This window comes from Elusimicrobia bacterium HGW-Elusimicrobia-1, from assembly GCA_002841695.1.
GTDB lineage: Bacteria > Elusimicrobiota > Endomicrobiia > PHAN01 > PHAN01 > PHAN01.
Genome location: PHAN01000015.1, coordinates 1 through 43,368, shown reverse-complemented (window position 1 = coordinate 43,368; position 43,368 = coordinate 1). Strand labels below are relative to the sequence as shown.

Annotated in this window: 28 protein-coding genes and 1 pseudogene; 11 read left to right on the top strand and 18 right to left on the bottom strand. The window is 52.8% G+C overall.

Going from position 1 to position 43,368, the window contains the following annotated elements; all coding sequences use genetic code 11:
- The 6 genes from CVU77_07640 to CVU77_07615 form a co-directional block, all read left to right on the top strand.
- A partial coding sequence (locus tag CVU77_07640) for a hypothetical protein (protein PKN00975.1) occupies window positions 1-11,768 on the top strand: 11,768 nt, incomplete at its 5' end.
- 134 nt (window positions 11,769-11,902) lie between these two features.
- Complete coding sequence (locus CVU77_07635) at window positions 11,903-12,406, top strand: hypothetical protein (protein PKN00974.1); 504 nt, start codon at window positions 11,903-11,905, stop codon at window positions 12,404-12,406.
- Between the two features lie 197 nt (window positions 12,407-12,603).
- A complete protein-coding gene (gene argF, locus CVU77_07630) occupies window positions 12,604-13,536 on the top strand; it encodes an ornithine carbamoyltransferase (GenBank protein PKN00978.1) in 933 nt (310 codons plus the stop codon).
- Window positions 13,533-14,054 carry a gamma carbonic anhydrase family protein gene (locus tag CVU77_07625; protein ID PKN00973.1) on the top strand — a complete coding sequence of 174 codons (522 nt, stop codon included), beginning with the start codon at window positions 13,533-13,535 and terminating at the stop codon, window positions 14,052-14,054. Before argF ends, CVU77_07625 begins: the two co-directional genes overlap by 4 nt.
- Window positions 14,055-14,085: 31 nt before the next feature.
- The gene (locus CVU77_07620; GenBank protein ID PKN00972.1) at window positions 14,086-14,814 is read left to right on the top strand and encodes an endonuclease; all 729 of its coding nucleotides are present in this window, start codon (window positions 14,086-14,088) and stop codon (window positions 14,812-14,814) included.
- A gap of 133 nt (window positions 14,815-14,947) precedes the next feature.
- The gene (locus CVU77_07615) at window positions 14,948-15,367 is read left to right on the top strand and encodes a hypothetical protein (GenBank protein ID PKN00971.1); all 420 of its coding nucleotides are present in this window, start codon (window positions 14,948-14,950) and stop codon (window positions 15,365-15,367) included.
- 18 nt (window positions 15,368-15,385) lie between these two features.
- Here CVU77_07615 and CVU77_07610 read toward each other — a convergent pair whose 3' ends face one another.
- From CVU77_07610 to mviN, 3 genes are read right to left on the bottom strand one after another with little or no spacing between them, the layout of a single operon-like run.
- On the bottom strand, window positions 15,386-15,688 hold the full coding sequence (locus CVU77_07610; protein ID PKN00977.1) for a 6-O-methylguanine DNA methyltransferase: 303 nt from the start codon (window positions 15,686-15,688) through the stop codon (window positions 15,386-15,388).
- 44 nt (window positions 15,689-15,732) lie between these two features.
- Complete coding sequence (locus CVU77_07605) at window positions 15,733-17,043, bottom strand: hypothetical protein (GenBank protein PKN00970.1); 1,311 nt, start codon at window positions 17,041-17,043, stop codon at window positions 15,733-15,735.
- A 39-nt stretch (window positions 17,044-17,082) separates the two neighbouring features.
- Complete coding sequence (mviN, locus tag CVU77_07600; GenBank protein ID PKN00969.1) at window positions 17,083-18,657, bottom strand: murein biosynthesis integral membrane protein MurJ; 1,575 nt, start codon at window positions 18,655-18,657, stop codon at window positions 17,083-17,085.
- Between the two features lie 28 nt (window positions 18,658-18,685).
- On the opposite strand from mviN, the gene rpsT reads away from it, so the two are divergent.
- Window positions 18,686-19,012, top strand: coding sequence for a 30S ribosomal protein S20 (gene rpsT, locus CVU77_07595; protein ID PKN00968.1), 327 nt, complete (start codon window positions 18,686-18,688; stop codon window positions 19,010-19,012).
- Window positions 19,013-19,050: 38 nt separating this feature from the next.
- Here the strand turns inward: rpsT and holA are convergent, their stop codons facing one another.
- From holA to galT, 12 genes and pseudogenes are all read right to left on the bottom strand, one after another.
- Complete coding sequence (gene holA / locus CVU77_07590) at window positions 19,051-20,004, bottom strand: DNA polymerase III subunit delta (protein PKN00967.1); 954 nt, start codon at window positions 20,002-20,004, stop codon at window positions 19,051-19,053.
- Window positions 20,001-20,549, bottom strand: coding sequence for a hypothetical protein (locus tag CVU77_07585; protein PKN00966.1), 549 nt, complete (start codon window positions 20,547-20,549; stop codon window positions 20,001-20,003). Before CVU77_07585 ends, holA begins: the two co-directional genes overlap by 4 nt.
- Before the next feature lie 40 nt (window positions 20,550-20,589).
- Complete coding sequence (locus tag CVU77_07580; protein ID PKN00965.1) at window positions 20,590-23,088, bottom strand: leucine--tRNA ligase; 2,499 nt, start codon at window positions 23,086-23,088, stop codon at window positions 20,590-20,592.
- Between the two features lie 3 nt (window positions 23,089-23,091).
- A complete protein-coding gene (locus CVU77_07575; protein PKN00964.1) occupies window positions 23,092-24,243 on the bottom strand; it encodes a glycogen synthase in 1,152 nt (383 codons plus the stop codon).
- Window positions 24,244-24,382: 139 nt separating this feature from the next.
- On the bottom strand, window positions 24,383-24,904 hold the full coding sequence (locus tag CVU77_07570) for a hypothetical protein (GenBank protein ID PKN00963.1): 522 nt from the start codon (window positions 24,902-24,904) through the stop codon (window positions 24,383-24,385).
- Between the two features lie 294 nt (window positions 24,905-25,198).
- The gene (locus tag CVU77_07565; GenBank protein ID PKN00962.1) at window positions 25,199-25,426 is read right to left on the bottom strand and encodes a hypothetical protein; all 228 of its coding nucleotides are present in this window, start codon (window positions 25,424-25,426) and stop codon (window positions 25,199-25,201) included.
- 127 nt (window positions 25,427-25,553) lie between these two features.
- Window positions 25,554-27,551 carry a hypothetical protein gene (locus CVU77_07560; GenBank protein ID PKN00961.1) on the bottom strand — a complete coding sequence of 666 codons (1,998 nt, stop codon included), beginning with the start codon at window positions 27,549-27,551 and terminating at the stop codon, window positions 25,554-25,556.
- Window positions 27,552-27,682: 131 nt separating this feature from the next.
- The gene (locus CVU77_07555) at window positions 27,683-28,105 is read right to left on the bottom strand and encodes a hypothetical protein (GenBank protein ID PKN00960.1); all 423 of its coding nucleotides are present in this window, start codon (window positions 28,103-28,105) and stop codon (window positions 27,683-27,685) included.
- Between the two features lie 110 nt (window positions 28,106-28,215).
- Window positions 28,216-29,288 (bottom strand): annotated as a pseudogene (locus tag CVU77_07550) (IS3 family transposase).
- A 45-nt stretch (window positions 29,289-29,333) separates the two neighbouring features.
- Window positions 29,334-29,681 (bottom strand): hypothetical protein, encoded by a 348-nt coding sequence (locus CVU77_07545; GenBank protein PKN00959.1) that lies wholly within the window; start codon window positions 29,679-29,681, stop codon window positions 29,334-29,336.
- A gap of 156 nt (window positions 29,682-29,837) precedes the next feature.
- Entirely contained in the window at window positions 29,838-30,374 is a 537-nt protein-coding gene (locus CVU77_07540) for a hypothetical protein (protein PKN00958.1), read from the bottom strand.
- Window positions 30,375-30,535: 161 nt separating this feature from the next.
- Window positions 30,536-31,531, bottom strand: coding sequence for a galactose-1-phosphate uridylyltransferase (gene galT, locus CVU77_07535; protein ID PKN00976.1), 996 nt, complete (start codon window positions 31,529-31,531; stop codon window positions 30,536-30,538).
- Between the two features lie 133 nt (window positions 31,532-31,664).
- Here galT and CVU77_07530 point away from each other — a divergent pair, with 133 nt between their 5' ends.
- From CVU77_07530 to CVU77_07515, 4 genes are all read left to right on the top strand, one after another.
- Entirely contained in the window at window positions 31,665-32,771 is a 1,107-nt protein-coding gene (locus CVU77_07530; GenBank protein PKN00957.1) for a hypothetical protein, read from the top strand.
- A 287-nt stretch (window positions 32,772-33,058) separates the two neighbouring features.
- Complete coding sequence (locus CVU77_07525; protein PKN00956.1) at window positions 33,059-34,141, top strand: hypothetical protein; 1,083 nt, start codon at window positions 33,059-33,061, stop codon at window positions 34,139-34,141.
- A gap of 40 nt (window positions 34,142-34,181) precedes the next feature.
- Window positions 34,182-39,260 (top strand): hypothetical protein, encoded by a 5,079-nt coding sequence (locus CVU77_07520; GenBank protein PKN00955.1) that lies wholly within the window; start codon window positions 34,182-34,184, stop codon window positions 39,258-39,260.
- 137 nt (window positions 39,261-39,397) lie between these two features.
- Window positions 39,398-40,243, top strand: coding sequence for a hypothetical protein (locus tag CVU77_07515; protein PKN00954.1), 846 nt, complete (start codon window positions 39,398-39,400; stop codon window positions 40,241-40,243).
- A 294-nt stretch (window positions 40,244-40,537) separates the two neighbouring features.
- Here the strand turns inward: CVU77_07515 and CVU77_07510 are convergent, their stop codons facing one another.
- The 3 genes from CVU77_07510 to CVU77_07500 all read right to left on the bottom strand — a co-directional run.
- A complete protein-coding gene (locus CVU77_07510) occupies window positions 40,538-41,686 on the bottom strand; it encodes a hypothetical protein (GenBank protein ID PKN00953.1) in 1,149 nt (382 codons plus the stop codon).
- Window position 41,687: 1 nt separating this feature from the next.
- Window positions 41,688-42,641, bottom strand: a complete 954-nt coding sequence (locus CVU77_07505; GenBank protein ID PKN00952.1) for a hypothetical protein — start codon at window positions 42,639-42,641, stop codon at window positions 41,688-41,690.
- Between the two features lie 140 nt (window positions 42,642-42,781).
- The coding region (locus CVU77_07500) for a hypothetical protein (protein PKN00951.1) at window positions 42,782-43,368 on the bottom strand (587 nt) is incomplete at its 5' end.

Here is a 43,368-nt window from a genome sequence, read left to right as displayed (position 1 = left end):
TCTACTGGTCCACGCCGACGGCTCTGACGTTATCGCAGGGCACAAGAAACTTCAACGCCACGCTTCTTACCGCGGCGACGCATATGATAACGGCGTCGGCCGACGGATATTCGGCGGGCGTGTCGTCGCCGGTGCTGGTATCGCCCAACGCCGCCGCCTGCCTCATAGTCGTTCTGCCCGGACAGACGAGGGTCAACGGTAAGAAGACCGTACCCGAAGGACGTTCGGGAACAGTGAACGCCCAAACCGCCGGCATTAACTTTGAGACGACGGTCTACGCCACCGACAACTATTACAACTTTATCAGTACCGTCAATCAGACGGCCATAAACGTGGCCGTTTCCGACCAGTTCGGATATGTCAACGGAGTACTGGGCAACACCAACAGGACCATGACTTCGGGCGTGGCCACCGCCACCGTGCAACTTAGAACCGCCGCCCAGACAACCATAACCGCCACCGACGGGGATGCGAACCCGCCCGCTCTTGCGCAGCACATATCGTCGGCGCTTACCGTCAATCCGAACGTGCCCAAGAAATTCCAGGTTCTTGCCCCCGGCGAGGTCGCCCAGCCCGGCTCGGGCACCGGCAAGGCGGCCGGTTATAATCCCGACAGTCAGAAGGCCGGTATTCCGTTTAATGTGACCGTGCGTTCCTGCGACGATTATTGGAACGTCGCCTACTCCACGCAGTATGTAAATATCTGGACGAACAATCCCAAGCAGAACGTCGGCGGGTACACCACGTCCTACTACTTCCTTATGACGACCTCGGCTACGGCCGTTGTTTATATGAACACGGCTTCCACCGGAACTATGACGTACAGAATATACGCCGACGACATTAACGACCCTCTCGAACCGGACTTCCTCGAAGGCGCCTCGGGCGCCGTTACCGTTTTGCCGGGCGATCCCAAGAAGCTTAACATAGTCCTTCCGGGCGAAAACTTCGACGGCAGCGCGGCATCGGGCAAGAGCGGCTCGCCGTCGCTTATAACGGCCGGGCAGCAGTTCTCTGTGCAGGTGGGTCTGTGCGACGATTACTGGAACATTGTGCCGCTGACGCCTCTTGACGCCATAAATGTTTCTCTGCCGCTGGGCGGTTACGCCATCATACCGCCGGACGCTCCCATAGACCAGGAGTCCGGATACAGAATATTCAACTTCAAGATATACACTTCTTCATCCAGTCACTATATAAGGGCCGAGGACGTCGACTATGTCGCGCCTCTTTATTCGCCCGTTAATTCGTCCACGTTCACCGTTCAGTCGGCCGGAGCCACTCAACTCCAACTGCTGCTGCCCGGAGAAACCGCCTCTCCCGGCAAGAGCCAGGATGCGGGCGCGGCCGAGCCCTACGGCAAGATTGGAACGCCGTCTCAGCGTGTCGCCGGCGCGACGTTCCTGGCCACGGTAAATCTGACAGACGCTTACTTTAACCCCGTTTCCGATGTCGACCCGCAGCCGGGCGTGTTCCTCCTCACCAGCGACATATACGACACAGATCCATCCACGGCCGCCCTGGTTTCCGGCGCCCAGACGTACCCCGTAACGCTCAGGACCGCCGCGACGTCCCACGTGCTTCTTGCCGCCGATACCGATGGCATTCCGCTTCAGTACACGGCTTCTTCGTCGCCCCAGTTTACCGTGCGCACGGCCACGGCCACCCGTCTTCTGATAGTCCTGCCGGGCGAGACGAGAGTGCAGGGACATCCCTCGGGCAAGACGGGCTCCCCGACGGCTTACACGGCGGGGCAGTCGGTAAATTCCGACGTCTATCTTGTCGACGATTTCAATAACCGCTCGCGCGCGGCGGACGGCTGGCCTATGCCCACCGTCGGAATAGCCACGTGGGATCCCAAGGACAACCAGCCCGATTCCAACCCTCTTATCGACGGATACAATATGTTCTCCGTGAATCCGCGCACGGCGTCTTCCACGTGGTCGCTTACGGCCTCCGACATCGACGGCGCGGCGCCGCATTATTCCACGGCGACGTCGGCCAATATGCGCGTCTGGCCCGCGCCCGTGCACCATATGCACATAACGAATCTGCCGCCTACGATTACGGCCGGCACCGGCTTTGGCGGAAGAGTGGTGCTGCACGATACATACGAAAATATAGTTTCAACCGGTTCTAACTGGATCGACTACGTTTCCAGCGGCAAGATGGTGGAATGGTGGGCCGAATCCTACGACGACCCGCAGACGCCTTCTCTCCCCGCGACTACCGACTGGGCCGTTTCCGACTACGGTCAAAAGGACTTCGCCGGAATAACACTCAGACGCGCCGGAGCGCGCGAACTAAGGGTTTATCAGGTGAACCCGCCCGACGATGTCACATCGTGGCGCAGCAATACGCCGTATCACGGCGCGCTTACCTACAACGTCACGGTCAATCCCGGGCCCGCCGCGGCATTTACCCCCGAGCTTGTGACCGTTACAGCCGGCACCGAGCACGGCGTCGCCGAAATACGGGTGCCCACAGGCACGCGCTCCGACTGGGGCAAAATACAAATTACCGCTTATCTGTCGGACTCCTACGCCAACGTGGTGCCTTCGTCGGGTGTGCCCGTTGAACTTTCGGTTTTCAGTGTCGCGGGTTCCACGGGAATAATCTCTTACAGCGCCGATGGTTCGGACACGCTTGCGCCCTCGTCCACCGACTACGCGGTTACGGACTCCTCCGGCATTATAGGCGTGTCGCCGGCGCTTTACTACTACGCATCTCGCTATCTTAACGACACCGCCCGTGTCAGGTTGTCCACCGGCGCTCTGGTCGGCAATTCCAAAACGGTAAGGACCATCGGCGGCACGCCTTACAAAATGCAGTATGTCGACTTCCCGACTTCAATCGTCGCCGGCAACGAGACGACTATGATGGCGGTACAGCGTCTCGATGCCTGGAATAACCCCACTTATCAGGGCGACACGCCGATATCGCTTGTGACGAACTCTCTGGCCAAAACTCAAACACCCGCGCGTCTCTGGGAATTCAGAGAATACTCCGGCGGGCCGGCCGTTACCACTCTTAATATCAGAGGCGTTTACAAATCGACCGCCGCTTATATTCTGTATTACGACGAGATGTCGTCGACTCCGTCGGGAGAGGACGGCCGCACCGGCACGTGGCTTATAGACGTAAGAATGGGCGCCGACCCCGACAGATGGGCGCGCGGGAATCTTACGGTGTACCCCGACGCCACGACCAAAGTCAATTTTGATAACGCTATAGCCACCATCACAGCCGGCACCCCGTACGAGTACACACTTTCCGGCCCCGGCGCGCTCTCGGTGTTCTGGGAAGCGCAGCTGCAGGATAAGTGGAACAACCCAACGCTGTCCACCGAAACGATTACGCTGGATCTTGCGAATCTGCGGTCTTCGTCGACGAACTACGACTATTCCGGATTTTCGGTTTCGTCCGCCATAACGGTGGGCCCACCGCCGTCGTTCCAGCAGTCGGCGTCTACGGTTACCATAGGCACCGGCGATTATCGCGCGCGGTTCTACTATATGGATACCAGAACATCCAACACTTACGATCCCGCCGGCGGTTCCCGCCCCGTCATAACCGTTACTGCGCGCGACCGCGGATGGACGGGCGGTTCGCAGTGGGTCAATGTGCAGCCGGACTACATCAAGAAGACAGCGTTTGTCTCCTCTGTCCAGTGGAACCTGATAGCGGGAGCCACCAGTCAGCCATTTATACTGCAGACGCAGGATAAGTTCTCCAACCCGTCTCCGATACTTGCCATGGATCTGGCCGACGACAGCCCCAGACGCATTCGCGTTTTGTCGGATTCCTCCGGAGATACGCGGTTCGCCATCGGATTTGCCACCGCCGTATGGACGGCTTCTGAGGCCCTGCACAGATTTACACTGGGCATGCACACCACTCAGTACGTAATGACGGATTCTTTGGTGGGCACTCACACGCTGACCTCCAGAGAGTATGTGGACTTTGGATGGGCGCAGGGCAATCAGGATTACAGGGTTATACCCGATCTGCCCGTCACGACGGTATTTACTTCGCCGCAGAGATCTCTTGTAGCCGGCACTACGATACAGTTTGACGGATCCGGCACGCCTTCGTCCACTATGACCGTGCAGGGACGCGGCGGCGATATGATCATAAAGAGAAACGGAAATTTTGTGCCTGCCCCGGTAACCGTGCAGATGCGCGACCGTTTCGGCAACGTGGCCACGTCCACGGAAAACGTTATCGTCAGCTTTGAGGCGCCCTATACGCAGAATACTTACGCCGGCACCAATCCCGCGCTTGTGCCGGACAACCCCGCCTGGCAGCTTATCAGCGGCGGAGCCCTTGCCAACGTTCTGATTCCGTCGGGCGGAACCGTGGCTATGGTATTCATCTATGAAACGCAGACGGGAACGGTTACGCTGCGCGCCACGGCCCGCACCGATTCGGGCCGGCAGTTCTTTGCCACCGAGCAGAAGAACTTCATAACGCCGGCTCCCGCGGCCTACTTCACTCTGCATCATCCTTTCCTGATAACCAATCCTCTGTCCGTGCACGAGCCGGGTCTTATAACCGTGCGCGCCCGCGACAGATACGGCAACCTTGCCACCGGCCATACGCAGAACGGACAGTATTACACCGGAACGATTCTGCTGACCCACGACGGCGACGCATCCAAAGTCAATCTGCGCGATTCCGGCCCCGAGGGCACGACCTACTACACCTATACCGCCGGCAACGCCGGAACTTACTCGACCCTGCAACTGACAAATCAGGAGCAAGGTTCGCTTAAAGTGCGCGTTACCGACTACGCCTCGATCGTTCTGCCCGACGGACATCCGTCGAAGATAGTGGGCTATACGGACGATATGGACAGGGACCTGCCCTCCCGCTCCGACGGCAACGTGGTTACCGCCGGCGTGGTGATAACCCCCGCCGATATGGCGCCCGAAGATCCGCTGACCCCCGCCAAACGCGAACTTCGCGAAGGCAGTGTGTATCAGGACAGAACGGCGCTTTTGCAGGGCGACGGCGAAGTGGACGAAAAGCCCGCTCCCGCGCCGATGCTGCGTCTCAACATCCGCGTGCAGCCGTCGGGAGTTACACAGACGGCCTCAATGACGCAATTGCGGGTGGACAAGCTGGGGACATTGCCCGCCTCTGCCGTTACCGCCGTGGGCCTGTACCGCGATTCCAACCTCAACGGTAAATTCAACGGCGAACTGTTCCTCGGAGGGCCTTCGTCCGACGAACTGGTTAAGACCGGAACGTTTAGCGAGGCGGCCAACGCGTGGTATTTCACCGACCTCAACGAAATCATTACGACCACGTCGAGGAACTACTTCCTGACTGTAAGAATTTCCACGGTTGCCCCTACGCCCAACACACTGGGTCTCAGGATTGACAACTACAATTACATAATAACGTCGAGCGCCTCCGTGGCAAGAATAGCGGCCAACAACTTCTCCATAAGAACGGCCACCTCGCCCGTGATGAAAGAAGCCGCCAAAATATTCGCCGCCAGCGAGGATATCGCCGCGTGGTACGAAGTAAACCGCGGAACGTTCTCGGAACTCGCCAAGAGCACGTGGGTATATCAGGGAACTCCGTCGGTGGGCATGCTCAAAATTTCCATGTGGACACCCGAGTTCACCGGCCGTCTCGGTCAAGTCAGGGTAACCAGGACGGGTTCCGGTTACGATTCGGACGTGGTGGGCTGCGCTATATATATGGACGACAACGCCACGGGAGACCCGTCCGGCGGCGACGGCATATTCCAGTCGGCGCTGGACCAGCAGATATCCACGTGGACAACCTTCGGCTCCGACGGCGCGGCGCTCGTGGCGCTCAACTCGCTGCAACTTATAGACACGACCACGCGGCACTTCTTTGTGGCCTATCGCATCCATGATTCGGCCACGCCGCTTCTTACGCAGGGCGCCAGAATCTCAGACGCCAACCATATTATCTGCCCCGAGGGCAAGATACAGCCGATACCCGCCATAGTTTCTTCGCTCGTCACTATCGAGGCCACGCGCGACCGCACCAATCTCGTGGACTTCAACAAGAGCGCGCCCAACAATTTCAGCGTGCCCGGCGTAGCCGTTCAAGGCGACAAAAACATACCGGTCGCAAGAATGACCATGGCCACCATGGAAAGGACGGCCATATGGACGGGTCTCAAGTTCGACAGGGGCAACCCCGAGGGTAAAAACAGTCCCGCCGACGTGGCCGACATTAAAGTGTGGCGCGACGTCAACGGCAACGGCCTGCTTGACCCCGCGACCGACCAGGTGGTTTCTCCCACGGACAAGAAGGCGGTATTCCCGATGTCCACTCTGTTCTGGGCCGTGGGTCCGGCGGATACTTCCATCCGCGTGGTCGATATGACGACGTTCATACCGGACCTCAGTCCCTTCCCCGCCGCGCCCGGACGGCTTGTCCTGGGCGATGGAACATCCGCCCGCGAGGTGGTAACTTATTATGGCGTCGACATTAACAACAACACGTTTACGGACGTCGTTCGCTCCTCGTCTCCGCTGAGTTTTGCCGCCGGCTCGCCTATTTCCGGACAGGCCATAATCAATCTCGTCGGCTCGCTCGGCGGACAGGAACTTACCACTATACCCAAGGATTATTTCGTCACTTACGATGTTAACATACTGGCCAATGTCGACCCCGACGCCAACCTCGGTCTTGAAATGCGCACCACGGCCTACTTTGCGCTGAGCGTTCCCGACTACATGGAGAACCGCTACAATATGATAGGCCTGCCGCCGTCCGGAAAATCTGCCAGCTACGTGCTGCGCGTAAATGAATACGCCGACGCGATCGTCTGCGTGGCCACCAACACGACTTTGGGCGGAAGCTTGCAGCAGCAGGCCACAAACCAGCCGGTGCTGACGTTTACTCTGGACACCAGTTCTTCGGAGGCGCGCTGGTCCGGCCTCAACATATACGGCATCGGCACCGCCGCCGATAACAATAATCTCGTGGAAGAAGTGTCCCGAGTCAAGATTTGGTACGACCAGGACAACAACGGCATCTTCTCGCCCGCCTACGACCTGCTTATAGGTTCCGGAACTTTCGGCAATACCGGCCAGCCGCTCATGTCGAATGTAGCGTTTACACCCGCTAACGCGCAGACACTTTTCGTCAAAAACAACGATGACCGCCGCGTGATTTACAGAGGAAAGTCGCAGAGATTCTTCGTGACTTACGACATTACCGACAATGCGCTGCCCAACGATCCCGATACGCAGGCGCCGCGCACCCTGGGCGCGCGCATCGTAAGAGACGGCACCAATTTCGCGGTCTCGTCTCCCAATTATATGGTTTCCACCGGCGCGTATTCCACGCCGCTGTCCGGCCGGCTCAGAGACATAATACCGTCTCCCAGAACTGTTACCATCACGCCGTCGCCGATGTTCACGACCAAGGCCGGTTCTTATCCGGCGCCGCGCGTCAAGGGCTCTTTGCCGTCGGGGCAAAATTACATCGCGCTTTATTCCAACGACCCGGTCAACTCGGTCACGCCCACGCTTGGTCTGCCCACCAGCGGATACGCCATAATAGGCAGCGAAATAATACGCTACTCGGATAAATCCGCCGACACTTTGCTGGGAGTCACAAGAGGTCTGCTTGATTCCACGGCACAGACGCATTCGTCGGGAGCCGTGTTGGGAATAAGTTACACGCAGGGCGACAAAAACAACGCTTTTATGAAGTTTAAACTCGTTTCAAGCGGCTTTGAAGTTCGTCTTGAAAATATAACTTTCAACCGGTTGATGCCTCTGGGTCTTTACGGAGACGATACCGACGTATCGGCGATAAAGATATGGCGCGATAACGGCAACGGCACTCTTGACCGCGATCCCGAAACCGGAGAGATTTCCGAGTTTGTGGAAACGCGGCTCGGCCAGGGAGCGTTCGACGGCAACGGCCTCGCGTCGATAGGTCTCAACGACCCCGTCATTGACCGCGGATACACCCTTGTGACCACCACGCCCACTCTCTACTGGCTCACTATGGACATAAGTCCGTCGGCCAAGTTCTCCGACCCCAATAAGACGCCTCAAAACGAAGTCGTCGGCCTGTACTGTTCCGAGAGAACCCGCGTTGCCCTCGGTCCGTCCGAAGCGGGACATCAGATGTCCAACTACGACGACCTCGGCGCGCTGGCTTTCCCGATGGATTCGCCCGGCGCCGTTATAATCCCCACGGTCGACACGATGTATGTGCGCACATCCGACATACTGCCGACATCCGTGGTGCAAAACGACGTCAACGTCGGGGTTATGCAGCTGACTTTGTTTACCAATAAGAATACAGCCGTCTGGGAAGGATTGAAATTCGACCTCAGTGTTCTCGACCCCTCCGGCAAAGAGCAGGTCACCTGCGTCGACGGCGACATAGCCAGGGTGAAAGTATGGAAGGTGCTTAAGGATACCACCACGGAAATCGGTCAGTATGCCCCCTCGGAAGTCATATACAGTTCCGCGACGTCAAAATATCTGGGCCTCATCACCGAAGGCACGGAGAGATTCGTCGACAGAACCGTAACGGTAAATCTCAAACGTAAGCAAATAATCGGACCCACGCTTGATTCCTACTGGGTAACTTACGATATAGCGGAAAACGCTCAGGTCTCAAGGACAGTGGGATTTACGATACGTTCCACCGATTATTTCCTGGTGGCCGTGCCGGACTTGAAAAACTTTGACGAAGGATTCTCTCCGCCCAGAGCCACCAAGGCATCGCCCATAATGGAGGTCGTAAGCTACGGCATAATGAGGGTGTACGACTCGGCGAAGGCCGTCAATCAGGCCGGCGGCACCTACCAGGCAGCCACCAGGGTGCCGGTGGCCAGAATGAAACTCCGCACGACCGTGGCCGGCGCGCGGTGGTGGGGCATCGACCTTGAGCGCATCGGTTCGTCTTCCAAAGCCGACTATCCTTATGCGCGCAACTCCGACGTCAAATACGTAAAAATTTATATGGACTCCAATCGCAACGACATACTCGACGCCGAGGACAACTGTATATCGGAGATGTCCACGGCGCTTGACGTCGAGGTTTCAAATCTGGCCGCGGTTCCGTTCGATATGATAGTGACTTCCACCGTGTCCGATCAGGGACAACTCCCCGCGTCGGGCTCGCAGCTCTACGCAAAGATTGGCGACGAAATAATGGAGTTCTCCGGCGCCGGCACCGTGATGATTTCAGGTATTGCCAGACCTTCTCTCAGGGTAACCCGCCGCGCTCTTTTCAACACCGCGGCCGCATCGCACAGCGTCGGCGCCTCGGTGTCGAAGGTTGATATGTTCGATATTCTGGACGATCGCAACCGCCTCAAAGTTGTGACACTCACTCAACCGCAGATGCTGGCCAAGACCGCGCAGACGTACTTTATCGCCTACGACATAGGAGATAACGCCGTGGCCGGTAACTCGCTGGGCGTAAAAATTCAGGACCGCGCTTGGCTGCGGTTTACGTCGCCTAACGAGAACTCGTCGGTGGTTGAGCAGGAGATGGGACTCGACATCGTCACGGGCAGCTATCCCTACGAGACGTCGATGTTCACGATAAACCCGGTAAATCTGAGCATTACGGCCGAGAGTATGGCGCCCGTCGCCGTCCAGCAGCTTACAGTCAACGTCCCGCTGTTGCGGCTTAATATGTGGGTGGATCGCAATCAAATCACGCTGAACAAGCTTCTTCTGCGTCAGTTGGGCACTATTGATTCACCGTCGGAGGCCGGCGACGGTTACGGCGATTTCAGCCGCATAAGCGTGTGGCACGACATCGACGGGAACGGGGTCTTTAATTCGCAGGTGGACAAGCTTCTGGGCTATGCCGCGCGCGGCGGCCTGGATTTTGTTACCAGCACTGCCGTGGTAACTCTGGGGGATAAAGGTTTTGAAATAGGGACAACTGGCAAAACGTTGTTTGTGACGGGTAATGTGGGAGAATTTGACCTGTCGAACAATGCCAATACACGCGGCCATCTTGCGAGTATCTCGCTGCTTCATTTCACCGGACTGGTAATTGTTCCTGAAACCGCCGGTTCGCCGGCGACCAACACTTTCCCGTATATATCCAATCCCCTGAGTATAATGGATAAATACGCCCCGACAATATCCGCGGTTTCCATGATTCCCAAAGTTTGGGTCGATGTTTTCGGCGACGGCTATCCGGCGATGTGCATCGAAGAAATAAATGCCAACGGAGGACTGCCTAAGGGATATACCATAACCGACAGGAAGAAGAAGATATATCAGGAAGCGCTGGATAGAGCCAAGGGCACATATCGGGAAATTGAATACGAGGTTGTCCGGGTGATGAGCCCCGACGGCGAAGTGTTCATAGATCTCGACGGCGACGGCGTAAACGATATTGAAGACCTTTCCGGACGCGACGAGTCGCGCGACCTCGACCTCGACGGCGACGGTATCGCCGAGATAGACATTTCCGGCAACGGTGTGCTCGATGTCGATCTCGACGGCGATGGCTTCGCCGACGACATCGTGGGCGACCTCAATGGCGACGGCGTTCCTGAAATCGACCTTAAAAAAGACGGCAACGTAGATTGGGGCTACATACCTGAAAAATGGAGCAAGGAAACATCCCGTCTATACAGTAAGTGGCCGAGGGTAACTTCCGCCAACTTCAAGGAATATCAGATAGGCATAGGCGCCGTCGCAGACAGAAACGACGTGACCGAATCCGTAGCGACGGAAGGATGGATGGCCGCCTCCCAAAACAAAAAAACAGTGTTGAATTTGCCGCTGGTGGTGGCCAAAGTTACGCGCACCAAGAGTTCGGTTGCCCGTCTTGCCGCTCCGCCGTTCCTCCTGCAGGTGGAAAGCACCGACGGTTTCTCTCTTGAAAACGGACAGATTTACATCGGCAGCGAAATGATGAAATACACCACCAAGACGGGCGATACCTTTACGATAGTCGAGCGCGCCATTAACGGCACTCAGGCGCAGGCCCACTCGGCCCGAACCCGCGTAACCAACTATGCGTACTTCTACCGCGTGCGCGCAGTGGCGGCCGTGTCCGGAACCGACATCTATGGACCGGCCGCTCCGATGATGGCTTATAGAGTGGACGTATCCCCGCCGTCACAGGCCGGCGCGCCGGTGTCCGACCCCGAAAAATCCGGACGTCCGGAGACCAGCGGCGTCTACACTATAGAGTGGGCTCCTTCCGCCGACGAGGAATCCGGAGTACGCGCGTATGAGATACAGGAACGCGTGGATACCAATCCCGTCTGGCAAACTATAAGGATTAAGTCGGGTGGTTACAACACTTTCCAGGTGGGCAACAAGGATCTGCCCTCGAACCAGCCAAGAGAGCAGGGACGCTTCTACTACTACCGCGTCCGCGCCCAGAACTATGCCGGAGGATGGGGAGCGTGGTCTGCGCCGTCCGCCCCCGCCGTTACCGGCCTGCCCGCCGAAGTAATATCGGCCGTAAGCAACTTCCCCAACCCCGTCGATACAAGAAAAGGCGGCGAGGAGGGGAGAACCAATATAGTGTACGTCCTCAATCAGGACGCCGACGTGGAAATAGCGCTGTTCGACTTGCTGGGCTATGAAGTAGACCGCTGGAATTATCCCGCCGGACAAAGCGGCGGCCGCAAAGGAGCCAACCGCGTTCCGTGGGACGGCACCAACGCCCAGGGCCAGAAAGTGGCCAAGGGCGGATATATCGCCAGGATAACCGTCCGCGCCCGCGATAAGGCCGTTACCATAATCCGCAAGATCGGCGTGATACATTAAAGGCAGTGGTTAGTGGCGAGTGGTTAGTGGAAAAAAACAGCGGCTCGTTGCCTCGCGTAGGGGCGACCTTGGTCGCCCGTGACGCGCAATGCGTTTGTAGGGACAGGTCGCGACCTGTCCCCGCGAAAGAAACCATGAAAATATTTCCGACGGTATTTTTGATTTTTCTTATGTGCGCGCGCTCTCTCTTTGCCGACAGAAAATACGACGATATTATCAACGATTGCGCCGCCGAATACGGTCTCGACCCGTCGCTGATAAAAGCCGTTATAAAAACCGAATCGAACTTCAACCGGTATTGCGTGTCGTCGAAGGGCGCCGTCGGCCTTATGCAGCTTATGCCGTCGACGGCTGATATTCTTAAAGTAAAAGACCGCACCTCGCCCGAAGAAAACATAAGGGCGGGATCAAGATACCTCAGGGATATGCTATCGCTGTTCGGCGGCGACCTGTCCAAGGCGCTTGCCGCTTACAACGCGGGTCCCTCAAAGGTAAGGCAACACGGCGGCATCCCTCCATACAAAGAAACCCGCGACTACGTCAAAAAAGTTATAACCAACCGTTCCAAATTCTCCGGCTCGGGTAAAATTTATTATTACACCGCGTCCGACGGCTCCGTGGTTTTTTTTAACAGATAAAAATCAAATCCCGGCCATCCGAACAATAGTATGTCATTGCGGTTTAATACACACCCCCCAACCCCCTCTCAAGAGGGGAGTTTTAAATCCCCTCTAATAAGAGGGGTAGGGGTGTGTATTAAACCGCAATGACGACATTGTTCAGGCGCTCCGTATTTTGCCCTTTTCACCGGTTTTTTGCTAAAATATCCCTCGATATGAAACATCTCCTGTCAATCCTCGACATAGGTTCCGGATGTGAAGCGGAATCCATCATAAAAAAAGCCATTGCTCTCAAAAAAAATCCGTTGAGCAAGCGCTCCGCTTTATCCGGAAAGACCGTGGGCATAATAATGGAGAAACCCAGCACGCGGACTACGGTATCCTTTGCCGTGGCGGCGCATCAGCTGGGAGCTCTTCCTCTGATACTTTCCGCCGACGGTATGCAGCGCAAGCGCGGCGAAACCATCGAAGATACCGCCCGCACGTTGTCGCGATATCTTGACGCCGTGGCGTTCCGCACTTTTTCGCACGGAGATTTGGAAACCTTCGCCCGATATTCCTCGATGTCCGTTATAAACGCCCTCACCGACACGGAACATCCCTGTCAGGCGCTGGGCGACCTTATGACTATCGCGGAGAGAAAGAAAACTTTCGCCCAAGTGCGCAAAACAAAAATAGTTTTTGTCGGCGACGGCAATAACGTCCTGATATCGTGGCTGTATCTGGCCGCCCTTACAGGGCTTAATTTTGTCCACGCCGCGCCCAAAGGTTATTCGGCTCCGCCTGATGTGCGACGGAAAACAGCGGCCATTGCCGCCAAGACGGGAGCCCGGATATCTTACACCGATTCACCGCTCGCGGCCGCAAAAGACGCCGGCGTAATTTATACCGACGTCTGGACGTCCATGGGCGACGAGGCCGAGGCCGTCGCCAGGAAGAAGGCCTTTGCGCCTTATCAGGTGAACTCCCGCCTGATTAAGTCCGCGGCGCGGGACGTTGTCGTTATGCACTGTCTGCCCGCCCGTCGCGGACAGGAAATCACCGGTGAAGTCATCGACGGCAAACATTCCATAGTGTTCGACCAGGCGGAGAACCGTCTGCACATACAAAAGACCGTTCTTCTTGAAGTCCTCGCCACTCAAAAATGATCAAACGATTTGACATATACGAGCCGTCCATAGCGCCCACCGCCTATGTCGCCGACGAGGCCGTTGTTATCGGCAAAGTCATAATAGAGAATGACGCTTCCGTCTGGCCTGGCGCGGTTCTGCGGGGGGACGTCGAAGATATAATCATCAAAGAGGGCGCCAATATTCAGGACGGAGCTCTGATTCACACGAATTACGGCGCGCCCGCGATAATCGGCGCCGGCGTGACTATCGGACACGGCGCCATCATTCACGGGGCCGTCGTCGACGATGATTGCCTTATAGGAATGGGCGCCGTACTTCTCGATAGGGTGAAAATCGCCCGCGGTTCCATAGTGGGCGCGGGGGCGGTGGTGCCGGAGGGAATGGAAATACCGCCCGGGAAACTTGTGCTCGGAGTTCCCGCCAAAGTCGTCCGCGATCTGAGGCCGGATGAAATCGCCCACATTAAATCCAACGCCGACGACTACAAAAAGCTGACCCGCCTCTACAAAAAAACCTGCCGCCGCGCCATCTGAGCAAGATCAAAAAAATTAAGAACCCCGCCTTATGAAACCCCGCGGTAAATCTGTCTACCGAATATACAAGACGCTTCTGGCGGCTTACGGCTGGCAGGGGTGGTGGCCGGTTACTCCGCCGCGGGGAATTTTTCCCGGGTACAAAACACTCGTCCGACTTTCGTCAAAGCAGTCGCTTGAAGTCGCCATAGGCGCGATATTGACTCAGAACACTTCCTGGACGAACGTCGAAAGGGCCGTAGTTAATCTGAACCGCGCCGGTTTTTTTCGCCGGCCTTTTGATTTCTCCGTCGGGCGCATCAGGACTATGATACGTCCCGCCGGGCACTACAATCAAAAAGCCGCCTATGTGCGTAATTTTCTGGGTGCGATAAAAAAGTATTTCGGGGGGAAGACGGAGAATATGTCTAAAATCTCCGTCGCGGAATTAAGGGAACGCCTTCTGGAAATAAACGGAATAGGACGCGAGACGGCCGATTCTATAATTCTTTACGCCGCGCGAAAGCCGGTATTCGTCGTCGACGCATACACTTTAAGAATCGCCTCCCGCGCCGGGCTCATCGCCGGAAAGACCGACTACGAGATGGCGCGGCATTTCTTTGAATTGCATCTGCCGCGTTCAGCGAAAATATTCGCGGAGTATCACGCGCTCCTCGTGCGTCACGCCAAGGAATATTGCGGGAAAAATAATCCCGCCTGCAAGGCGGGATGTCCGCTCCTTGTCGGAGGGCTGTGCTCGTGGAACGGGTGGGTGGGGTAGGAGCTCGACGGTTTTTGTGACCCAAACTCCCGATTGTTCAGTCCGCTATAATTTCACATAAACCTTGACAATGTTATTTTTAATTTGCTACACTCGCGGTGCGGGGTGGGGTTATTATCTAAGGGGGGAACTTATGCCTAAAAAATCTAAAACAAACTATCAATTTGTAACAAACAAAGAATTCAATGAAACAAAGAGGGAGTTCATTGGGAAATTTGAAAGCATTGAAAAGAATATGGCCACCAAAGATGACATCAAGAATATGGCTACCAAAGATGACATCAAGAATATGGCTACCAAAGATGACATAGCGCGGCTTGCAAAAGAAATTATTAGGCACACTGAGGATATAGAATATATAAAAAGAACGATGGCCAAAAATGAGGACATTCAGCGAATTATCACTACCCTTGACGTTTTAATAGCTAAAACCGATGAACACGAACGAAAGGCGATGGTGAATACATACCGTATACAAGAAGTGGAATCAAAAGTGGATGGCCACGAAAAGCGCATAAGCGCATTGGAATCTCAGCCGCCTACAAGAACTTAATTTTCCTCAATTAACCTCCTAATCCCCTGATTTCTTAATTTCTATACTTTTAAGATGCGCTCCCTCTTTCTTAAGGAGGGAGATTTTTTTTCTCGGACCGCCGAGCGCTGAATAGCCGCCTGTTTTTCCGTCGGCGCGGACGACTCTGTGACAGGGTATCGCCGGCGCAAAAGGATTGGCGGCCAATGCCTGCCCGACGGCCCTCGCCGCCCTCGGATTGCCTATGGCTGCGGCTATCTGAGAATATGTGGCTGTTTTGCCCGCCGGTATTTTGGCGCAAGCAAGCCAAACCTTTTGACGGAACTCCGAATAGTTTTTTATTTGCGACGGTGCCGCCGCTCCGCGCGGGCGTTTTTTTGTAGTTTTCACGGTCCGGGGTTTATTGCGTCTCTTAATTTTCTGTGGTAAGTTACGGCGAACCTGTGGGCTTCGTCGCGCGCGCGTCTGATTATGGAGAATGCCGTGTCGTCGTCGGCGGCGACAAAACTTTCTTCTTTGCCCCAAACGAATATCTCGTCAATGCCTGCGCCCTTCGCTATCGAAATCAAGTCCAATTTTCCCGCCGCCCCGCTCGCTTTTACGGCCTCCGCCGCGGCCGACAGCTGCCCCTTCCCTCCGTCGACAACAAACAAGTCGGGCATCTCGCCGGACGATTCGCGCGTCAGGCCGGCGAGCCGCCGCGCGACGACTTCTTTTATCATTGCGCAATCGTTTTGCGAACCCGCGATGTCGGGATTTTTTATTTTGTAGCGTCTGTAAAGATTTTTGGCCGGTTCGCCCAGGTCGAACCTGACCACGCTTCCTACGGCATGCGCCGCGCCGGTGTTTGAAATGTCGGCGCAGTCGATTTTGGACGGGAAATTTTTTAGTCCAAGACGTTTCCGGAGTTCTTCGAGATTTTCCGTGGTCGAATTAATATTTTCGTACACTTTTTCGTCTATCTCGCGGAATCTCACAGCCGCCGACATTCCCTCCAGTGTCAGCAGCATATCTCTTGCCGCAGCCGCCTTTTCATATTCCCTCGACGCCGAATGTTTTTTTATTTCCGCCTCGAGCGTTTCGCGGAAATTTTTTAGTCCTTTCGCTAAAAATCTCGCCGCTTTCTTCGCCGATTTTATATAGTCGCCGCCGTTTACCGAGCCGATACAAGGCGCCGGACATTTGGATGCTTGGAGGTAAAAACAATTTCTTTTTTCTTGTTCGCCCGATGGAATTTTACGGCACATTTTGAGACCGAAAGATTCGTTCAGGCGAATGGCCAGACGTCTTAAACCGGGAGTTTCCGGATAAGGTCCGAAGAAAACGTCGCGGGGATGTTTTACCGTTGATTTGGCCCTCCACACGCCGGCGGAGGGGAATTTATCCGAGAAAGATATTTTGATGAACGGATATGTTTTGTCGTCGCGCAGAAGCACATTGTAGAAGGGACGGAGTTTTTTTATGAGCTTGTCCTCGAGTATCAGCGCCTCGCGTTCGGACGCGCAGACGATGTAGTCCACCAGCGAGATTCTCGAGAGCAAGACGTTTATTTTGGTATCTTTCGGGCGGGATGAAAAATATGAAGCGACGCGTTTTTTAAGATTTTTCGCCTTGCCTATGTAAATGACCCTCCCCGAAGGGTCTTTCATAAGGTATACGCCGGGTTTACCGGGGATGAGTTCGGGATTTTTTATCAAGGGCGCGCTCCGGCAGTTATTGACTTGCGCGTATGGCGGTTACCGGCCCGAATTGACGCGGCCGGTAACGCGGTTTATTTTGTCGGTTATAATTAGTACGAGGTCGTCAAGTTCTTCCATTCCGAGGGCTTTTGCCGCTGCTGCGTAGGCCGCCGTTCCGACGGCTATGGCCGCGAAGGCATATATCGAGCCGTTAACCGCGCCCGGCACAACCAGAAAGACGCAGTAAGACGCCAGACACATCGCGGCGGCGGCGACGGCGGTTTTGCCCAGCGTGCGCGCAATTTTGCGGGCGCCCAGCGGCCCGATTTGTCTGCGCAGAATTATGAATAGCCAGAAAGCGTTGAAGGCCGACGATATGGCGGTGGCCATTGCCAATCCGCCGACGGCAAATCGCTGCATCAGCAAAATATTCAGCGCGGCGTTGATGGTCATGGAAAATGCGGCCACTTTTACGGGCACGGCGGTTTCCTTTCGGGCGTAAAAAGCCGAAGCGAATATTTTTACCGCGGAATACGCGGGCAGTCCGAAGGCGTAAAAAGCCAGCGCCGAATAAGTCATAAGCGAAGCCCCCGCGTCGAACCTGCCGCGTTCAAAAAGCAGTTTTATAATAGGTAATCCGAAGACCATAAGTCCCACGGTCGACGGCACTATGGCGAAAAACATCATTCTCAGAGAATAATTCAGTGTTTCTTTGAGCGCTTGCGGGTTTCCGTCGGCGGCGGCTTTCGACATCGCCGGCAGCGCGGCTGTCGAAAGGGCAATGGCGAATATCGCAAGCGGCAGCTGCATCAGGCGGTTTGAATAATACAAAGCCGTGACCGATCCCAGCGGCAGAAACGAAGCGCACATCGTGTCCACGAAAGAATTGACCTGGTCTACGGATATGCCGATTGTGGCCGGAGCCATAAGCGCGGCTATCTTTTTTACACCCGGATGTCCGAACGAAAAACACGGGCGGAATTTCACGCCGAGTTTAATAATCGCGGGGATTTGATAGGCGAGTTGACCCGCGCCTCCTATAATCACGCTTATGGCAAGTCCTTTTATCTGGTTATCCGGCGACAACAAAGGCGCCAGCGCGAGTATGAAACCAATTTCCGACACGCTCAACGCCGCGGGAGCGACCGCCGGAGCGAAAAATATGCCATAGGTGTTCAGGTATCCCGCCGCCAGCGCGGCCATAGACACAAAAAACACGAAGGGGAACATCAGCCGCGTCAGCGCGATGGTCAGATTGAGTTTTTCCGGAGATTCGGCGAATCCGTAAGCTATGAGCGATACCAATTCCCGCGCGAAAATTACTCCGGCCGCCGTCACGGCTCCCAGTATAATTACCAGAAGAGTAAAAAGAATTGTCAGGAGTTTTTGTGCTTCCTCGTCTCCGCTTTCGGCCCGCACTGCGCTCAAAACCGGAATGACGGCCGCGGAAACCGATCCCTCTCCCAGAAGACGTCTTATAAGATTAGGAATGCGATAGGCCGCGTAAAAGGCGTCGGCGAACACGCCGGCTCCAAAGAACTGAGCCACCAGCATATCGCGCAGATAGCCGAGTATTCTGGATACGACGGTGCCGGCCGAAACTTTGGCCGCCGCTCCTGTGAGTTCTTTCATATTGACAATTCCGGATTAAAAAGGTAAAATGACCTCTTGCAAAAAGAAAATTCGCAATAGGGAGCATACAATGGCAAAAATCAAGAAAACAGGAAGACACACGTCGGCGCTCAGAGAGGACAGAAGATCGTCCCGCCGCGAACGCGTAAACAACCGCTGGCGTCTTTCCATTAAATCAACCGCAAAAAAAATCAAGGCCGCCGTCGCAAAAAAAGACGCCGCTTCGGCCAAGGAACTTCTGCGCGAGGTGTTCACGCTTCTTGACCGCGCCGCAAAAAAGAAAGTAATCCATCCCAATAAGGCCGACAGAAGCAAGTCGCGCCTGGCCAAACTCATTAACCGCTCGGCTGTCTGAACATCCGCCGGGCATCAACAGCAACCGACCCGCGATATTTATCGCAGGTAATCCGCCACGAGAACCGTTATGGCGGATTTTTTTTCCTCGTTCGTTCCGGCTCTCTTCAGTTTCAGATTGCACGCGGCCGTCATATCAAGCGCGTCGCCCGCGCGAGCCGTCGAGTGGGCGGAGATGTTTGAGAAAAAATCGGCGTCGAAATAAGAATTGAGAAACAATAATCTCGATATTTCCGAAGACGTCATCCCTCCGGCAGAAAGCGTTTTGCCTCTGTAAATCCTCAGCACGGTCTTATAAAACCGGTCCAGCACAATCAACGGCTCTTCTGGGCCGTCGAGCAAACGGCTCAATGTTTTAAGCGCCGCCCGGCGGTCTTTTCTTTCGACGGCGTTGGCAAATTCGAATATCCCGCCAGCGTTCATGGAGAATATCTGCCCTGCCGCGTCGGCCGCGGTGATTTTTCCTGAGGTCTTGCCCAGCGACATCGCGCATTTTTCAATTTCCTGCGCCAGCGAGCCCATATCCTGCCCCGCTTCGCGCGCCAGAAAGTCGGCCGCGTCCTGCGAAAGTTCTTTGCCCAGAGCCCGCGCCTCGTTTTGCGCCCATGCCGCCAGCGCGCGTCCTCTCGGTGCTTTTTCCTCCGAAACTTTGGAGGCGGCCATTATTTTTTTTGCGCCGACCGGCGCCGAGGCGGAAGATTTTATCCTCTCGCGCCACAAAAACACAATGTCGATGCCCTCCGGCGCGGGGATGATTTTGGCGGCGAGTTCGTCGAGGTCTTTTTTGGACGCTTCATCCAGGCGGTCTATGAAAACCGTTTTTTGCGAAGCGAAAAGAGACAGGTTAAGCGACTGGTCGGCGATGGCCGCCGCCGGCGCGTCGCCGGCGCAGAAGAATTCGCATTCGCGCCTGTCCGCCCTGGCTTTGGCCAGCAGATCTTTTTTCCGTCGGTCTATCAGATAGTCGTCTTCGCCGTGCACAAAAAATATCATCGGGGAATTTTTTTCTCGGATGCGCCGCTGACCGCTCCGAATCCTACGACGGTCCGGCGGATTATGTTGCGGGACATACTCTCCCAAATCAGTTCGCGGGCCTGGTCCTCGCTAATTCCGCCGGGCTGCGTGGATGCCATATATATCTGCACGCCCTCGAAATTCGGCTCCTGCCAAAGTGTGACATTATTGATTTTATCGACGAACCAGACGTCGGCGATTATCCAGAGTTTATAGCTGGTGGGTATCAGGTTTGCGTCGTAACTAAGCGGGCTCAGTATATATTTTTTTATGTTTCCCGCCAGGTATCCCTGCGCCTTGCCCATGCCCGTGAGCGTGAACCGTCCGTCGCGTATCAACTCGTCGGTAAGTTTAAGTGTCAGCTTGTCTTCAAGTCCGTAAAACGGTGTCTCATTGCGAAAGGGCGAAATCGCAACGTCCGTTATGTAGTAGGGCATACGCTGAGGAAGGGGCTCATAGACGCCGCATCCGCCGGCGGCCATTGCCGCCGCCAGAATAATTCCTCCGACAAAATTTTTTCTCATAAGATTACTCCTTACGGTTAACGCGCAAAAAACTGAGCGGCTATTTACCGTCTGTGACAATGTTGACTATCTTTCCGGGGACGTAAATGAATTTTTTTATATTGACGCCGGACAGATGCCTGGCGCAGGCCTCGTCGGCTTTTATCTTTTGAAGCGTTTTGTCCGGGGAATCTTCCGTCGACGCCAAACGCACACGGCCTCTGAGGCGTCCGTTAATCTGCACCGGTATGTCGACTTCGTCGTCGGAAAGCAGTTTTTCATCGACCGTCGGCCAGATCGCGCCGTCATCGTTTTTCGCAAGTATATCGTCAAGGGCTTCGCGGCAGAAGTGCGGTGCGAACGGAGACAGAATAATAAGCAGGGATTCAAGCGCGCCTCGCCATGCCTTGTCGCCGGCGGCCGGATAGGCGGTCATAGCGTTTAGAAGTTCCATCATCGACGACACGGCGGTGTTGAACTGTTTTTCGACATCAATGTCGCGCGACACTTTGGCTATCGTGCGGGCGGTTATTTTTTTGAGGCACAGGGCTTGCTCGTCGAGGTCGTCGGCGGGGTCCGTATGTAGGGACAGGTCGCGACCTGTCCCTACGGCCGCGGACGCGGCGGTATTTATTTGCATCGGCCCCTGTTTATATTTTTCGACGAGGCGGTATATACGGTTTAAGAAACGCCAAACGCCTTCCAGTCCGGAATCCGACCAGTCGAGACGGTGCTCCGGAGGCGCCGCGAACATTATAAAAAGACGCAACGCGTCGGCGCCGTATTTTTGGATGATTTCGTCCGGCTCGACGATATTACCCCTGGATTTCGACATTGTTTCCCCCGCGAGCGTCACCATCCCCTGCGTCAGAAGGCGAAGGAACGGCTCGTCGGACGACACCAAGCCCATATCACGCATAAATTTATGCCAGAAGCGCGAATATATAAGATGCATACAGGCGTGCTCAATGCCGCCCACGTACTGGTCTACCGGCAGCAGCCGCGCCGCGGCGGATTTTGTAAACGGCTCCGCGGCGTTTTTAGGGTCGCAATATCTGGCGTAGTACCACGAAGAATCCACGAAAGTGTCCATGGTATCCGTTTCACGTTTCGCGGGTCCGCCGCATCCGGGACATTTGACGTCGGTAAAACTCTTGTGCGAAGCCAGCGGCGATTCGCCCGATCCCGTTATGGCCGCGTCGTCGGGCAGTTTTACGGGCAAGTCCTCTTCTCTTACGCCTTTTATGCCGCATTCCGGGCAATAGACCACGGGAATGGGCGTTCCCCAATACCGCTGTCTGGATATGAGCCAGTCCTTGAGTCGCCAGTGGACAACGGCCTTGGCCAGATTTTTCTTGCCCAGTTCCTCGGTTATAAGACGGGCGCACTCGACGTTATCCGCGCCGTCGTATTTGCCGGAGTTTATCATTGCGCCCTCGGCTTCGTATGCGGCGTCGAGAGTTTCGGGCAGGGGTTTGTCTTTGGGTTTTATCACGGGGATGATTTGAAGGGCGAATTTTTTAGCGAAGTCAAAATCCCTCTGGTCATGCGCGGGCACGCACATTATTGCGCCCGTGCCGTAGTCCATGGTGACGTAGTCGGAAATCCACACGGGCAGTTTTTTTCCGTTTGCGGGGTTTACGGCGTACAAGCCGGAAAAAACGCCCGTTTTTCCCGTAGTCGCCGACTGTTCGCGGGTCGTTGTCCGCGTGTGGGTCGAGATATATTCCGCGATATCTTTATTCGTCCCGGCTATTTTGGCGGACAGCGGATGCGCGGGCGCTATTACCATAAATGTGGCGCCGAAGAGCGTGTCGGGGCGCGTGGTAAAAATCCTTAACGCCTCGCCTGTTGCCTCCACGGTAAAATCCACTTCCGCGCCTTCCGACCGGCCCAGCCAGTTCTTTTGCATCGCAAGCACTTCGTCGGGCCAGTTCTTTTCAAGAAGCCGGTGTCCTTCGAGTAATTCCCCGGCGTAATCGGTTATTCTTATGAACCACTGTTCGAGTTCTTTTGTTTCCACGACGGAAGAACATCGCCAGCATTCGCCGGACACGACCTGTTCGTTCGCCAGCACGGTGGCGCATTTCGGGCACCAGTTCACGGCGGATTTTTTTCTGTACGCGAGTCCGCGCTCGAGCATTTTGAGGAAAAACCACTGGTTCCATCTGTAATATTCGCTTCTTGATGTGGCCAGTTCGGAATTCCAGTCGTAGGAAATTCCCAGACGGGACAGCTGCGATTTCATATGCCCGATATTGGATTCCGTCCATTTGCCGGGAGGTATCTTATTTTTTATGGCGGCGTTTTCCGCGGGCAGTCCGAACGAGTCCCATCCGATTGGGTGAAAAACTTCGTAACCTTTGAGACGGAAATAACGCGCGAAGACGTCGCCTATGACATAATTTCTGACGTGTCCTATATGGATGCGGCCGGAAGGATAGGGAAACATCACGAGTATGTAATATTTGGGTTTTTTCGACGCGGGGTTAAAGGCGAACGCTTTTTTGTCGCGCCAGATTTTTTGGTGTTTGGGCTCGATGTCCGCGGGGTTGTACATGTTTTACTTTTTGATTATGTCCTCGTAAAGTTTTTTTGTCTGCGCGGCGATAGCCGGCCAGCCGAATTTTTCTTCTACGCGAAGGCGTCCCGCTTCGCCGAATTCGCGGGCCGTCGCCTTGTCTTTAAGCAGACGGTTGACTTTTTCGGCCAGTTCTTTCGGCCGTCCGGGTTCTATGAAAAAGCCCGTTTTGCCGTCGACGACTATCTCCTTTATGCCGCCCACGCGGGAGGCCACCACCGGGACTTTGCAGGCCATCGCTTCCAGATTTATTATTCCGAACGGCTCGTACACCGACGGACACACAAAGACCGACGCGCCCGAGTAAATCTCCACGCAGTCGTCCTCGTCTATCATCTCGTTGATGAAGATTATGTTCGGCTTGCTTTTGGCTCGCGCCTCTATTTCGGCCAGATATTCTTTGGTGTCGGCGCCCGCCGTGCAAATGACGATTTTTGCCGAAGGGTCTATCATATCCGCCGCGTCTATGAGAACGTCGATGCCTTTTTGCTTGGTGGTTCTGCCGAAAAAGAGAGCGTATTTATCGGGGAGCCCGTATTTTTTCTGTGCGTTGCGTTCCTTTCGCGGCCGCCATTTATTCAGATCTACGCCGTTATGAACGACGCGCACACGCGACGGCTTTACGCGCGGAAAGAGTTTGAGAATATCTTCCTTCATCTCTTGCGAAACGGCTATCACGGCGTCGGCCGACTCCACCGCGAGTTTTTCCACCCACAGCGATATGTCGTAGCCGCGGCCTATCTGGTCGGTCTTCCACGGCCTTAGCGGCTCCAGCGAGTGACAGGTTACGACTAGCGGAATTTTATAGAGAGTTTTTATGAGATAGCCCGCGAACGACGAATACCAAGTGTGGGTATGCACCACGTCGGAAGTCACGGGTTCGTCGGCGATGGCCAGATCCCCTGAGAGCGTGGATAGCACCGACGAATGCAGGCCGGTTTTTGATTTTTTTAAGATGTCCCACTCGGGGAAGCCGCGCGCGGCGAGTGTTTTCTCGACGGAGTTCTGGTCGCCGAAGGCGCGGACTTCGACGTCCATTATCTTTGAAAGCTCCTGCGCGAGATATTTGACGTGCACTCCTGCGCCGCCGTAGACGTAAGGCGGATATTCCTTTGTGATAAATGTGACTTTCATTCTACCATCCTTTTTGAGCAAGAGCCGGCAAAAAATACATTTGGTATACCTTTGCGACACGCAAGCGACGAGCGACGAAGTCGCAGCTCAAAAACAGCCGGCGCATCCGGTGTTCCATTATTTATGCGTAACTCGATAATCAATCCCCCGAGATGAAATCCGTCATTTTCCATACGCCGCTTTTCTTGCGAAATGACACCCTGTAATCAATCGGGCTTCTGATGTATTTATTTGACACATAACCTTCTTCACCCTCATGGGTTTTAACTTTCAGCCAACCCGTTTTTCCCTTAATCCGCCAGTAATCATACTTTCCATTTTTATCGTCGGCGAAAGCGACTATATCATAACAAAGTTTTTTTATTACGGGGCTGACGACTGAAGATGCCGCGCGCAAAAAAACATTACTGCCGATACATACCACAGATTCAAACGCATCAACATCCTTGGGAAATTTCGCAAATGCATATGGCGCAGCAAAAGATCCATCGCCCTCAAAAACCCCGCCCATTTTAAGGATGCTTTCCATCTCTTCCCATATTAACGACTTCCCGGGGGTTTTATCCAGATTCCATTCTTTAACAAAATAATCTATGCCCGTATTCGGAGATCCAAAACTAAATGAAATATTTTCGTCGGTATGCTTCAACAAAAATTTCAAATCTTTCCGTCGGCACGCCTGTATAAGTTCATCCCGGAAAGTTTGGAAATCAGGATTGTTCCGTCCTTCATCAACAGGATATATTCTTCTTGTGCAAGCGCGAACTGCGGATTTTTCTTGACAATAAAGATAATCATCGCACACCAATAATAATGGCGGCACAAGAAGTACAGCCGCTAAAATAACAACCCGGCAAATTCCTTTCCCCATCATCCCCCCCCTTACTTGTTTTTACAAGGATTAGTTATGTGTATATGCGGGCCGGTTTTATATTTACTATCCTTGACATACTCATTAATACACAGCCCAACCCATTTTTTTACAAACTTCTTCTATATGAAAGCTGTCTGAAGGCGATATTTCTTTACCACCTTTATAAACCTTAAAGTCCACCGCATCACCCTCTTTATGGGCAGGGTTTTGGTGATTGCCGGTAGTAGTTGAGGTTATGCGTGCTTTATATCCCTGACTTTCAAGAACTAATTCAAGGTTAAGAAACTTCTCTAATGTGCCTTTTCGCATCTTATGACTCTTATAGACAACCAATCCGCGCAATTCATCTATAAATTTTTCATAAATACTAAATAGTTCGTCAACTTTTTTTTGCAATCAGCAGTAATTTTATGCAGTGGCATGCTTTAATTCTCTTTCAATGTCCCGGCGTGGCGGCGTTGGCGTGCGCGATGGATCTGAAACCTTCGCGCTTTGCAGACCGGTTTATGGCCTCGGTATAAGTTTCGTCGAAGGTTTCGCCGGCGTATGTGCGGGGCGCTATGTGTTCGGAGTAAAATCCCGACAGTTCCCTTCGCGCGTAAGGGTCGTTGCGCTCCAGAACTTTTTTTCTGAGTTCAAAAAATATTACGGCGTGTTCTCGCGCGGTTTTTTCAGATTCCGCGGCCGCTGAATTTTTCGCGGGTTTGATTTTTTTGCCGACGGATTTGCCGCCCGTCGTGGTCGGAGTTATCCTGAATATCGCCGCGGGGTTTTTATACGGGTCCAGCCGCACGTAATTTTCCCTGTCGCGCCATATGTATTTTCGACCGGAGAGCAGATCTTCGGCGATGTAATCCTCGTCCGTGGATATGCCGAAATCTTCAAGCGGCACCGTAACGCGCGAATCCTGCGATTGGTGCGGGTCGAGATTGACCGCCGCGAAAATCCGGTTTTTACCGTCGGGAGATACCTTATAGTAGGCGATTATATGGTCGTTTGTCGAATTGGCGAAGCGCAGGTTGTCGTATTGCCGGAGCGCCGGATTCAGGCGGCGTATCTTATTGAGGAGTTTGATGTAATCTTTGATATTGCCGGGCGCGTCCCAGTCGCGCGGCTTGTATTCGTATTTTTCCGAGCGCCAGTAATCTTCTTTGCCGTTGACGGCCTCGTTTTCGCAGAGTTCGTATCCGTTGTACATTCCGTAACATGAAGACAGCGTTGTCGCAAGCGCTATCCTGGACATAAACGCCTGCCGTCCGCCGGTTTGCAGTATCGTCGGAAGAATGTCGGGAGTGTTCACGAAAAGGTTCATCCTCAGAAAATTTTTGAGGTGGCTTTGAGTCAGTTTGAGCATATATTCGATGAGCTCGTTTTTGCCGTTGCGCCAGGTGAAATATCCGTACGACTGCGAAAATCCCACGGCGGCGAGTTCCTCGAGTTTTTCGTAATTCGTAAAGGCCTCCGAGAGAAAAACCGCGTCCGGCTCTTTCTTTTTTACTTCGGCTATGGCCCACTGCCAGAACTCGGCGGGTTTTGTGTGGGGGTTGTCTATCCGGAACAGTTTTACGCCTTGCTCCGCCCAGAATTCGAATATGCTTTTCATCTCATCCCACATCTCCTTGCGTCCTTCGGCGGGATAGAAGTTGAGGGGATAAACGTCTTCGTATTTTTTAGGCGGATTTTCCGCGCATTTGATGGTTCCGTCGGCTTCGTGATAAAACCATTCCGGATGCTCTTTTACGTATGGGTGGTCGGGTGAACACTGAAGGCCGATGTCCAGAGCCACGGCCAGACCTTTTTTTGCGGCGACTTCCACCAGCGCCCGAAAATCGTCGATGGTGCCCAGGTCGGGGTGCACCGATTTGTGTCCGCCGGCTTCCGAGCCGATGGCCCAGCAGCTGCCCGGATCTCCGGGCCCGGCTGTCAGCGAGTTATTTATTCCTTTTCTTTTTGTAAATCCTATCGGATGAATCGGCGCCATATAGAGAACGTCGAATCCAAGGTCTTTTATGTAGTCGAGACGCTTTATGACGTCGCGGAAAGTGCCGGAGCGTCCGGCGATGTCGCCCTGCGAGCGTGGGAATATCTCGTACCACGCCGAGAAGCGCGCCAGGGACTGCTCGACCATCACGCGAAGTTTTCTGCCGTAAGGCGCCGACGCCCCCGATTTTGTTGTCGCTTCCACGGTATAGTCGTAATAGCCGGTCGCCTCAAAGACCGTCGCGCCGCGCCATTTGCCGTTGGAGCAAAGGGACATCGGGATTTTTTGCCAGGATGATGCTCCGGCGGGCTTCACCTTCAGAAGCGCTTCCGCTGCGAGCGGGTCGGCAAAGGCCGTGACCTCGAAATTCTGTCCGACTTCGGTTTTAACGGGGCATTCGCCGCCGGAGATTTGGGGCCATACCGATACTACAAGTGATTTTTTTGGAGGCATGATTTTCTCGCTATTCCGCACGCCGTCGCGACCTGCGGCGGGGATTTTTTTATTTACTCGTATTCATTCGGCTTCTCTTAAAAACTTCGCGGCTTCTTCGGGGGCGGTGGGGTTGATGTAAAAAAATGGTATCACTCCACCGCATATATAACAAATTCTTCGAATCTTTTCCCAAGTTTATCTTTTTTTATTTCGCGCCGGACATAAAATCTGATTTTACTGCCCGCTTGCGCGAGGTGGAAACGATTCTCGACGTCAATACGCGGTTTTAATACGGCGACCGCCATAACCTTATCGTTTTTTGCTATATGTAAATACGTTCCCTCGGTGCTAGCGTTTCTTTGAGCCATTGACTTTGCCAGTTTCTTGCTTATCTTTCCCGTTTTTAGCAGGTTTTCTTCGGTAAGCGAATACGCCTCCGTAACAAGAACATAATCTATCTTCAAGCGATTGTCGATTTCCGGCGTCGGATTACCCGATGAAATACCATCGGAAACCGTTTTTGCGATTTCGTCGGCGAACAATTCGTACTTTCCATAAATGTGCTTATGCACGGTGACCTTCCCCCGTCTTATGTACCAGTCAAAAGTTTAAAGTCCGACGACAATTGTTCTTTGAAATCAGCCGGCGTCATGCAAGCGGCGGCGGCATAATATTTTTCGGTGAACTCGTCCGGCGTGAGCCGGCCCAGCGACGTATGCGGCCTGAAAGAGTTGTACATATCGCGCCAATCCCGACAGATTCGCCTGGCCTCATCCAGCGTGACGAACCAGTTTTCGTTGAGGCATTCTTCGCGGAAACGGCCGTGAAAACTTTCGGCGAAAGCGTTTTGCGTGGGCTTACCCGGTTCGATGAAAACAGGGTCAACGTTATGTTTGTCTGCCCAGTTGAAAAGCGCCTTGGACGTAAATTCCGGGCCGTTGTCGGAGCGAAGCGCCTTGGGATATGCGCCTTCGCGGGCCGCGGCTTCTTCAAGCGCACGCGCGACGCGAACACCCGAGATTGAAGTGTCTATTTCCATGGCAAGACAACGCTTGTTAAACTCGTCGATAAGCGTGAATATTTTGAGCCGCCGTCCGTCCTGGAGCCGATCCATTATGAAATCCATAGCCCAGAGTTCGTTGGGTTGAGTCGGCGCGGGCATATTTTTTCTTAAATCCGACGGCAGATGCCGTTTTCTTTTACGTCTTTTTATCCCGAGGTTTTCTTCTTTGTAAATCCGTTCCGTGCGCTTGTGATTAACGACGTAACCCTCGCGGCGGAGAACATAATGAAGCATCGGGCAGCCCCAGCGTTTGTGTTTGTCGGCAAGTTCTTTGAGACGTCTTCGCAATGCTTCGTCGTTCCGCGCGCCGAGGGGCTTGTAATACAGCGTGGAACGATTAAGTCCGACGAGCGAAGCCGCTTTTCTTTGACTTAGCGGCCCAAAGTGTTTAGCGTGACGCGCGGCTTCTTTTTTGGCTTTGGGCCTTAGAATTTTTTTGAGAGCAGTTCCTTTAAGACGCGGATGTCGAGCGCCTCTTCGGCGACGAGTTGCTTGAGCCGCCGGTTTTCGTCTTCGAGTTCTTTGAGTCGCTTGGCCTCGGAGACATTCATGCCGCCGAACTTCGCTTTCCACTTGTAAAGCGTCGTTTCGCTTATGCCGTAGTGCCGGCATAATTCCTTGCGGTCGCGTCCGGCTTCGGCCTCTTTGAGTATCCCGATGATCTGTTCGGTTGGGTAACGTCCGATGCGCATAATTCGGCCTCCTTGCGCTTTTTATACCTCTTTCGGACTTAACTTTCAACCGGTCCAGTTTTCGGGGGGAAGGTCAACGGCGCTATCCAACATTAGGACAAATCGGATGAAAAAATATGCCGCCAACAATAATGCAGTTTTTTTAATGACGCTGCCCTGAAAAAATCTTATCACTTTGTTTGTGCTTTTTTTAAACTCCATGTAAATTCCAACGGTCCCGCCGGATAGTATGGCGGCTAATAAAGCGAGATTAAAGGTTGTGTTGGTAAAATAGTCCGTTAAAAATGGATATTTAAATACTGTCAGCGCTATAATTCCGGCCGCAAAAGATCCGAAAAACAATCCAGCCATGAAAGATAGAATAATATTTAAAGCCGTCTCAAGTCGCTTCATTTCAAAGTTATCAGTTTGTCCTTGTTTTTTAAGACCTCTTCCGCATAAGCATCATCGCCCGAGATGCCATTCTCTTTTAGGCGATTGCCGATGTCGCGGCCAACTTTATTATTGAAGTAGTCCATTTCGATAGAACCCTTTTTGTCAGAGTTTAATTCATGGTTTGTAGGTCATAAAAAACTCACCAACTTTCTCAATAACATCGTTCCATGCCCGATAGCACGCTCCCTTAATTCTCGCATGACTATCATGATGCGGCAATCCGTGGTGGCTGTCGCTATCCCCATAAAACTTCCTATCTTCCTTCAGTACTTTATTATTAAACACTTGAACAATCATCGAACTCTTGTATCTAAAATCACTTCCATCTTCCGAAAAATGCAGTTCACCCAACTTAAACACTATCACGATACCATCGCCTGTGGCTTGCTCCAATTCTTTTGGCTGATAAAATATCCCGTCCATCATATCTTTGATAGATTTTGAAAGTGGTTTCCCGATCACCACCGTAGTCTTTTCCACGACGGTGTCACGCTTTGCTTGAAGTTGATGAATATCAGGATGTATGTAATAACTGACCTTCGTCGGATTTCTGATAAGCACAGATGGCCTATGTTCTACAGGGCTCATTGTCAATGTAGTGGCACAGCCAGAGAAAACAAGCAACGAAAACAACATAAAAACTTTATACATGCTACCTCTTTTTTGTTCTTCTACAATAGAACGGTTTTTCTGTTTGAAATTCTAACTCAGGTATATTTGGAAGTGGCTTACACCCGTTTGCGACTTGCACCCAGTCCGAGATGGCAGAAAGTTCCCGATGTTTTTTTTGTCAGCATTTTACTTACTCGAATCTACTCGGCTTCTCTTAAAAACTTCGCGGCTTCCTCGGGGGCGGTGGGGTTGATGTAAAATCCCGTGCCGCGCTCGAATCCCGCGGCCTTAGTTATCGCGGGCATTATCTCGATGTGCCAGTGGTAGTGCGCCAGGCGAGGTTCTTTCAGCGGCGCGTTGTGTATTATGTAGTTGTAGGGAGGATTATCAAGCACTTTGTTAAGCCGCCCGAGACAGTTTTTCATCATCGAGGCCAAACTCGTGGTTTCGTGCTTCTGTATGTCCTCGAAATCCGAGTCGTGCTTTTTGGGCAGTATCCATATTTCAAAGGGAAATCTGGATGCAAACGGCGTTATGGCCACAAAGTCGGAATTCTCCGCTACGACCCTGCGGTTTTCCGCGAGTTCCTGCTTGATGATGTCGCAAAATACGCAGCGTTCCTTGTAGTCGTAATACGATTTTGCCCCGTTGACTTCCTCGCGCACTCTCTTGGGCACAATGGGAGTGGCTATAAGCTGCGCGTGCGGGTGCGACAATGTGGCGCCCGCCGCCGACCCGCGATTTTTAAAAATAAGGATGTAGTCGAATCTGGAATCTTTTCGTAAGTCCAGAATTCTGTCGCGGAAGACCCAGATGATGTCCTCTACCTGTTTGTCGTCGAGTTCGTGCAGTTCTTTGGTGTGGGACGGCGACTCTATTATGACCTCGTGGGCCCCTATGCCGTTCATCATGTCGTACATACCCTCGCCGGCGCGGTTGAGGGTTCCTTCCACGGCGAGCGCCGGATATTTATTGGGCACCACGCGAACCCACCATCCGTCGGCATCTTTTCGCGTTCCGGGTTCGCGGTAGGCAAGAACTTCCGGCGGGGTGAGTTTTTCGTTGCCGGCGCAGAACGGACAATCTTTGCCTACGTGATTTCCGCTTTCCTTGGGAAAATCAGTCGGCCTTCTGGATCGTTCTGAAGATATTATGACCCACCTGCCGATTACGGGGTCGCGTCTGAGTTCTGGCATTGCGGATGGCTCCTTTGATGAATGAACAGCGGGCTTTTTTTCGACTGTGCCGGCCGGTGAATTATATAAAACTCTCGGTTTTTTGTCAATCAAACCATTTTAGTATAATCTACTCCTTTGCGACGACGGAAAAATGAAAATTCTTAAGCGTTACATTCTGGCGGAATTTCTTTCCTCGCTGGGTTTCGGCCTGGCGGTTTTTACCTTTATTTTGCTGCTGGATCAGATATTCCAGATAGTGAATATGGTTGTGTCCAAGGGAGTGCCGGTTGCCAATGCCGCGGCGCTTTTTGCGCTTATGCTGCCGAATGTGTTGTCTTTGAGCGTGCCGATATCGGTTCTTTTCGGCGCGATACTCTCCTACGGGCGGCTTTCTTCCGACAACGAAATTACCGCCGTGCGGACGGCCGGCATAAAGCATATCGACTATATGGCGCCGCCCGTGATTTTGGCCGCCGCGCTTGCCGCCGCGCTGGTGTTCTACAATCTTAATCTTGCGCCCAAAACATACGAGAGTTTCAGCAAAAATTATTTTGAAATAGTCCGCCGCGCGCCCGCCCTGCGTCTTGAAAAAAAGACAGTGGCCATCATAGGTTCCAACAGAATTTATTTCGAGGACAGAACCTCAGACGGAGTCCTTCTTAAGGTAAGCATTTACCGTTTTACCGAGGGTACGCTGGAGCCGTCGGCGCTTATTTACGCGTCAAGCGCCACGGCTGTTTTCACCGGAGATAAAGTTATTTTTAGGATGTTCTCGGGAGCGTTTCAAAAGGCCGATCCCAAAGCTCCATCGGAGTCGACATCGCTGCTGTTTGCCGGATACAACGTGGTAATTCCCATGGAAGGCGGAGCCGTGAAGTCCCGAAGTTTGAGGGAATATACCGCTTCGGAACTGCGTTCCGAGATAAAGCGTCTTGAAGCGGCCGGCTTGGCCTCTTGCGACCGCGCGACATCCATCCCGGCGCTTAATACCGAACTGAACTTAAGAATTGCCATAGGGTTGTCGCCGTTTTTCTTCGCGCTTATAGGCGTTCCGGTTGGGCTTCTTGCCGGAAAGGGCGCCAAGGCCGCCGGTTTTGCGTTTTCTCTGGCAGTTGTTTTCCTCTATTATATTTTTCTTGCCATAGGCATTAATATGTCCGAAAGCGGCGGGGTTCCGTCGGCTGTTGCTCTGGCTTTGCCTAATTTTGCCGCCGCACTGGCATCTTTTTTTCTGTGGCGAGAGGCGTTTAAAAGATAATAGGATAGACCGGAACGCGGTTTCACATAATAAGATTGTTGAAAAAGTCACCTTGGCCGTCATTGCGATGGACACTACAAAAGTTGTCATTCCCGTGCAAACGGGAATCCAGAATTTTTTGCAACATTATTGAAATACTGGATTCCCGATAACAACCCCCGATAAAGACACACGCGGCTTTGCCGCAGTGCTGCTCCGCTGCATTCGAGGGCAGGCATTCGGGAATGACAAACCAAAAAATGAGATTGCCGCGCCACCCTGCGGGTGGCTCGCAATGACAAAGTATTATGAAAATATTCACAAAGCACATTTTCAGAGAGTTCGCCCGGCCGTTTTTGTTTCTCATAGCCGTGTTCGCGGGTCTTTCCGTAATATCGGATTTTTTCAGAGATTTGGGTATATTTCTGGAACGCAAGGCCTCGGCGTCGGCCATAATAGGTTATCTTGCGTTTACCAATATTCACAAGGCGTTTCAGTTGCTGCCCATAGCGGCGCTGGTAGCGACGCTTTTTTCCTTCGGGCAGATGGCGCGCTCGGGAGAATTGACGGCCGTGAAAGCGGCCGGTTACGACATCCGCAGGTCGTTTGTGCCTTTTTTTGCCGCCGGATTACTCCTGTCTCTGGCGGTTTTTACGGCGGTATTTTTCATCGTCCCGACGCTGGTGTCTAAGGGTTACGAGATAAAACGCACCGGCATAATGGGCTTGCCGCCTCGCGAGGCGGGGGTGCGCTGGGCCGTCAGCATGAGCGTGCCGCCCGCCGGAAAGCTGCAGGCCGCGGTTCTGAACGTCGACGGAGGTTACATAGGCGACGCCATTTATTACGAGTATGACGAAATGTTTCGTTTGCGACGACAGGTTGTGGCGCGGCGTATAGAATGGACAAAAGAAAAATGGAAGTTTATCGACGGCGTGGAGCGTGATTTCGTCGACGACCTTCCCGTGGCCGAGAGGTCGTTCCGCGAATATTTCAAGGATATGAGCGTTTCGCCCGATGACTTTATTTTTGGCGCCGCCCATCCGGAAGAAATGACGTTTTCCGAGCATCTAAGGAACCTGCGGTTGCTTCAAAAACTGGGTCTTCCCGCCCGCCGCGAAGCCGTGGCTTTTCATTACAGGATAGCTTCTTCAATGAGTAATTTCGTGGTGCTTTTTATAGGGGTTTACTTTGCCGCCACCGTGTCGGCCCGTCACGGAAAAGTATTCGGTTTTGTCATAGCGCTTGTCATGGCATTTCTTTACTACGGCGTGAGCGCGCTGGGGCAATCGTTGGGCGAGAACGCCATTTTGTCGCCTTTTATGGCCGCGTGGCTGGGCAACATAATTTTCGGCGCGGCCGGCGCGTGGCTGTTTTTTAAAATACCTTCTTAAAAACGATCAATAGGCGACAGGGGACAAGGAACAGGTCGAGGTGATATTCGGTAAAAACCCCCATTATCTTTTTACGACAGCCGCGCTTTTTATATTTTTTAGCGCGGTTTCCGCGCAGGCGCTGGAAACATCCGTCGTCGAACAGTCGTCACAGTCCGGTCAACTTGCCGACGACGGCGGAGCGCCGTTCAGGTATAATCAGCGTTTGTGGAACGAAATGCGCCGCCGCGTGGAATACGGCGACCGGTATTCCGATATGGGTGTGTCTACCCGTGCGCCGTCGGCCGTGGTTGAGGCGGCGCAGCCGCCGGGACTTGCCGTGGATCTGCCGTACGAATCGGCCATCGCAATATCCGGAAGAAAGCTTATAGCCCTCGACTTGAAAGTTACGCAGTATCTCAATCCCGCGGAAGCAGAAGCGAAAAACATCCGGGCTTCCCGCACCGATCTGACGATGACACAGGAGTTACAGGTCAGAATAAAAGGCCGCGTCGGGCGCAAGATAAACGTAAATATCGACTTTGACGACACTACGGCCGAGAAGCGCGACATATCCGTGGTTTACAAGGGCGACCCCGACGAGGTTGTGCAGGAAGCGGCTTTCGGCGACATAACGGTTTCTCTGCCTCAGACGGAATTCGTGGGGTATTCCAGGCAGCTTTTCGGCGCCAAGGTCGACGCGAAATACCGCAATATGCGTTTCATCGGATTCGGCTCCAAGACCAAGGGACAATCCGAGATAAAACGTTTCATCGGCAACGCGGCTCTCGAAAGAAAAGAGATAAACGATACCGCCTACATACGCTACCGCTATTACCGGATGGCCTTCGGCGCCGACAGGATAAAGCGCGGCAGCGAAAAGATATATCTCGACGATAAAATCCCCGCCAATAACAATATTAACACCAGTTCCATTACCGTGGAAATCCCGCGGACGCTCGCGCCCGGCGCGACGACTTTCGGCAATTTCGATTTGCTGGTTCCCGGGCAGGACTATTCCGTGGACTACGACCGCGGCGTAGTTTATTTCAGAAAAACCATTTTAACCAACTACGTCATAGCGGTCGATTACGAGGCCGAAACCGGCGGATATTTGCGCGATACCGGATTTTATACCGGCATCCCGAAAGTAATAAAGGACGAAGCCAACGCCGACACTACCGAGCGGAAAAACTACTATTCCATAGGCCGCAACAGAATAGTCAGGGACGACGGCAGGGGCAATTTTGTGCTCAAGATTCAGGACCTCAACCGCGCCGACGCGCAGACCGTGGGGGGCGGGCCGGCGCCCAAATATCCCGAAGATATCGAAGTGGATTTCGAGCAGGGATTCATTTACTTTAAGAACAGCGCCACGCCTTTTCTGCCGGAGGCATACCGCGCCTCGCCGACGAGTTCCTACAGAATATTCGTGGAATACCGTTATCGTTTCAAAACCTTCCAGCTGCGTACCGGCATAGTGCCTCAGTCGGAGCGCGTTGTGCTCGACGGCAAAACTCTTTCGCGCGACGGCGATTATTTCATCGACTACGATTCGGGATTCATAACTTTTCATAACGAGGACAAAATCACGGGGGATTCCGTAATAGAAATTTCCTACGACTACGCGCCTTTCGGCATCACCACGGGGTCCACTATAATGGGATTGCGCGGCGAGATCGCCCTGACTCCGAACATTTTCGTCGGCTCGTCGTATCTCTATGAATTTTCCGCGTCGGCTCAGGCCTTGCCCGACGTAAAAAACCCGCCGTCGTCCCTGGATGTTTTGGAAGTCGACAGCCGAATAACCGACATCAAGATTCCATATCTCGGCTGGACGCTCGGCCTCGGCGGCGAAATTGCGCAGAGCCGCAGAAATCCCAATACCATAGGCAAGGCCATAGTTGAATCCATGGAGGGCATAAAGCAGGAAGACAATGTTACAATGTTTCGCGACCCCTGGCGCCGCGGCTACACGCCTTTCGGGTATTTTGCCGACGATATAAAGTGGAGCAACGAAGAAATGTATCTGCGCGATATAAATCCGGCCGTGGACGAATCGGTCATAGAAAAAAGGCAGGTTCTTGTCGTCAATTATGACAACGTTCGTTCCTCGGAGGTGGCCATTCATCAGAGTTTGTCGCGGGCCGGTCTGGATTTTTCGCGGAAACTTTATATGGAGACATGGGTGTACGGCGACGGCTCTGGCGCCAAAATGCAGATCTCTCTGGGCACGCTCAATGAGGATATCGACGGCGACGGCGCGCTCGACACAGAAGACCGAAACGGCGACGGCATACTCAATCAAGGCGAGGACACCGGCATAACTTTTGTCAACCCCGACGGCGCCGCGACCGTAATCGGCGCGGGCAACGGTCTTCTCGACACGGAAGATCTCGACGGCAACGGCTATCTCAATACACTGGATAATCCCGTGTGGCAGTCGCCCGACAACGGAGAACTTACGCTGGACTGGACGGGATGGAGATTCAAGCGCATTCCTCTTAACATTCAGGAAGTCGACCGCGCCAGGTGGGAGACCGTAAAACACGCGCGCGTAAGTGTACGCGGCAACAAGAAGGGTTCCGTCAAGATTGCGCAGATTTCTTTCGTCGGACAAAGATGGGAAAGCGCCTATGTCGCGGCAGGCAGCACGCTTACCATAGCGGCCGTCAACAACGAAGAAGACCCGACCTATAAGCCGCTTACGCGTAACCCGATATACGAGGAGCTTTATGATCTTGCCGATACTGTCCGCCGGTACAAGAAAGAGCAGGCGCTTTCACTTAAATACGACATTCAGGACGGCTCTGTGGCTGCCCGTCTGGCATGGGTCACGCCGTATGATTTATCGCAGTACAGACGTTTGAGATTTTTCGTATACGCATCTTCCGAGCCTGCTGCTATATCGCGCGGCAATTTTTTCTTACAAGCCGGCAATGAAGCCAATTATTTCGAGTTTTCTATACCGGTCGAGTGGACAGGATGGAAAGTCCTAACGATAGAACAGGCCGACAAAAACCGCGATGGTAAACCTGACGTATGGGAGAGTTTGGAACCGGGCTCGGCAGTGAGAGTAGTCGGCTCTCCGGCTCTGAACAACATATCGCAACTTAAGACAGGATTAAGAAGCGCCGGCGTCGCGGCGGGCGAGATATGGATCAACGAGATTTACGTCGAGGATACTTATAAAAAAGGGGGTATTGCCTACCGGTATAACGCAGATCTCGGAATCCCCGGCTGGGCGAATCTGGGCGGCCGACAAAAATGGGTCGATCGTAATTTCGAGACATTTACGGGCGGCCTCGCCAATCAGGATCGTCTCGAAGAAAGCGCCTATTTCAATATGCCGCAGTTCTGGCTTTTCAAACCCCGTCATCTGAATTGGATAAATATGCCGCTAAACACGTCTTTTGCAAAGACGGTGACGGTTACGCCTTCGGTCATAGATACCAAGGAGGGATTGGTTTCCGTGCTGGAAGAGGGCCGCGTGACAGGGCTTTCCGGCTCCGCCGACACTTCAATTTCCATACGCCGCTTTCCCACGGTGGCCGGCAAATATACCCGCGCCATAACCGATACGCACCAAATAGAGCGCATCGAAGACAAGGAAACAATAGCGACCAACGCCTCGTACACTCCGCCGAAATTATTTATCCTGCCTACGTCGGTAAGCGGCGGATATTCCGTGGGATATTCGTATTTTCGTCCGTGGCAGCGCGTTATTAAATACGAGGAATATCTGGAGATTAAAGATTACCTGTCGCTTGAAGAATCGCGGTCGTGGAACGCTTCGGCGCCGTATCAGTTCGGCGGTTTTTTGAGCGTTAACCCGAGTTTTTCGCAGGGCGATGTCAGCGAGGAAAAAAAAGGTTATTTTTTGCGCGACGGCGTGTCGCAAAGGTATCTCAAATCGCAAGCGCAGACCGGTTCTCTGGGCGCCACGATGCGTCTTGCCAATTTCTTTCAGCCGAGTTTTTCCTATTCTTTGAGTGTTAACGAAAACTACAATCTCATCTACTCGACTGTCCCGCCGGTAAGTTATCCGGCCGAGACCAAGGCCGTTACCCGCAGCGGCGCGGCCGAAGCCGCATGGAATCTCAATGTGCGCGATCTTACGGGTTTTGCGCACACAAGGTCGCTTGCTTTGAATTCTTCCTATCGCATTGCCGACGGCGATAGTTACGATAATGTCGCTTCCACATACAGCGTGCGCGACAGATTCTGGATAAGAGACGCGCTGAAATCGATAGCGGATAAGCGCCGCTCGCTGACACAGTCGGACACTCTGAGAGTGTCCGGGCGCTGGAATCCGCTGGAGCAGATATATTTTTCCGGCCGGCTGGCTCCGTGGAAAACGCTTAACAGTAACTTTACCTATTCCCGCTCGGACGAATATTCCGACACGACCGGCACGGAGCGCCGCTCCTACACACTTAACTGGCCGGACTTGCTGTTTACTCTTTCCGACGTGGAGAAAATGATTTTTCTGGAAAGATACGCCTCCGATACCACCATCAGTTACAAGACCGCCCTGCGCTACAGCGAAACACTGGGGCAGACATCTGCGGAGTCGTCGAATTACGGCATTGAAGGAAGAACGACGGCCCTGAAGCGCTACAGTGTAAGCGCCAATTACAACAATTCGCTCGCGCAGGAAATGGATTTGCGCTCGCAGAACCGCACAAAACTCAGCATAGCCGACAGTTACGGAGTGCAGGTCGGTTTTAATCTCGGGAAGTGGCGTCTTACCGCCCGATACGACGAGTCGCAACAGAACACCCGCGACGGTTTCGACAAACTTACCGCCGATTCCATAACGCGCACTCCGGCATTGACCGCTTACTGGGACTATGTATCTGCGTCGGGAATAAAACTGCCTCTTATCGGCAGAACGCTTCCGCTGACGAACCGCTTCACTTTCAATACGAATCTCAACCTTGCCCAGAGCCGTTCAACGGTAAATTACGAAAAGGGCAATACCGACGTTTATAATCTCAATTTTACCGGCGACTACGAGGCCACATCCAACTTTCGCGTTGCGGTAGGCGGAGGATTTACGCTTAATAAAAATCTGACGCAGTCGTACGAGGATTATTACGCCATAAACATTAATTCGCGGCTGACGATACAGTTTTAGAGAGTGAGATTAGGATATCAGGAGATTAGGGGCATTTTTCAATAAATTGTAGTGTTTTCAGCTCTTTAGGATTTTGTTTGTACCCTAATCTCATAGTATCCTAATCTCGGTTTTATAATCATGGGGCGGGGGGAAATTTGAAGGGGATAAAAACACTGAAATACGCGGCGCGCACGGCGCTGGACATAGTTTTTCCTGTGACCTGCGCCGCCTGCTCGAAATGGACCGGCGACGAAGGCATTAGCGTTTGCCGCGATTGTTCGTCCACGATAAAAATCATAGATGAGTCCGTCCGTGTTTGCCTCGTATGCGGCAAGCCGTTCGCGCTGTCCGGCGGCTTTGAGGATAATTTTCCGCGTAAAAACTCAAACGCCGTCTGCCCGAGCTGTTCTGCCACGGGAGAGATACTCTACAATAATGTCTTTGTGCCGGAGGATAATTTTCTGGGGGAAAAGGGGGCGCAATATGTCGCCTCGGCTTACTCCGCCGTCCGGGCCGCCGCCGTTTACGACGGCATACTAAGCGAACTCATCATAAAGTTCAAGTACCAAAACGCCGAGCGCCTCGCGGCTTTTTTCGCCGGCCTGCTTTTTGAGGCATACGGCCGTTATCCCGAAATCTCTTCGCCCGACATCGTTGCGCCCGTGCCGCTCCATCCGTTCAGGCGTTTCAAGAGAGGGTATAATCAAAGCGACCTTATCGCGCGCGGCTTTGCCCGTCTGGCCGGACTGAATTATCGAGAGTCATTGCTTCGCCGCGCGTATTCGACGCCCCAGCAGGCGAAACTTTCGGCCGCCGAACGTCGCAAGAACGTCGCGGGGGCTTTCGTCGTGCCGCGTCGCGGTATCGAATTGGCAAAGGGCAAAAAAATACTTCTTATAGACGATGTAATGACGACGGGCTCGACTCTGGACGCCTGTGCGCGCGCCCTTATGTCCGCCGGCGCCGCCGAGGTTTATTGTCTCGTTGTCGCCACCGACTGAATATTGCGGGGCGAAGATTATGGGCTAGATAAAGTAACAAAGTAAAAAGGTGAGAAGGTGAAAGGGTAAAAAGGTGAAAAGGCGATAAAGTAAAATCATTTTTCACCTTGTAACCTTGTAACTCTATTTGTTGAATTTCAATCAGTCGGGGGGATTATAAAAGGGTGGGGATTGTCGGCCGCCCTAGAAAAAAGGCCGCGCTCGGGAAGCGCGGTAAAGACGAAAAACACGTGAATCCGAAGCGCTTGAAAGCATTTTCCCCCGCCCGGAAGGTTACGGTTTTCTAAAGCAAAATCACCGGAAGTAATTCTCCACTGTTACTTCGTTGTAAAAATTATAAATAAGGCATGCATACCATAAACGCGCGTGAGCAATTAAACCCTCGGCGTCGAAACGTGAACTGAAATCCGCTCTTTTGTCCGTGCGGAAATACGGAGGGAGAATATCCGTGTCGGGACCTTTTAGAGCCAAACCTTCCTTGATTATCTCCTTTTGCGCCCGTCGGGAACCCTGCTCGCCTATATAAGAAATTACACGGGTATCGTTGTTGCCCACGACGGCTATCATCCATGGGACATCGGCGAAATCTTTTTTGTACGCAAGAATCAATTTTTTCAGCCCGTCATAATAATATGGATATGTCGATTCGTGCCAGTCCCCTTCCCCCTGATGCCATAAAACCGCTTTGTGTCCAAAAGGTTTAAGGAGAAGAACATATTTTTGCATCCTTGTATAGCAGGTAAACGTGGTGGTAGATAAGGCAAGTTCAGGGTCCCAATGTTTTATGCTCGTTCCGCCTACGGCCACATTCAAGAATCCTATCGGCACCAGCAATGTCTCCTGAAGCATATCCCCGACAATCGGCCAGATACTCCCATGGTATCCGCCGGCAATCGGTTGCGGGTCGTCGGCCAAACTCCATTTTTTCCCGTCAAATGATACGACTAATCCGGTTTGTGTCGTTTGCAGTGTTTGGCCGTAATTGGCGGCATTTGATTGACCGGCAGTAACGAATACATCGCCGACACCGATATATTCCATTTCGTATATCTCGCTGTCGGCTTCATTTGACCCTGCCCGAACTTGCAGTATGTACCACCCACCCGCCGCAAGAGTAATGTAGCCGATGATTTGTCCTTCCCTGTATTCAAAAGATATGGGTTGCCATTCGCGGAAAATAACCGTGTCGGTGCTCTTTTTCACATTGACTTCCGCGTATTTCCATCTCGCTTCGACGCGTGCGGGTTTTCGGTTGCTTAAAATACAAATCGGGACATCGGCCGTGTTATCTTTTTTTCTTTGATATACGCCGTAGCGCACCGGCTGGACGATTTTTACCGTTGAAGAACTTATCGTCTCACAGTAAAGGGCGGGTGTGAGAATTATTGCGGAGACGGCGACGAAAAAGCACTTTTTGAATTTCATTTTTACGCAAAAAACCACATTAAATTTCGTCGTACGTGTGATAGCAGTTGCTGCATAAAGTCAAACTTCTAAATTTGCCGTCGTCCAGCAACTTTCTGAAAATTTTAAGGTACTCTCCGTTGTTCCACACCTCGTAAAGCGATGATTCTCTTATATCGCCGACTGTTAAATATCCGTCAAAATCCCCGCAGCAACAGGTAACCTTACCATCCCAGTCGACACTTATTTTTTGATAAATTTCCTTGCAGGGTCTGTGCTCTTTTCTGATGGTTTCTCGTCTTTTCAATACTTCAATCTTGTTTATATGTTCAAAAGATTTTATTTGACTTGCCGACAATCGGGATAAATTTGTTTTGCCGCATCCGACGGAATCGACCATCCCGCGCCAGTGATTTGTGAATGCCTCCACCTCATCCTTTGTTTCGTCGAGCATCGTCGAGGAAATATGTATGAACGGCTTTTCTTTCGTGCCGCGCAACTCAACCATTTTAAGTATGTTCTTTTTCAATTTATCATACCCGTTATTGTTTCTCATTAATTCGTAACCTTTTTTTGCCGCGCCTTGAAATGAAAAAACAATGGAATCCACCTGTAGCGCAATCAGGGATTTCATATGATGTTCTTTAATAACAAGGCCATTGTTGGTTATGTGAAGCGGAAGCCCCTTCGATTTGGCATACTCGCAGAAATCAATTATCCGAGGATGTAAAAACGGCTCGCCCCACCTGATAAATCTTATCGGTGTTCCGAATGCGGCGCACTCATCCACGATTTTTTTGAAAATCTCATCGCTCATGAAACCTTTTTTCCTCGTCATCGCCCGTTGGCCGCAGAAAATACAACTTAAATTGCAGTGATTGGTGGATTCAACGTCTATTAAAAAAGGGAAAGGGCGGAGATTGTCGGAGCGTTTAAGCACCGACTTGAACTCTTCGCTGTCATAAATTTTCCTGAATGGATTTGTGCGATGCATAAAACTCACCTTTGGTATTTATTAATTTCTTTTCTCAAAGTTTCAATCAGTCGTTGCTGTTCCTTTAGCGCATAGATAAACAGTGTGAAATTATCTATCGCCTTTCGGGCATTTGTAAGTCATTGCGATTTTAAAAATCTCTATTTCCACCATCCTTTTACCAACAATCTATAATCGACCGAATCTTCATACATTTTGTATTGAATAATTCTGTCTGCATCGCACGAGACAATCACTTCGGAAAAGAAAGTTACATTGATGACCGGTGTTATCGATGCCCCCGTATTCCAAAGGGAGGCGGTTGATTTTTTTCGGAGGTATGCTATAGCCCCCACCCCACTGCCGGCATGTTGGACACGGAAACAGATAGCCTTCGCGCCGAGTGGAACGATGCCCGCGAAACTCATATCGCGCCAAGTATTATCCATTGTGAAATCAGTAGCTACCTTATCCCACCCAGCAGCATTGCCCCTGTCAACATAAATCCCCGCCGCGCTCTCAATATCTCCTACGGAAGCTTTGCCTGTTGCGGTGATTGTGCCGACCGATATTGATGGCGTGGTGATGGACGACTGTGTGATAACGTTCTGGCCCACCGCCACCGCCTGCTGAAACACCGCCGTACTCGTAAACGTTTTCACTCCCGCAACCGTCTGATTCTCCGCTCTTGTCGAGACGAAAGCGTCGAACGCGCGCGTTCCAAGCGCGGCGGAGTTCTGCGCGTAAG

Bases quoted from the DNA above. Each gene is read 5' to 3' on its own strand.
- CVU77_07635 (PKN00974.1), top strand. From the start codon at position 11,903: ATGAAAATATTTCCGACGGTATTTTTGATTTTTCTTATGTGCGCGCGC.
- argF (PKN00978.1), top strand. From the start codon at position 12,604: ATGAAACATCTCCTGTCAATCCTCGACATAGGTTCCGGATGTGAAGCG.
- CVU77_07625 (PKN00973.1), top strand. From the start codon at position 13,533: ATGATCAAACGATTTGACATATACGAGCCGTCCATAGCGCCCACCGCC.
- CVU77_07620 (PKN00972.1), top strand. From the start codon at position 14,086: ATGAAACCCCGCGGTAAATCTGTCTACCGAATATACAAGACGCTTCTG.
- CVU77_07615 (PKN00971.1), top strand. From the start codon at position 14,948: ATGCCTAAAAAATCTAAAACAAACTATCAATTTGTAACAAACAAAGAA.
- mviN (PKN00969.1), bottom strand. From the start codon at position 18,657: ATGAAAGAACTCACAGGAGCGGCGGCCAAAGTTTCGGCCGGCACCGTC.
- rpsT (PKN00968.1), top strand. From the start codon at position 18,686: ATGACCTCTTGCAAAAAGAAAATTCGCAATAGGGAGCATACAATGGCA.
- holA (PKN00967.1), bottom strand. From the start codon at position 20,004: ATGATATTTTTTGTGCACGGCGAAGACGACTATCTGATAGACCGACGG.
- CVU77_07585 (PKN00966.1), bottom strand. From the start codon at position 20,549: ATGAGAAAAAATTTTGTCGGAGGAATTATTCTGGCGGCGGCAATGGCC.
- CVU77_07580 (PKN00965.1), bottom strand. From the start codon at position 23,088: ATGTACAACCCCGCGGACATCGAGCCCAAACACCAAAAAATCTGGCGC.
- CVU77_07575 (PKN00964.1), bottom strand. From the start codon at position 24,243: ATGAAAGTCACATTTATCACAAAGGAATATCCGCCTTACGTCTACGGC.
- CVU77_07565 (PKN00962.1), bottom strand. From the start codon at position 25,426: ATGCGAAAAGGCACATTAGAGAAGTTTCTTAACCTTGAATTAGTTCTT.
- CVU77_07560 (PKN00961.1), bottom strand. From the start codon at position 27,551: ATGCCTCCAAAAAAATCACTTGTAGTATCGGTATGGCCCCAAATCTCC.
- CVU77_07545 (PKN00959.1), bottom strand. From the start codon at position 29,681: ATGAAGCGACTTGAGACGGCTTTAAATATTATTCTATCTTTCATGGCT.
- CVU77_07540 (PKN00958.1), bottom strand. From the start codon at position 30,374: ATGTATAAAGTTTTTATGTTGTTTTCGTTGCTTGTTTTCTCTGGCTGT.
- galT (PKN00976.1), bottom strand. From the start codon at position 31,531: ATGCCAGAACTCAGACGCGACCCCGTAATCGGCAGGTGGGTCATAATA.
- CVU77_07530 (PKN00957.1), top strand. From the start codon at position 31,665: ATGAAAATTCTTAAGCGTTACATTCTGGCGGAATTTCTTTCCTCGCTG.
- CVU77_07525 (PKN00956.1), top strand. From the start codon at position 33,059: ATGAAAATATTCACAAAGCACATTTTCAGAGAGTTCGCCCGGCCGTTT.
- CVU77_07505 (PKN00952.1), bottom strand. From the start codon at position 42,641: ATGCATCGCACAAATCCATTCAGGAAAATTTATGACAGCGAAGAGTTC.